52 protein-coding genes and 2 pseudogenes (1 of these 54 only partly in view) are annotated in these 56,724 nt (G+C 70.3%); 35 read left to right on the top strand and 19 right to left on the bottom strand.

Features of this window, described 5'->3' with window-relative positions; genetic code table 11:
• Window positions 1-22, bottom strand: the 5' portion of a protein-coding gene (sdhC, locus tag RMT89_RS30055; RefSeq protein WP_315886924.1) for a succinate dehydrogenase, cytochrome b556 subunit. 359 nt of this gene lie to the left of the window's left edge; the window shows 22 of its 381 coding nt (coding positions 1-22); its start codon is at window positions 20-22; the stop codon falls past the left edge of the window.
• 148 nt (window positions 23-170) lie between these two features.
• Window positions 171-725, bottom strand: a complete 555-nt coding sequence (locus tag RMT89_RS30050; RefSeq protein ID WP_315886923.1) for a 2-oxo-4-hydroxy-4-carboxy-5-ureidoimidazoline decarboxylase — start codon at window positions 723-725, stop codon at window positions 171-173.
• Between the two features lie 154 nt (window positions 726-879).
• On the opposite strand from RMT89_RS30050, the gene RMT89_RS30045 reads away from it, so the two are divergent.
• From RMT89_RS30045 to RMT89_RS30035, 3 genes are all read left to right on the top strand, one after another.
• Window positions 880-2,523, top strand: a complete 1,644-nt coding sequence (locus tag RMT89_RS30045) for a family 20 glycosylhydrolase (protein ID WP_315886922.1) — start codon at window positions 880-882, stop codon at window positions 2,521-2,523.
• A gap of 153 nt (window positions 2,524-2,676) precedes the next feature.
• Window positions 2,677-3,177, top strand: coding sequence for a hypothetical protein (locus RMT89_RS30040; protein ID WP_315886921.1), 501 nt, complete (start codon window positions 2,677-2,679; stop codon window positions 3,175-3,177).
• A gap of 86 nt (window positions 3,178-3,263) precedes the next feature.
• Window positions 3,264-3,815, top strand: coding sequence for a hypothetical protein (locus RMT89_RS30035; protein WP_315886920.1), 552 nt, complete (start codon window positions 3,264-3,266; stop codon window positions 3,813-3,815).
• Window position 3,816: 1 nt separating this feature from the next.
• Here the strand turns inward: RMT89_RS30035 and RMT89_RS30030 are convergent, their stop codons facing one another.
• Entirely contained in the window at window positions 3,817-4,347 is a 531-nt protein-coding gene (locus tag RMT89_RS30030; RefSeq protein WP_315886919.1) for a DUF1877 family protein, read from the bottom strand.
• 121 nt (window positions 4,348-4,468) lie between these two features.
• Between RMT89_RS30030 and RMT89_RS30025 the strand changes: the two genes are divergently transcribed.
• Window positions 4,469-4,858, top strand: a complete 390-nt coding sequence (locus RMT89_RS30025; RefSeq protein WP_315886918.1) for a hypothetical protein — start codon at window positions 4,469-4,471, stop codon at window positions 4,856-4,858.
• 58 nt (window positions 4,859-4,916) lie between these two features.
• Here RMT89_RS30025 and RMT89_RS30020 read toward each other — a convergent pair whose 3' ends face one another.
• Window positions 4,917-7,601: an FG-GAP-like repeat-containing protein gene (locus RMT89_RS30020; protein WP_315886917.1), complete on the bottom strand. Its 2,685-nt coding sequence runs from the start codon at window positions 7,599-7,601 to the stop codon at window positions 4,917-4,919.
• A gap of 269 nt (window positions 7,602-7,870) precedes the next feature.
• On the opposite strand from RMT89_RS30020, the pseudogene RMT89_RS30015 reads away from it, so the two are divergent.
• The 6 genes and pseudogenes from RMT89_RS30015 to RMT89_RS29990 form a co-directional block, all read left to right on the top strand.
• Window positions 7,871-8,087: pseudogene (locus tag RMT89_RS30015) on the top strand (hypothetical protein); the annotation flags it as partial.
• Window positions 8,088-8,251: 164 nt separating this feature from the next.
• Window positions 8,252-8,380: a hypothetical protein gene (locus RMT89_RS30010; protein ID WP_315886931.1), complete on the top strand. Its 129-nt coding sequence runs from the start codon at window positions 8,252-8,254 to the stop codon at window positions 8,378-8,380.
• 133 nt (window positions 8,381-8,513) lie between these two features.
• The gene (locus tag RMT89_RS30005; RefSeq protein WP_315886916.1) at window positions 8,514-9,131 is read left to right on the top strand and encodes an RNA polymerase sigma factor; all 618 of its coding nucleotides are present in this window, start codon (window positions 8,514-8,516) and stop codon (window positions 9,129-9,131) included.
• 100 nt (window positions 9,132-9,231) lie between these two features.
• A complete protein-coding gene (locus RMT89_RS30000) occupies window positions 9,232-9,996 on the top strand; it encodes a hypothetical protein (RefSeq protein WP_315886915.1) in 765 nt (254 codons plus the stop codon).
• A gap of 317 nt (window positions 9,997-10,313) precedes the next feature.
• A complete protein-coding gene (locus RMT89_RS29995) occupies window positions 10,314-10,988 on the top strand; it encodes an RNA polymerase sigma factor (protein ID WP_315886914.1) in 675 nt (224 codons plus the stop codon).
• Complete coding sequence (locus tag RMT89_RS29990; RefSeq protein ID WP_315886913.1) at window positions 10,988-12,013, top strand: hypothetical protein; 1,026 nt, start codon at window positions 10,988-10,990, stop codon at window positions 12,011-12,013. The genes RMT89_RS29995 and RMT89_RS29990 overlap by 1 nt, the downstream gene beginning before the upstream one ends.
• A gap of 220 nt (window positions 12,014-12,233) precedes the next feature.
• Here the strand turns inward: RMT89_RS29990 and RMT89_RS29985 are convergent, their stop codons facing one another.
• Entirely contained in the window at window positions 12,234-13,055 is an 822-nt protein-coding gene (locus RMT89_RS29985) for a L,D-transpeptidase family protein (protein WP_315886912.1), read from the bottom strand.
• Window positions 13,056-13,278: 223 nt separating this feature from the next.
• On the opposite strand from RMT89_RS29985, the gene RMT89_RS29980 reads away from it, so the two are divergent.
• Window positions 13,279-14,859 (top strand): methylmalonyl-CoA mutase family protein, encoded by a 1,581-nt coding sequence (locus tag RMT89_RS29980; RefSeq protein WP_315886911.1) that lies wholly within the window; start codon window positions 13,279-13,281, stop codon window positions 14,857-14,859.
• A 66-nt stretch (window positions 14,860-14,925) separates the two neighbouring features.
• The gene (leuE, locus tag RMT89_RS29975) at window positions 14,926-15,576 is read left to right on the top strand and encodes a leucine efflux protein LeuE (protein WP_315886910.1); all 651 of its coding nucleotides are present in this window, start codon (window positions 14,926-14,928) and stop codon (window positions 15,574-15,576) included.
• Window positions 15,577-15,714: 138 nt separating this feature from the next.
• Here leuE and RMT89_RS29970 read toward each other — a convergent pair whose 3' ends face one another.
• Both RMT89_RS29970 and RMT89_RS29965 read right to left on the bottom strand, forming a co-directional pair.
• A complete protein-coding gene (locus tag RMT89_RS29970; RefSeq protein ID WP_315886909.1) occupies window positions 15,715-16,659 on the bottom strand; it encodes a class I SAM-dependent methyltransferase in 945 nt (314 codons plus the stop codon).
• A gap of 94 nt (window positions 16,660-16,753) precedes the next feature.
• Entirely contained in the window at window positions 16,754-17,863 is a 1,110-nt protein-coding gene (locus RMT89_RS29965) for an acyltransferase (protein ID WP_315886930.1), read from the bottom strand.
• Between the two features lie 325 nt (window positions 17,864-18,188).
• Here RMT89_RS29965 and RMT89_RS29960 point away from each other — a divergent pair, with 325 nt between their 5' ends.
• Entirely contained in the window at window positions 18,189-19,580 is a 1,392-nt protein-coding gene (locus RMT89_RS29960; RefSeq protein WP_315886908.1) for a glycosyltransferase family 29 protein, read from the top strand.
• Window positions 19,577-21,898 (top strand): glycosyltransferase, encoded by a 2,322-nt coding sequence (locus RMT89_RS29955; protein WP_315886907.1) that lies wholly within the window; start codon window positions 19,577-19,579, stop codon window positions 21,896-21,898. Before RMT89_RS29960 ends, RMT89_RS29955 begins: the two co-directional genes overlap by 4 nt.
• A 50-nt stretch (window positions 21,899-21,948) precedes the next feature.
• On the opposite strand, the gene RMT89_RS29950 is transcribed toward RMT89_RS29955, so the two are convergent.
• The 3 genes from RMT89_RS29950 to RMT89_RS29940 form a co-directional block, all read right to left on the bottom strand.
• Window positions 21,949-22,938, bottom strand: a complete 990-nt coding sequence (locus tag RMT89_RS29950; RefSeq protein WP_315886906.1) for a hypothetical protein — start codon at window positions 22,936-22,938, stop codon at window positions 21,949-21,951.
• 140 nt (window positions 22,939-23,078) lie between these two features.
• On the bottom strand, window positions 23,079-24,413 hold the full coding sequence (locus RMT89_RS29945; RefSeq protein WP_315886905.1) for an alpha-2,8-polysialyltransferase family protein: 1,335 nt from the start codon (window positions 24,411-24,413) through the stop codon (window positions 23,079-23,081).
• Window positions 24,413-25,399, bottom strand: coding sequence for a glycosyltransferase family 2 protein (locus RMT89_RS29940; protein WP_315886904.1), 987 nt, complete (start codon window positions 25,397-25,399; stop codon window positions 24,413-24,415). The genes RMT89_RS29945 and RMT89_RS29940 overlap by 1 nt, the downstream gene beginning before the upstream one ends.
• 198 nt (window positions 25,400-25,597) lie before the next feature.
• Between RMT89_RS29940 and RMT89_RS29935 the strand changes: the two genes are divergently transcribed.
• The 16 genes and pseudogenes from RMT89_RS29935 to RMT89_RS29860 all read left to right on the top strand — a co-directional run bounded on the left by RMT89_RS29935 (window position 25,598) and on the right by RMT89_RS29860 (window position 44,305).
• Window positions 25,598-26,944 carry a DUF6716 putative glycosyltransferase gene (locus RMT89_RS29935; protein WP_315886903.1) on the top strand — a complete coding sequence of 449 codons (1,347 nt, stop codon included), beginning with the start codon at window positions 25,598-25,600 and terminating at the stop codon, window positions 26,942-26,944.
• Window positions 26,945-27,102: 158 nt separating this feature from the next.
• Window positions 27,103-28,332, top strand: a complete 1,230-nt coding sequence (locus RMT89_RS29930; RefSeq protein ID WP_315886902.1) for an N-acylneuraminate cytidylyltransferase — start codon at window positions 27,103-27,105, stop codon at window positions 28,330-28,332.
• Between the two features lie 14 nt (window positions 28,333-28,346).
• Window positions 28,347-29,288, top strand: a complete 942-nt coding sequence (locus RMT89_RS29925; RefSeq protein WP_315886901.1) for an N-acetylneuraminate synthase family protein — start codon at window positions 28,347-28,349, stop codon at window positions 29,286-29,288.
• Window positions 29,289-29,335: 47 nt separating this feature from the next.
• Window positions 29,336-30,406 (top strand): hypothetical protein, encoded by a 1,071-nt coding sequence (locus RMT89_RS29920; protein ID WP_315886900.1) that lies wholly within the window; start codon window positions 29,336-29,338, stop codon window positions 30,404-30,406.
• A gap of 97 nt (window positions 30,407-30,503) precedes the next feature.
• Window positions 30,504-31,445, top strand: coding sequence for a hypothetical protein (locus RMT89_RS29915; RefSeq protein WP_315886899.1), 942 nt, complete (start codon window positions 30,504-30,506; stop codon window positions 31,443-31,445).
• Between the two features lie 500 nt (window positions 31,446-31,945).
• Window positions 31,946-32,069 (top strand): annotated as a pseudogene (locus RMT89_RS29910) (ATP-binding protein); the annotation flags it as partial.
• Between the two features lie 88 nt (window positions 32,070-32,157).
• Entirely contained in the window at window positions 32,158-33,681 is a 1,524-nt protein-coding gene (locus tag RMT89_RS29905) for a PH domain-containing protein (protein WP_315886898.1), read from the top strand.
• A gap of 218 nt (window positions 33,682-33,899) precedes the next feature.
• On the top strand, window positions 33,900-35,123 hold the full coding sequence (locus RMT89_RS29900) for a M20 family metallopeptidase (RefSeq protein ID WP_315886897.1): 1,224 nt from the start codon (window positions 33,900-33,902) through the stop codon (window positions 35,121-35,123).
• 236 nt (window positions 35,124-35,359) lie between these two features.
• On the top strand, window positions 35,360-36,406 hold the full coding sequence (locus tag RMT89_RS29895; RefSeq protein WP_315886896.1) for a BMP family ABC transporter substrate-binding protein: 1,047 nt from the start codon (window positions 35,360-35,362) through the stop codon (window positions 36,404-36,406).
• 431 nt (window positions 36,407-36,837) lie between these two features.
• Window positions 36,838-37,887: a BMP family ABC transporter substrate-binding protein gene (locus tag RMT89_RS29890; protein WP_315886895.1), complete on the top strand. Its 1,050-nt coding sequence runs from the start codon at window positions 36,838-36,840 to the stop codon at window positions 37,885-37,887.
• A 209-nt stretch (window positions 37,888-38,096) separates the two neighbouring features.
• Window positions 38,097-39,644 carry an ABC transporter ATP-binding protein gene (locus RMT89_RS29885; RefSeq protein WP_315886894.1) on the top strand — a complete coding sequence of 516 codons (1,548 nt, stop codon included), beginning with the start codon at window positions 38,097-38,099 and terminating at the stop codon, window positions 39,642-39,644.
• A complete protein-coding gene (locus RMT89_RS29880) occupies window positions 39,644-40,765 on the top strand; it encodes an ABC transporter permease (RefSeq protein ID WP_315886893.1) in 1,122 nt (373 codons plus the stop codon). Before RMT89_RS29885 ends, RMT89_RS29880 begins: the two co-directional genes overlap by 1 nt.
• The gene (locus RMT89_RS29875; RefSeq protein ID WP_315886892.1) at window positions 40,762-42,036 is read left to right on the top strand and encodes an ABC transporter permease; all 1,275 of its coding nucleotides are present in this window, start codon (window positions 40,762-40,764) and stop codon (window positions 42,034-42,036) included. The genes RMT89_RS29880 and RMT89_RS29875 overlap by 4 nt, the downstream gene beginning before the upstream one ends.
• Complete coding sequence (locus tag RMT89_RS29870) at window positions 42,033-42,431, top strand: cytidine deaminase (RefSeq protein ID WP_315886891.1); 399 nt, start codon at window positions 42,033-42,035, stop codon at window positions 42,429-42,431. The genes RMT89_RS29875 and RMT89_RS29870 overlap by 4 nt, the downstream gene beginning before the upstream one ends.
• Before the next feature lie 68 nt (window positions 42,432-42,499).
• The gene (locus tag RMT89_RS29865) at window positions 42,500-43,777 is read left to right on the top strand and encodes a thymidine phosphorylase (RefSeq protein ID WP_315886890.1); all 1,278 of its coding nucleotides are present in this window, start codon (window positions 42,500-42,502) and stop codon (window positions 43,775-43,777) included.
• 141 nt (window positions 43,778-43,918) lie between these two features.
• Window positions 43,919-44,305 carry an STAS domain-containing protein gene (locus tag RMT89_RS29860; RefSeq protein WP_315886889.1) on the top strand — a complete coding sequence of 129 codons (387 nt, stop codon included), beginning with the start codon at window positions 43,919-43,921 and terminating at the stop codon, window positions 44,303-44,305.
• Here RMT89_RS29860 and RMT89_RS29855 read toward each other — a convergent pair.
• Together RMT89_RS29855 and RMT89_RS29850 are read right to left on the bottom strand one after the other, a co-directional pair.
• Window positions 44,189-45,202: a sigma-70 family RNA polymerase sigma factor gene (locus RMT89_RS29855; RefSeq protein WP_315886888.1), complete on the bottom strand. Its 1,014-nt coding sequence runs from the start codon at window positions 45,200-45,202 to the stop codon at window positions 44,189-44,191. The genes RMT89_RS29860 and RMT89_RS29855 overlap by 117 nt on opposite strands.
• A 326-nt stretch (window positions 45,203-45,528) precedes the next feature.
• Window positions 45,529-46,806, bottom strand: a complete 1,278-nt coding sequence (locus RMT89_RS29850) for an MFS transporter (RefSeq protein WP_315886887.1) — start codon at window positions 46,804-46,806, stop codon at window positions 45,529-45,531.
• A gap of 62 nt (window positions 46,807-46,868) precedes the next feature.
• Here RMT89_RS29850 and RMT89_RS29845 point away from each other — a divergent pair, with 62 nt between their 5' ends.
• Window positions 46,869-47,831 carry a LysR substrate-binding domain-containing protein gene (locus tag RMT89_RS29845; protein ID WP_315886886.1) on the top strand — a complete coding sequence of 321 codons (963 nt, stop codon included), beginning with the start codon at window positions 46,869-46,871 and terminating at the stop codon, window positions 47,829-47,831.
• Between the two features lie 6 nt (window positions 47,832-47,837).
• On the opposite strand, the gene RMT89_RS29840 is transcribed toward RMT89_RS29845, so the two are convergent.
• Entirely contained in the window at window positions 47,838-48,593 is a 756-nt protein-coding gene (locus tag RMT89_RS29840) for a prolyl oligopeptidase family serine peptidase (RefSeq protein ID WP_315886885.1), read from the bottom strand.
• Between the two features lie 113 nt (window positions 48,594-48,706).
• On the opposite strand from RMT89_RS29840, the gene RMT89_RS29835 reads away from it, so the two are divergent.
• A complete protein-coding gene (locus RMT89_RS29835; protein WP_315886884.1) occupies window positions 48,707-49,864 on the top strand; it encodes an adenosine deaminase in 1,158 nt (385 codons plus the stop codon).
• Window positions 49,865-50,002: 138 nt separating this feature from the next.
• A complete protein-coding gene (locus tag RMT89_RS29830; RefSeq protein ID WP_315886883.1) occupies window positions 50,003-50,362 on the top strand; it encodes an ATP-binding protein in 360 nt (119 codons plus the stop codon).
• A gap of 74 nt (window positions 50,363-50,436) precedes the next feature.
• Here RMT89_RS29830 and RMT89_RS29825 read toward each other — a convergent pair whose 3' ends face one another.
• The 5 genes from RMT89_RS29825 to afsQ1 all read right to left on the bottom strand — a co-directional run bounded on the left by RMT89_RS29825 (window position 50,437) and on the right by afsQ1 (window position 54,296).
• The gene (locus RMT89_RS29825) at window positions 50,437-50,637 is read right to left on the bottom strand and encodes a PspC domain-containing protein (protein WP_315886882.1); all 201 of its coding nucleotides are present in this window, start codon (window positions 50,635-50,637) and stop codon (window positions 50,437-50,439) included.
• A gap of 94 nt (window positions 50,638-50,731) precedes the next feature.
• Entirely contained in the window at window positions 50,732-51,289 is a 558-nt protein-coding gene (locus RMT89_RS29820) for a VanZ family protein (RefSeq protein WP_315886881.1), read from the bottom strand.
• A 153-nt stretch (window positions 51,290-51,442) separates the two neighbouring features.
• A complete protein-coding gene (locus RMT89_RS29815; RefSeq protein WP_315886880.1) occupies window positions 51,443-52,036 on the bottom strand; it encodes a hypothetical protein in 594 nt (197 codons plus the stop codon).
• The gene (locus RMT89_RS29810) at window positions 52,036-53,622 is read right to left on the bottom strand and encodes an ATP-binding protein (protein WP_315886879.1); all 1,587 of its coding nucleotides are present in this window, start codon (window positions 53,620-53,622) and stop codon (window positions 52,036-52,038) included. Before RMT89_RS29810 ends, RMT89_RS29815 begins: the two co-directional genes overlap by 1 nt.
• Complete coding sequence (gene afsQ1 / locus RMT89_RS29805) at window positions 53,619-54,296, bottom strand: two-component system response regulator AfsQ1 (RefSeq protein ID WP_062722075.1); 678 nt, start codon at window positions 54,294-54,296, stop codon at window positions 53,619-53,621. Before afsQ1 ends, RMT89_RS29810 begins: the two co-directional genes overlap by 4 nt.
• A 219-nt stretch (window positions 54,297-54,515) precedes the next feature.
• Here afsQ1 and RMT89_RS29800 point away from each other — a divergent pair, with 219 nt between their 5' ends.
• Complete coding sequence (locus RMT89_RS29800; protein ID WP_315886878.1) at window positions 54,516-55,259, top strand: SigE family RNA polymerase sigma factor; 744 nt, start codon at window positions 54,516-54,518, stop codon at window positions 55,257-55,259.
• 148 nt (window positions 55,260-55,407) lie between these two features.
• On the opposite strand, the gene RMT89_RS29795 is transcribed toward RMT89_RS29800, so the two are convergent.
• Window positions 55,408-56,112, bottom strand: a complete 705-nt coding sequence (locus RMT89_RS29795) for a uridine kinase (RefSeq protein ID WP_315886877.1) — start codon at window positions 56,110-56,112, stop codon at window positions 55,408-55,410.
• Window positions 56,113-56,171: 59 nt separating this feature from the next.
• Between RMT89_RS29795 and RMT89_RS29790 the strand changes: the two genes are divergently transcribed.
• Window positions 56,172-56,582 carry a hypothetical protein gene (locus tag RMT89_RS29790; RefSeq protein WP_315886876.1) on the top strand — a complete coding sequence of 137 codons (411 nt, stop codon included), beginning with the start codon at window positions 56,172-56,174 and terminating at the stop codon, window positions 56,580-56,582.
• Window positions 56,583-56,724 lie beyond the last annotated feature (142 nt).

Here is a 56,724-nt window from a genome sequence, read left to right as displayed (position 1 = left end):
GGTACAGCGTTCCAGCCGGCACGGAAGTCCCTCCGGGAGCGGGGATTGGGGCCGCGCCGGCTTGTGCTGTCGGTCGGGCCCGGCCGGGTACGGTCCACCGGCCCCCAGCATGTTATCCAGGTGGCCGGGATTGGCTTACGCGGGGGCGGCCCGGGGGGTGGTGTGTCCTGTTATTTGCCGGGTGCCGGTTCGTTGTGGCTGGTCGCGCAGTTCCCCGCGCCCCTGAGTAGGTCCAGCAAACGTCCCCTGGCCAGTTGCCGGAGTTCCTCCCACGCCACTACCCGTTCCTCCTCCGGATCGTTTGTCAATCGTGACCGGATGGCTGTCAGGACGTGGTTCAGGGTCTCGGTCGGCGGTAGGCCATCGACGCAGATCACGAACACGTGACCGAATTTCGTCTCGTACGCCGCACGCGCCGCGCTCAGTGCCGTATGAGCCGCGCTGTACGAACCCGCCGGAAGTGTCGGCAGGACCTCTCCCGCCAGCGCCTCCGTCAGGTCCGCCGGGGTCAGGTCGTACGCCGCCTCGTCGGAGGCCGCGAGCAGGGCGTCCAGCGTCGGGTACGGGCGGTGGGTCGTGATGCGGTGGGCCCAGCGGAGGCTGCGCAGGCAGGTCAGGAGGGTGTGCTGGACCTCGGCGGCGGGTGCCGTGTTGAAGCGCTCCAGGGTGGTGCCGCGCTTCTGGTGGGGTATGGCCACTCGGCCAGGGAGGTGTGTGGGCGTCACGTGCGTTTCGGCAGGGGATGCTGTGAGAGATGTGTCGCTACGTTATCGACAGTGCGCGTGAGGCGTCCGACGGATGCCCGAATTTCAGCCGAACGGGAGAGTTTCGGAACGTGTGGTGGACGCGTGAAGCGCTCATCGGTCGTACGTTGGCTGGGTGAGCCAGCACAGGCGCCGGGCGCCGGAGAAGAAGGTCGTTCAGCGGGCCCTCCTGGTCGGGGCCCTGGTCGCCGCGTCCGGGGTGGGACTCGGACTGTGGGCTTCCGGTGGTGATGACAGCGCCTCCGGGCCCACGGGCTCGGCGGTGCGGCAGCCGTCCGGTGAGGAGTCGTCCCGGCCCGCGGTCGGTCCGAGGCCGAGTCCGAGCCGGTCGTACGCGCTCTCCAGTACGCCCCGGACCATCCCGGCCGTCCGCTCGCACACGCCGGCGCGTGGGCCCGGGTGGCGGCCGGTGCGGGGGGAGCGGGTGGTCGTCGGGGACGCGGATCTGGCCGACGAGGGGCGGCTGCTCGCGCAGGAGCTGGGGCTGACCTACGCCGGCGAGAAGGACGACGTGCGCGCCGGAGACGTACGGCTGTCGCTGAACGACGATGAGGGCGCGAACCCGGAGTCGTACTCCCTGACCGTGCGCGGCGGGCGGGTGAACATCAGCGGGGCCGCGGATGCGGGCGTGTTCTACGGGACCCGGACGCTGAAGCAGGCGGTGCACGGGGGTGGTACGGCGCCCGAGGGGGTCGTACGGGACGAACCGGCGAAAAAGGTGCGCGGGTTCATGCTGGACATCGCGCGCAAGCACTTCACCGCCGACTGGATCGAGGACCGGGTCCGGGAGCTGGGCGATCTCAAGTTCAACCAGCTGGGGCTGCACTTCTCCGACGACCAGGCGTTCCGGATCGAGTCCTCGTCGCATCCCGAGGTCGTCTCCGAGCCGCATCTGACCAAGGCCGAGGTCCGGCGGATCGTCGCGGTCGCCAGGGAACGGCACATCACCGTCGTGCCCGAGATCGACTCGCCGGGGCACCTGGGCGCGGTGATCGCGGCCCATCCCGATCTGCAACTGCGCAACACGGCGGGCGTGGCCACCCGCGGGGCGATCGACATCTCCAAGGACGAGTCCGCCCAGATCGTCGACGATCTGCTGAACGAATACGCCGAGCTCTTCCCGGGCGGTCAGTGGCATGTCGGCGGTGACGAGTACCAGGCGCTGACCGTCTCCGACCCCGAGGCCTCCTTCCCGCAGCTCGCGAGAGCGGCGCGGGAGGCTTACGGCTCCGGGGCGACCGTCGCCGACCTGGCCACGGGCTGGCTCAACGACCGCGCCGCCACGGTCCGTGTCCGCGACCGGATCCCCCGCGCCTGGAACGACGGCTTCTTCAGCGACACCTCCGTCGAGGCCGACGAGGACATCCAGGTGGCCTACTGGACGGGCAAGGAGATCGGCGCCCGGCTGCCGGTGGAGTATCTGGCGGAGGGCCGGGAGGTCATCAACTACAACGACGAGTTCCTGTACTACGTCCTCGGCCAGCCGCAGACCTTCGTCTATCCGACCGGGCAGCGCATCTACGAGCAGTGGACCCCGCTGGTCCTGCGCGGCACTCAGCCGGTTCCGGCGAAGTACAACGGCCAGATCCTCGGCGGCTCCTTCGCCGTCTGGTGCGACCTCGCGAACTCCCAGACCCAGGACCAGGTGGCGGCCGGCATCCGCATGCCGCTGCGGGCGACCGTCGAGAAGCTCTGGAACCCGGGAACGCCGAAGCAGTCCTGGGCGGACTTCAAGGCACTGGCCGACCGGCTGGGCTGAGGAGCGGGCCTCGTTCACGCGATATCGAGAAGGCACTCCAGGGACCTGCCCCCGTGCCCGCCTGGACACCGGATTGTCCGATCCGGCTGCGAACGGGTGTACGGCTGTGGTGTATTCGGCCCGAGCCGAAGCGAACAGCCTGGGGGAACGGACATGGGCTACTGGGGGTACTTCGTCGTGGGGCGCGGCGAGCGGCCGCTCGCGGAGCTGGCGGCACTGGCGGGCGCGTCGGGCCTGACCCTGCGCCAGGAGGCGCCGGACGGCTGGCAGGTCTGGGAGTACCCGAGCGGCGAGGGCGATGTCGGGAACATGCATGAGCTCGCCCATCAGACCGGGGCGCCCGCGCTGTTCGGGTACGTCATGGACAGCGACTGCGCGGTGGTGGAGGCGGCGGGCCCGGAGAGCGGGGCGTGGACGACCTGCCTCGGGCGCGACGCGATGGCGAACCGGCTCGGCGCGGGGGAGGGACTCGCCCTGGAGGACTACTTCCTGGAGCCGCGTGACGCCGCCGAGCGGGCCGCCGCCTGGGCCGCCGAGGCCGGGCACACCGTGGCGGCCGAGCCCCTGCTCGATGTGTTCGGCGCCGACCCCGACCCCTTGGCCGAAAACCTCTTCTTCCGGCTGCTCGACCGGCTCGGAGTGGTGCCCCTGTGACACTCCTGGGCTGTCGCACGCAGTAAGGGGAAGTGTGGGCTCCGTTAGGGAAGGGGCCTGTAGAGACCCCGCCGAAGGAGTGCCGGATGAGCCTGGTGGAACTGATCGCTCAGGCCGACGAACGCGGACTGGCCGCCAGCGGGTTGGCTTGTTTGGACCGGTGCGTGCCCCTGCTGGGCGGTGACGACGAGCTGCTGCGGCCCCTGTGGGCGAGCCTCGCCGAGCCGTCCGGCGACTGGGCCGGACAGCTGGAACAGGTACGCGGCAAGATCGACGGTACGGCGGACTCGCCGGACGAGGCCACGCTGCTGGCCCGCCGGATGCTGGAGGCGGCCCCGGCCGACCGCACGGCCGCCGAGGTGCGGCTGTGGGCGGACGCCTGCTCGGTCGCCTCGCTGCAGATCCACCGGATGCTCGACCTGGTCGCCGACGAGGCCTCCTCGGTCGACGCCCGCCGCGAAGGCCGTACGGAGGGCATGTCGCCGCTCGTCGCCGCCGAACTGCGGCGCCAGATCACCGTGCTGGAGCTGCTCGCCGGGCATGGCGTGGGCGGGCTCCGGCCTGCCCTGGAGGTGTCCGTCGAGGGGCGGCGGGTGTTGCGCGCCGTGGTGTCGCGGCGAGCGCGGGGGCGGGTCTGACTCAGACCATCAGCCACTTCACCACCGCGTCGCCGTACTGGGCCGTCTGCGCGTAGAACGCGGTCAGGTCCCGGTGTGCCGAGGCGAAGGCGCAGCGCACGTCCCGCTCGGCCTCCGGCATGCCGTACGGGCGCATCAGCTCCTCGCGGGACTGGTGCCACAGTTCCTCGAAGTCCGTCCCCGCCAAGTAGTCGGCGACCCGGCCGGCCTGGGCGGCGGTGAGCAGCAGGAACGGCGGCAGGGACGGGTCGGGGTGGGAGACCGGGCGGCCGCCCAGCACCACATGGGCGCGCGGGCCGTCCGGCGCCTGGTGCGGGGGGACACCGGAGTACAGCACCGCGTGGTGCAGATACCCCTTGTCCAGCACCTCCTCGCGGTGCCGGCCGATCCGCTCCCGGACGGTGTTCCAGTCGTCGGCGAACAGCCGGCGGAACCAGGTCGCGCTGTTGCGCAGCGCCGGGGGTGGCACCGCGCGCAGATGGAAGTACATGCTCATCAGTGACTGGAGCGCACGGGCGCGGTCAGATGTCACACCTGTTTTTCTGAGGGGTTCCTGTGGCAGTCCTGAGGTGGAGCCGGGGCGGTCCTGCACCCATCCCGGGCAGTCCCCGGATCCGGGTGACGAAACGCGCGGCGGCCACGCTCTTGTCGATGTGACGACACATCAGCAGACCAGGCCCTCAGCCGCGGCGAAGCCGGTGCGGTGGGCGGCGGACGCGGTTTCGACGATGCGTGAGGGGGCGCGGCTGCGCCTCGACTACTCGGCGCAGAGCCTGTGGCGGGTGGACCGGATGATCGACGATCTGCGCCGGGAGGGCACTCCGCGCGCCGCCGTGGACAGCGTGCTGCGCGGCTTCGGCGCGTACGCCGGTGAGGTGATCGCCCGTCAGACGGGCGCCGAGTGGTGGTCGAGCGGCGGCGACCACTGGATACGCACGCCCGACGGCAAGTTGTGGGACCCGTTCGACGAGGCCCGCCGGTGCTTCGCCGGGGACGGCTCGCTGCGGCTGCTGTGCCGGGACGCGACGAACTCCGGGAGGTGAAGCGGCCGGGGTCCCGTGCAGTGGGCGGGACCCCGGCCGGATCTGTGGGCCGAAGCCGTTACGGCGCCAGCACCTGCCCGAGGCCGCCGTCGGTCGGCGTACCGAGGGTGGACTTGCTGTAGATCACCGAGTCGCCGTAGCCGAGGCCCGTGCTGTTGCTCGGGATGTACAGCAGGATGCCGTCCGTGCCGTCCTCGCCGTCGGCGCCGATGGTGAGGTCGGCGCGGCCGTAGCCGGACAGGTCGGTCAGCGACACCGACGTACCGAACAGGTCGCCCGCCTCCGCGGTGCCGGGGACGCTCGTGGTGTCCTGCGAGATCGCCATCGAGCCGGTGCCGGTCAGGCCGGTCGAGCCGCCCTTGACGAGGACCACGGTGCCCGCGTTGGCGTAGTTGACGGAGCTGCGGGTGAGGTCCTCGCCGCGGGCGCCGGTCAGGACGTCGGCGTAGCCGTCGGCGTTGAAGTCACCGGCCGAGACGGAGATGCCGAAGGAGTCGCCGGACTCGTTGCCGCCGGGGACGCCCGAGGTGTCCTGGTGGATGACCTTCATCCCGGTGGTGGTGAACCCCGTCGAGGTGCCGAACAGCATGGTGATCTGGCCGCCCGAGATCGCGCCCGACTCCGAGGCGACCGGCTGGCCGATGACGATGTCGTCGTAGCCGTTGCCGTTGAAGTCACCGGCGGCTATGGAGCGGCCCCCCTTGACCGACAGGACCCCGGCCTTGGTCAGACCGGTCGCCGAGCCCGCGAAGCGGACCACGCGCCCGACGCCGCCGCTGTCGCGGTAGTTGAGGGCGACGTCCGCGTAGCCGTCCCGGTTGAAGTCGCCCGTCGCGGCGTCGAGGTGGGCGACCGCGCCGGTGGCGGTGGTGAGAGTGCCGTACGTCGTCGAGCCGCCGGTCAGGCGGACGTTGTAGCTGCCGCCCTTGCCGGTGCCGGCCGAGAAGACGTCGGCCTTGCCGTCGCCGTTGAAGTCGCCGACGGTGACGGCCGAACCGAGCTTGGCGCCGGCCGCGGTGACGCCGGTGGTGGTGTACGAGAAACCGGTGGTGAGGGCCGGGCCGTACATGACCGTGACCTGGCCGCGGTCCGCGTTGCCGCTGGTGTCGTCCTCGCCCGGCGAGCCGATCGCGAGGTCCGCGTGACCGTCGCCGTTGACATCGCCCCAGGCGGTCGCGGCACCGAAGGAGTCACCGGTCTCGGAGGTCCCGGGGACACCGGCGCTGTTCTGGGTGAAGCCGATCCTCGACGCCGTGACGGGGCCGTCGACACCGCCCGGGACCACGGTGACGCGGTTCGCCTTCGGGGTGCCGGCGACCAGGTCGCTGACGCCGTCGCGGTTGAAGTCGGTGGTGGCCAGGGCGTGCGAGATGCCCGGGGTCTTGGCCAGCGAGGCGATGCTGCCCAGCTTGGCGTAGAGGTTGAGGCCCGGGCAGGCCGTGGAGTTGGTGTCCTTGTGGCCGAAGACCCGCGGCAGGGTGATCTGCTGGCCCTCGGCGACCTTGTTGCCGCTGTCGTTCAGCGGAGCGCGGGAGGTCAGCGTGACCTTGCCGGTCGGGTCGATGCCGTACATCCCGAACTTCCACGCGATGACCCGCGCGATGGCGTCGAGGGCGGCCTTGGACGGCTTGGCCGACTCGAAGTTGCCGATGTACGAGATGCCGAGCGTGTCGGTGTTGAAACCGGCGTCGTGCGCGCCGGTCACCGGCAGGTCCATGCCGCCGCTGCGGCCCTCGAAGATCTGGCCGCACTTGTCGACGACGAAGTTGTAGCCGACGTCGAAGTAGTCCTGCGCGAAGTGCGCCTGCTGGATCGTGCGCATCCGGGCCGCGGACTCGGCGCAGGACAGCGTGTTGTCGCTGTCGACGCCGGTGTGGTGGATGACGGCGGCCTTGATGTCGGTGCCGTAGCTCGGCGTGCCGTTGTAGTCCGTCGACGCCCCCCACTCGGCCTGCGTGATGACCGGCGGTTTGACGACCGTGGAGGGGCGGGGGGCCGGGACCGTGGAGGTGGGGGTCGGCGTCGGCGTCGGCGTCGGGGAGGCCGTGGCCGTGGCCGTCGGGGAGGTGGTCTCCGTGGGGGACGCCGAGACGGCGGTCTCCGTCGGGGAGGTGGTCTCCGTGGGGGACGCCGAGACGGCGGTCTCCGTCGGAGAGGCCGTGGCGGGCGCCGTGGTCTCCTCCACTGCGAAGGCCGCCGGCTCCACCCCGCCCTCCGGATCCGTGCCCGGATCCAGCAGCTTGACGTCCATGCCGGCCGGCTGCCCGCCGACCTCGGTGCCGTCGGCGTTCACGACCCGCACCTCGACGCCGTCGGACTCACCGGTCCACACCGACTCCGTACCGCCGCGCAGGGCGGCCCGCTCGGCCTCCGCGCCGTCGGCCTGGCTCGGCTCCAGGACCAGCTTCTGCCACGCCGACCACTCGCCGGTCTCGATGTCCCGGGTGCGCACCTCGGGCGTGCCCTTGGTCTCCGCCTCGGGGTCGTCCCAGGTCACCACGACCGCGCTGAACGGCTCGGTGCCCTGCTTGTCGAGGCCCTTGCGGCCCGCGCTCTCGTTCTTGAGCCTCAGCGTGTGCACGGACGGCTTGCGCTCGCCCGCCTTGTCGTCGGACGGCGTGGACTGGTCCGCCATCGCATAGGTGACGACTCCCGCCCCGCTCAGGACGACCGCCCCGACGGTCAGCCAGGCCCGCCGCTTCAGACTGAGCGGCTTGTACGCATGGGTCCTACGAGGACTCAACTACCCCACCCCTAGAGATTGGACACGATCGCCACACCTGTAACAGGCGCGCTCTCCACTCAGCGTTGGGTCGGGTCCAAACATCACCCGGGCAAAAGGTTGTACGGTCCTGTGACTTTTCTGTGTGCGCATGAGCACAGTGATGACCCGTGATGCCCGCGTGTCGAAATCCGCTTGATGCTGTGGGGGAGTCGAAAGGTCCCCCACGGATCGACCGGAGGGGTGGGCCGGTGGACCAGGTGGAGGAGCGAGTGCCGCGCGCGAGCGCGATGCGCGGGCACACGGCGGCTTTTGTCGCCAGTGTCACCGCCCGGCACCGGCTGCCGCTCGACTACTCCGTGGCCAGCCCTGCGGGCCGTCGACTTCCTGATCGACGGTCTGCGCAAGGGCGGCGCCGACCGGGAACGGGCCCACGAGACGCTCTTCGGACTCGGCGCGTACGTCGGTGAGGTGCTGGTGCGCCGGGCGGGCGCGGTGTGGGTCGACCTAGGAGACCACTGAGAATCTTGAAACGCGCCCGACTTGCACCGGATTGCCCCGATCGACTTTGGCGGGCGAACCTGGGCGATCGGGGCGGCCCAAGCGAGATCTTCAGGACACTTCTAGACGAGCGTCAGCGGGCCTGCTTCGGCCAGCCGATCGGCGTACGGATGCCGGACGGCCGGGTCTGGAACCCGCTCGGCAAGGTCCACAACCGCTTCGAGGCGGGCGGTCCCGAGGAGTCCTTGCAGACCTTCTGTCTGACGCTGCGCGGCCGGGCCCGGCGGGCGGTGGCATGAGACGAGTGGGGAGACAGCGGTTGCTGTGACACTTCTGTGAAGCCCGGCGCTGTTGACCGTGGGGGCGTGGGCAAAGGGCGGGGCCGCGCCGTGCGGGCGGGTCCGCCGCGAACTCGTAGGACGAGGACAGTACTTGGGCCAGGGAGCGGAACCCCGTCGCGAGCAGGCGTACGACGGGGAGCTGGGCGCGGCCGTCGCGCGGGCGCAGGAGGGTGACGAGGCGGCCTTCGCGGTCGCCTACCGGATCGTGCAGCCCGGGCTCCTCGGCTATCTGCGCGGCATCGTCGGCGACGACGCCGAGGACGTGGCCTCCGACGCCTGGCTGGAGATCGCCCGCGACCTCGGCCGGTTCAAGGGCGACGGGGCGGGCTTCCGCGGCTGGAGCGCGACCATCGCCCGGCACCGGGCACTGGACCATCTGCGCAGACAGCGGGTACGGCCCCGGTCGACGGCGACCGAGCAGGACGTACTCGATCTGCCGGGCCCGCACAGCACGCACGACCAGGCGCTGGAGTCCATCTCCACCGAGTACGCCCTGGAACTGGTCCGAGGGCTGCCGCGCGACCAGGCCGAGGCCGTGCTGTTGCGGGTGGTCGTGGGTCTCGACGGACCGGCGGCGGCCCGGGTTCTCGGCAAGCGTCCCGGCGCGGTGCGCACCGCCGCGTACCGGGGGCTGAAGCGCCTGGCCGGCCAGCTGGGCGTGGAAGGTGTGACGGATGACGGCCCCCGGACGCTGGGGGAGTCGAAATGAACGGAGAGGGAAGCGCGGGCGTAGGACCGGGGGGAGCGCCGCGCTTCCGGCTCGGACAGGCCGAATAATTCAGACAGGTCGGACAGGAACGGAAACGGACATGGGTGAACAGCTGAGCGACGGCGGCGCTGCCGACCGTCGGCGTGCGCACCCTCACGGCACCGCGTCCGGCCCGCCCGTAGCCGGTCCCGACCTGGAGGCCCTGCTCGCCGCCGCCATGCGCCCGGCCACCGTCGACGCCGAGGGTGAGCAGCGCGCCGTCGCCGCCTTCCGGGCCGCCCGGGAGGCGGGCGCGCACCGGGCCCGCAGCCGGCGCCGGGACGACTGGCGGCCCCGGACCCGGCGCCGCACGGTCCGCTCGCTCCGGGCCACGCTCTCGCTGTTCGTCGCGAGCCTCGCCCTCGGCGGGGGCGCCTTCGCCGCGATCGGCACGAGCGGTTCCTCCTCGGACTCCGCCGGCGACCGGGCCACGCCCTCCTCCCGGCCCGCCGAGTCCCCCTCCGCGACCTCCGGCGGCGCGTCCCCCGACCGCCCGGCCACCGCCGCGGACACCGAGGCCAAGTGCCGTGCCTACGACCAGGTGGGGGGAGACGGCAAGGCGCTGGAGTCCACGGCCTGGCAGCGGCTCGTCGAGGCGGCGGGCGGCGAGGACAAGGTCGGCGCGTACTGCGCGGCGCGCCTCGCGGATGCCGACAAGGGCAACGGCAAGGGCAAGGCCGACAAGGGCAAGAGCAAGGGCAAGGGCAAGGCCGACAAGGGCAAGGGCAAGAGCAAGGGCAAGGGCAAGGCCGACGAGGGCAACGCCAACAGCGGTGGCACCGGCTCCGGCAGGACCAAGGACAAGGTCGGCGGCAAGAAGAACTGACCGCGCACGTCCCGGAGTTGGCCTCACAGGTCCCCTGCCAAAGCAACGGCCGGGGCCGCCACCCCCCACAGGAGAGGCCCCGGCCGTCGCGCGGCACGGGCCGCGCGGCGGCCCGTACTTCCTACAGCGCCATGAGTGCGTTTTCTGTCACACCCCCGTCCGTCACGAGTGTGTTGCGCCTTGTACGGACATGGACGAGCAGCGGTTTCAGGTCGTAACGTGCCTTTCGCGCCGCACGGTGAAAGTCGGATGATCACTGAAACCAGCGGCGGGCCGCCGAGCCGGGGCCATCCACCGACCATCTACCGAGGTACCGAGTGCTGGGGGACGACGCGGAGCTGACGGCCGCGGTGCTTGCGGCACAGGACGGGGACGAGACCGCGTTCCGGACTGTGTACCGCGCGGTGCACCCGCGTCTGCTCGGATACGTACGGACGCTGGTCGGCGACCCGGACGCCGAGGACGTGGCGTCGGAGTCCTGGCTGCAGATAGCGCGTGACCTGGACCGCTTCAGCGGGGACGCGGACCGCTTCCGCGGCTGGGCCGCCCGGATAGCCCGCAACCGCGCGCTGGACCACATACGCATGCGCGGCCGCCGCCCCGCGATCGGCGGCGACGAGACGGAACTGACCGGCCGGGCCGCCGAGTCCGACACCGCGGGCGAGGCCATCGAGGCCCTGGCCACCGACGGCACCCTCTCCCTGATCGCCCGGCTGCCGCAGGACCAGGCGGAAGCAGTCGTCCTGCGCGTGGTCGTGGGCCTCGACGCGAAGACCGCCGCGGAGACGCTGGGCAAGCGCCCGGGCGCGGTCCGCACGGCGGCGCACCGGGGTCTCAAACGCCTTGCCGAACTGCTCGGCGACCGCCCGGAGAGCGATCCGGAATCTGCCGGGGTCCTCGACGCCCTGCCGCCCCAGCGAGAACCGCGCGGCCGCGCGGTGACGTCCGCGAGTGTGACGCATACGCGTGCGCGGACGCAGAAGGATGTGTGATGGCCGACGAGCAGTACAGGTGGCTGGACCCGGAAACGGCGGAACGTCTGCTGCGCGGGGAGCCACTGGAAGCTGTCGACGCGGCCGACCGGGACCAGGCGGAGCGCCTCGCCAAGACGCTTGAGTCACTGACCGTCGAACCCCCGCCGCTCAGCGCCGAACTCCCCGGCGAGGCCGCCGCGCTGGCCGCCTTCCGCGCGGCCCGCACCGAGCGCGCCGACGCCCCCGCTCCCCTCGGTCACCCCTCCGGCCCGCACTCGTCCGACGCCGGACTCGTCCGCCTCGGCTCACCCGCGCGCGGTGCCCGCCGCCCCCGCTGGGCGCGCCCGGTGCGCCTGGGCCTGGCCGCCGCGCTGGCCGTCGGCATGGTCGGCGGAGTCGCGGTCGCGGCCGGAACCGGAGTCCTGCCCACGCCCTTCGACGGCAGCGAACCGGAGCCCGCCGCCTCGGTCTCGGCAGCCGTGCCGCCCGAGCGCCCGCTGGTGTCGCCGTCCCCGGACGACGCCGTCGAGGGCGAGAGCGTGCCCGACGCCGAGCCCACCGCACCTGCCCCGGACGCCTCGCGACAGACTCCGGGCGGCGGCACCGACCCGGGCGCCACGACGGGCAGGCAGGAGGACCGGGCCGGCGGCAGCTGGAACGGCGCCGTCACCTCGGCCTGCCGTGACCTCTACGCGGGCAAGCGCCTCGGCGACGACAGCAGACGCGCCCTGGAGGCCGCCGCGGGCGGCTCCGCGCGCGTGTCGAAGTACTGCAAGGCCCTGGCCGGTGACTCCGCGGACGGCGAGGGCCGAGGCAAGGGCGAGAGCGACGGCCGCGGCACCGGGCAGGACGACGAGGACGACAAGGACGGGGACGGCAAGGGCCGCGACCACCGCCGCCCCGGCAACGACCACCGCACCGACGGCGCCACCTCGGACACGCCCTCGTCGTCGACCACGCCGCTGCTGCCCGAGCGCACTCCGTCCCCGGCGGCAACAGACGCCGCGAGCGCCTCACCGAACCCGGTGGACTCCACTCTGTGATCCCCGCCCGGGCACTGCGACACGCGGGCTGACCTGCGGGTTCGTAAACCCTGGAACTTTTTTCGCGCGGGGTGTGACGTTTTCGCCGTTCCCGGCGCAGTATTCAGTGAGCCGACTGGTCATCGGCCGTCGCACGGAGCCGGGGTTCCCCCCGTACCTACGGCTCGTGCACCTCGGCGCGGGCGGGACACGTTCCCCCGGTCCCGCCCGCGCCCCACAGCTACCAGGAGACGACGACCTTGTCGCCGTTCCTCACCTGCGCGAACAGCTCCGCGATCGCCGCCTCGTCCCGTACGTTGACACAGCCGTGCGAGGCACCGGCGTACCCGGTGGCCGCGAAGTCCGACGAGTGGTGCACGGCCTGGCCGCCGCTGAAGAACATCGCGTACGGCATCGGCGAGTCGTACAGCGTGGAGCGGTGGTGCCGGGACTTCCAGTAGACCTGGAAGACGCCCTCGCGGGTCGGCGTGTACTGCGAGCCGAAGCGCACCGCCACCGTGGAGACCGTCCGGCCGTCGATCATCCAGCGCAGGGTGCGGCTCGTCTTGTCGATGCACAGCACCCGGCCGGTCAGACAGCGCGGATCGGGCTCGGCGGCGGGCTGCCCGCCCATCAGATACAGATCCCACTTCCCCGGCTCCGGGGTCATCTTCAGCAGCCGCTTCCAGGTGACGCTGTCCGTCTTCCCCGTCCTCGGCAGCCCGCGCCTGCCCTGGAACCCCTTGACCGCCTGCTCGGTGAGATCGTCGTACGTCCCGGTCGGCCCGTCGAAGAGCCAGGCGACCTGACGCAGCCGGGCCTGCAGCTCGCGGACGTCCCGGCCACTGTCACCGCGGGACCAGAGGACCTCCGGTGCCGCGCGCGTGGGAGGTGCGCTCGGCTTCGCGTCCTCGGGTGTCCTGGACGGCGCACGGCTGGGCAGATCGATCCGGACCGGCGACTGCCCCTCCCCGTCCCCCGCCTGTACCGTGCAGCCGCCGCACACGACCGCGAGCGCCGCCGCCGAGGCGAGCGCGCCGGCCGTTCTCCCCTTGCCCCTCATCAGGCCCCCCGACGCCGCTGATGTCCTCTGAGATGTTTCCCCGCGGATGACTGGTGGCGAACGGCGGGGCATTGTTGTGACCGGGGCCGCATCGCGGCTGTGAGCAAGGTCCCAGCGGTGTCCTCTCCTCCGGGCGCGCGCCCCGCGGCTACAGTCCGTCGAAGGGTCGGTCTGTACCAGTGAGTAAGCAGCGAGCGAACTGCTCGGCGGGAGGCAACACACCATGGCGCGCGAGTCGGAGTCCGGACTGCCCATCGAACCGGTCTACGGACCGGATGACCTGGCGGGCTGGGACGCGGCCGAAAAGCTGGGCGAACCGGGGTCGTACCCCTTCACCCGCGGCGTGTACCCGTCGATGTACACCGGCCGTCCCTGGACGATGCGCCAGTACGCCGGCTTCGGTACGGCGACCGAGTCCAACGCCCGCTACAAGCAGCTGATCGCCAACGGCACGATGGGTCTGTCGGTCGCCTTCGACCTGCCCACCCAGATGGGCCACGACTCCGACGCGCCGATCGCGTCCGGCGAGGTCGGCAAGGTCGGCGTGGCGATCGACTCGATCGATGACATGCGGGTGCTGTTCGGCGGGATCCCGCTGGACAAGGTCTCCACGTCGATGACGATCAACGCGCCCGCCGCGCTGCTGCTCCTGCTCTACCAACTCGTCGCCGAGGAGCAGGGCGTCAGCGCGGACAAGCTGACCGGCACGATCCAGAACGACGTGCTGAAGGAGTACATCGCGCGCGGGACGTACATCTTCCCGCCCAAGCCCTCCCTGCGCCTGATCGCGGACATCTTCAAGTACTGCAAGGCCGAGATCCCGAAGTGGAACACGATCTCGATCTCCGGGTACCACATGGCCGAGGCGGGCGCTTCCCCGGCGCAGGAGATCGCGTTCACGCTGGCCGACGGCATCGAGTACGTCCGTACGGCGGTCGCGGCGGGCATGGACGTCGACGACTTCGCGCCCCGTCTGTCCTTCTTCTTCGTCTCCCGTACGACGATCCTCGAAGAGGTCGCCAAGTTCCGTGCCGCACGCCGGATCTGGGCACGGGTGATGCGGGACGAGTTCGGCGCGAAGAACCCCAAGTCGCTGATGCTGCGCTTCCACACCCAGACGGCGGGCGTCCAGCTGACGGCCCAGCAGCCCGAGGTGAACCTGGTCCGGGTGGCGGTCCAGGGCCTGGCCGCGGTGCTGGGCGGCACCCAGTCGCTGCACACCAACTCCTTCGACGAGGCCATCGCCCTCCCGACGGACAAGAGCGCGCGGCTGGCCCTGCGCACCCAGCAGGTGCTGGCGTACGAGACCGATGTGACGGCGACCGTCGACCCCTTCGCGGGCTCCTACGTCATCGAGAGGATGACGGACGACGTCGAGGCGGCGGCGCTGGAGCTGATGCGGAAGGTCGAGGACCTCGGCGGCGCGGTCACGGCCATCGAACACGGCTTCCAGAAGAGCGAGATCGAGCGCAGCGCGTACCGCATCGCCCAGGAGACGGACTCGGGCGAGCGGGTCGTCGTGGGCGTCAACCGCTTCAAGCTCGACGAGGAGGAGCCGTACGAGCCCCTCCGCGTGGACCCGGCGATCGAGGCCCAGCAGGCCGAGCGGCTCGCGAAGCTGCGGGCCGAGCGCGACCAGGAGGCGGTGGACGCGGCCCTCGCCGCCCTGAAGAAGGCGGCCGAGGGCGAGGACAACGTCCTGTACCCGATGAAGGACGCGCTGCGGGCCCGGGCGACGGTCGGCGAGGTGTGCAACGCGCTGCGGGAGATCTGGGGGACGTACGTCCCGAGCGACGCCTTCTGATCCCGGGCATCTCGCCCTCTGAAATACGGAATCGGAGTGTCGTACCCCCGTGCGACACTCCTTTCCATGTTCGGTGTCATCGACCTCCCCACCTATCTCGCGGGCCTGATCCTGATCGTCCTGCTGCCCGGCCCCAACTCGCTGTACGTGCTGTCCGTGGCCGCCCGCCGGGGCGTGCGCGCGGGGTACACGGCGGCGGCCGGGGTCTGGTGCGGGGACACGGTCCTGATGACCCTCTCCGCGGCCGGGGTCGCCTCCCTGCTCCAGGCCAACGCCGTGCTGTTCGGCATCGTGAAGTACGCCGGGGCCGGATATCTGACCTGGCTGGCGATCGGGATGCTGCGGGCGGCCTGGGGGATGTGGCGGGCGCGGCAGGAGCCGGGCGTCGCGGACGAGTCCGGTCCCGCTTCCGATGAGCGGCCCTTTCGCCGGGCCTTCGTCGTCAGTCTGCTCAACCCCAAGGCGATCCTGTTCTTCGTCGCCTTCTTCGTGCAGTTCGTCGACCCGGGGTACGCCTATCCCGCGCTGTCGTTCGTGGTGCTGGGCGCCTTCGCGCAGCTCGCGAGCTTCCTGTACCTGAGTGCGCTGATATTCAGCGGTACGAAGCTGGCAGCGGCCTTCCGCCGACGCAAGCGCCTGTCGGCGGGGGCCACCTCGGCGGCGGGGGCGTTGTTCCTCGGCTTCGCGGTGAAGCTGTCCCTCGCGAGCAGCGTCTAGGAGACCACTGAGAATCTTGAAAACGCGCCCGACTTGCACCGGATTGCCCCGATCGACTTTTGCGGGCGAACCTGGGCGATCGGGGCGGCCCAAGCGAGATCTTCAGGACACTTCTAGGGCACCGGGCGCGGGGCTGTCCTAATGTGCGGCTCCGCCGCGAGGGCGCGACAAGCCCCCACCGGCCCGCGCCTTGCGCATCTGCCGAACCGCCCGAGTGACAACAGGCGGCAACAGATCCACAGCCAGCCGCCGGGACCGGGACCGCCGAGCCCGGCGTGCCGGAGTCGACGCGGGCGCCGCCACCGCCACCTCCATCGGTTCCACATAATGCCGCGACACCGGAAACGCCGGCGCCTTCATCCCCCGCCCCTTCACCCGCACCAGCTGGTGCCCCGCGGCCCCCTGCACACTCAGCCCGCAGTCCTCCCGGGCCCGCAGCATCGCCAGCAGCTCCTCCTGGACAGGACCCGGCTCCCCCCACGTCCCGTACAGCTTCTGCGTGCTCAGACACACCGGCCGCAGCCCCCGGTTCAGCACCGCCTCCCACGCGGCGACCGAAACCCCCGGCGTGTGCTCGGAGCGGAAGTCATCGAGGACGACGATGCCCTCCGGCACCAGCAGATCCCGCGCCGCGCCGATGTCGTCGTACACGTGCTCGTACAGGTGCGAGGCGTCGATGTGGACGAACCGGCAGGTCCCGGGTGAGACCTCCTGTGTGATCACCGAGCTGGGCCCCTGGATCACCCGCGGAAGCGCGTCGTGGAAAGCGAGGTAGTTCCGCTCGAAGGCCTGCCGGGTGAGCGACGCGTACGACTTCGACGTCTCCGCCTGGTTCGCTCCGTCCGGCGCGTCGTTCTCGAAGAGGTCACAGACGGTGAACGTCTCGCCGGGGCGCAGATACCGGCCCAGCAATATCGCGCTCTTGCCCATATAGGCACCCAGTTCCAGCAGGTCGCCCTTCTGTCCGAGGGCCTCCTGTCGCTGCAGGAACCAGCTGAACAGCGTCTGGTCGAGTGCGGGGAACCAGCCCGGCACATCGCCGAGCTCACCGGGTAGGACGGATGTCTGCTGTGCGTTGGCCATGCGACGCGCCTGCTCACTGAGTTCCGGGCAATGCGTCACCGGGCTGAACGTCCGGTGAACAACGGCTGCTCAGCAGTCTTGCCGCGCCCGGGCTTCACCGCATCTTGGTGAGAGCCGTCCGGAGTCGCGGGGCCAGCGGCTTCTCGACGTAACGGTTCAGCAGCCAGGCCAGCAGCAGCATCGAGGCGATCGTCAGGATGAAGGTTGCCCAGGAGGGCAGGTTCAGGCCCTGGTGCAGGGTCTCGATGACGACCCAGCCCAGGTGCTCGTGGACCAGGTAGAACGGGTAGGTCAGGGCCCCGGCCACGGTCAGCCAGCGCCAGTTCGCCCAGTTCAGCCAGCCGAGCGCGATGGCCGCGACGGCCAGGAAGCCGAGGGTGACGACGAGCATGATCCCGAACGAGGTGCGGTTGGCGAAGGCGTCCGGACTCGGTGCCCGCCACAGGTTCTGCACCGCGTAGTGCTGCCCGATCAGCCAGCTGACCCCGACGATGCCCCACGCGTAGGCGTCCCGGCGGTCGCGGTGGACGAGGTAGAGGCCGACGCCGCCGATGAAGAAGGGCGCGTACTCGGGCATCAGGACCAGGTCGAGCAGGGGTTCGTTCGAGGCCTTGGCGATGACCGCCGCGAACGTCCAGCCCGCGCAGAACATGATCACGCGCTGCCGGGTGGCCCCGGGGAGTACGACGCACACCGCGAACAGGGCGTAGAAGCGGACCTCCGCCCACAGCGTCCAGCAGACCCCGAGTACCCGGTCGACGCCCAGCGGCTGCTGAAGCATCGTCATATTGACCAGCGCGTCGCTCGGCGAGACCGCCTTGTAGGCGACCATGGGCAGCGCGAAGACCGCCGTGACCAGCAGGACCGCCGCCCAGTAGGCGGGCAGCAGCCGGGAGGCACGGGAGGCGAAGAAGGACTTCAACGGCCGTCCCCAGCCGCTCATGCAGATCACGAACCCGCTGATGACGAAGAAGATCTGGACGCCGAGACAGCCGTAGGCGAAGTACTCGTGGAGCGTGGGGAACTGGACGGTGGGTGAGCTGCCCCACGCCTTGGTGACCTCGCCGCCCCGGCCGCCGTAGTGGTACGCGGCCACCATCAGCGCGGCGACCAGCCTCAGTCCGTCCAGGGCCCGTAGCCGGGTCTCCCTCGGTGCCGTCCGTGCCGCCCTCCGGGGCGGCTCGATCACCGTGCGGACGGTCATGCTGGTCACAGGAATTCCCCTTGGCAGGCGTTCTGGAGGGTGGAGCTAGGGACATTAGTCCGAATCACAGGGATGTCTTGGGTGACCGGCCAACGATTAGCCCTGTAGTACCTATGAGTTCACCTGAAAGTCGTTTTGCCTTCCTAATTTTTCTCAGCATCCCCCCACGGATAATCAAACGGTTTCAAGATCCCCCCACCCGCCGGCAGACCGCGGCAAACACAGCATTGGCTTGGCGAATACCAGGAGTGCCATGACGAGGGTCCAGAACAGACGGGCACGTGCGCGTGGAGGGGAACTGGACGACTGTTTGCGTGCCTGCGCGGTGCACAGCGGCAAAGTCGTCGGCAGCGTCGACCGCCGGCGCATCGAACTCGCCGAGCAGCTCAGAAAGCTGCTCGTCGTATGGGGAACCACCCCCGCCGCCCCCGCACCCGCCCCGGCGACCGGCGCGACCGCGCTGCTCAAACGCGCCGTGAAGGGCGCCGCGACCCCCGCCGCGGGTATCGGCAACGAACTGCTCGACGCCCTGCTCGCCGTCGCCAACCAGGCGCTCAAGTGCGGCTACGACGACGAGCTGAACCTCGCTCTGGTGATCAGCGACACCGTGCTCGCCCAGCGCAAGAACTCCCGCGCCGGCTGGCGGCTGCGCGCCCGCCTGATGGAGGCGCTCGGCGAGGACGCCGAGGCGCTGGACGCGTACGAGAAGTACCTCGGGCTCACCGACGACGACGGCTTCGGCGTCCGCGCCCGCATCGCGGGTCTGCGCACGGCGGCGGACCGGGAGCGTGCACTGCTCGCCCTGCTGCGCCGCCAGTGCCCGCGCGCCGAGGAGTTCACCCGCGGCGACGCCACCGCGGTGTGGGCCGAGGGCCTGGCCGCACATGCCGTCGGTGACTGGGCCGCCGCCGAACCGCGCCTGGTCGGCGCGCTGCTGGCTCTGGACGACGCCCCGGTGACCGACCGTCAGGAACTGCTCAGCCAGTACCTGGACCTGCGTATCGCCGCCGACACCGATGTCACCGCCCTGCCAGAGCTCACGGAGGTTCTCGCGCTCTACGCCGAGCAGCGCCGCAGCCGGATGCGCGGCCCGGTCGCCGACCCGGCCATCGGCGGCGTGCAGTGGATCAGCCTCGGTGAGTTCCGCAACCGGATCGCCGGCAAGTCGATCTGCCTGATCGCCAACTCCGGCCGGGTGGGCGCCAGTTCGATGGGCGCCGAGATCGACGCGTACGACCTCGTGGTGCGCTTCAACTCGTATCGGATCGACCCGAAGCACACCGGCAGCCGTACCGACATCCACGCGACGATCCACAAGCACGGCTTCAACTGGGAGAAGCAGGTCGACACCCGGCTCGTCTTCGGCGGAGTCTCCGGCGACTGGAAGTGGTCGCTGCGCAACCGCCTGGTGCCCGGCGCCCAGACCTGCCTGGGCGACGAGTCGCTGCGCTGGCCCGTGCGCAACATCGGCAAACTCTCCACCGATGTCTGGTCGGGCATCCCGACCACCGGCTTCAACATGCTGTACCTGCTGGACTTCCTGGACGTCAGCCCGAAGCTCGACCTGATCGGCTTCGACTTCTACGAGAGCGGCGCCTACCGCGTGCAGGAGGCCATGAAGCTCGCCATCACCTCCGTGCACGAATACACCAGCGAGAAGGCATGGGTCATGGACCGGGCCCAGAGCGTGACGGACATGAGGATATCCCTGCGATGACGACGACCCTGCCTGCGGTACAGGCTCCCGCCACCGACGCCCACGCGCTCACCGGCAAGCGGCGCATCGCCTTCGCCTCCTACGTCGACGAGAACTACCTCCCCGGCTTCCTCGTCCTGCTGCGCAGCCTCGCCCTGTCCAACCCGACCGTGTGCGAGGACTTCGTCGTCCTCTACGACGATCTGCGCCCGGCCTCGATCGCCAGGATCCGCGCCCTGCACCCGCGCATCGTGCTGCGCCGCGTCAACGACACGCACTACGACTCGTACAAGAAGGGCGACCAGGACAACTACCTGGTCCGCAAGGCGTACTTCATCCTCGACGTCTTCCGGCTGCGCGAGTACGACACCGTCATCACCCTCGACACCGACATGGTCGTCCTCGGTGACCTCGGCGAACTCCTCAAGCTCCGCGAGGGCCTCGCGGCCGTCCCGCAGTTCTTCTACGGGCAGCACAAGCTCAACTCCGGTCTGCTGGTCATCCAGCGCGAGTACCTGAGCGACGAGTTCTGCGCCAGGCTGGACGCCATCGGGCGCAGCGGCGACTACGAGCTCGACAAGCACGACCAGGGCATCCTGAACTCCGTCCTCGACGGCGACTTCATCCGCCTGGACCCGCGCTACAACTTCGTGAAGAGGCGCCTCTCCGGCGACCTCCCGGTCCCCGAGGACACCGCGATCCTGCACTTCACCGGCCGTCACAAGCCGTGGCAGGGCGGTGAGTCCGGGTACAGCCTGGCCGAGGAGAAGTGGCGCGAGTTCGAACTGCCGGACGCCGACTTCCACGCCGAGTACCTCTCGAAGGCGGGCGGCCTGCACCACGACCTGATCGTGCACTACGGCAGCCCGCACGTCGCCCGCACCGGCGACGTCGAGACCGCCCGCAAGGTGGCCGCCGCGCACATAGCGACCGGCAACTACCAGGACGCCGTCGATGTCCTGGAGAGCGTCCGCATCCCGCTCGACGAGGCCTGGCCGCACGAGGTCCTCGGCCACGCCCTGATGAGCGTCTCCCGGTACGACGACGCCAAGGCACAGCTCCTGCTCGCGACGGCCGCCCCCAACCGGGCCGCCACCGCCTACGCCCGGCTCGCCCAGATGGCCTGGGTGCACGGCGACAACGCCTCCGCGCTGAAGTACGCCACGGCCGGTATGTCCGTGGACATCACCCACCGCTCCAGCCGGCTGTGGGCGCAGCGCGCCGCCTCCGTCCCGGCCCAGGAACTGGGCTCCCCCGAGGACCAGTTGGCGCACGTCGCCTTCTACATGGACCGCCAGGGCAACGCGGGCGACAAGCTCCTCCCGGAGAGCGTGCGCAGCGCCTTCGGCCCCGACACCACCTCCCGCCGCTGGCACTCCGTGCACGCCCACCGGCTGTTCGACGAGGCCGCCCTGGAGCGCGTCAACGCCCGCCGGGGCCTGGTCATCGGCGGCGGCGGCCTGTTCATCCCGGACACCATGCCCAACGGCAACAGCGCCTGGCAGTGGAACGTCCCGGACGATCTGATGCGCCGGATCGACGTGCCGATCGCGGTGTACGCCGTGGGCTTCAACGCCTTCGACGGACAGTCCTACCGCGCGGGCCGGTTCCGCGAGTCACTGCGCCTGCTGGTGGAGAAGTCCGCCTTCTTCGGGCTGCGCAACCACGGCTCGATCGAGAAGGTGCGCGCCATGCTCCCGGCCCACCTGCACGACAAGGTCCGCTTCCAGCCCTGTCCGACGACGGTCACCCGTCAGCTCGTGCCCGGCTGGCAGGACCCGGCGAGCCGCGAGGACACCATCCTCGTCAACGCCGCCTACGACCGCGCGGGCCTGCGCTTCGGCCATGACTACGGCTACTTCCTGGCCCAGATGGCCCAGGCGGTACGGGACCTCGGCAAGCTGGCCGAGGTGCGGTGCGTGGCGCACTCGCTCGACGACGAGAAGATCGCCTTCGATCTCCGCCGCGAGCACGGCATCTCGCTGCCCGTCATCCCGATGTACGACTTCGAGAACGACGAGATCCGCGATCTGTACGCGCGCACCCAGCTGGTCATCGGGATGCGCGGCCACGCGGGCATGATCCCGTTCGGCTGCGGCACCCCGATCATCAGCCTGATCTCGCACCCGAAGATGGCGTACTTCCTGCGGGACATCGAGCGCCCCGAGTGGGGTGTCTCCGTCCACGACCGCCACCTGGCCGCCCGCCTGGTGGAGCGCTCGAAGGACCTGCTCCGCGACCACGCGGCGACCGTCGCCGACGTCCACGGCCGTCAGCAGGAACTGTGGAAGATCACCGAGGCGAACGCGGCGGATCTACGGATCCTCCTGGGCGGCTGAACGAAGGAGGGTGAGCCCAGGGGCTCACCCTCTTTTCTCTCAGCTTTCTTTCAGCGTCGTACGAGCCTCCGGGCCAGCTTGGTCAGCAGCGAGCCGCCCTTGTCGGCGCCGCCGTCCTTCTCGTACGCCGTCTTCAGCTGCTTGAAGTGGTCGGCGCGGGTCCGGCTGAGGTACTCGTCGTCGGTCAGCTTCCGCGCGATCGACCAGGCCTGCCTGTGCCGCCCGTCGTAGTGGGCGACGTACGCCTTCGCCAGCTCCAGCACCTGCTTGAAGGGGATCCCGCCGGTGTGGTCGCGGTCGACGCGCTCCTGCACGGCCGAGATCAGCTTCAGCTTCTCGTCGAGGGTGAAGGCGTCCTCGGAGATCCTCTTCAGTACGTCCTCGGGGATCGGCCTGGTCACCTCGAAGGCGAGCGTGGAGCGGATCGGCGGCCCGGCCATCTCGATGTACGGCAGCAGCGCGCCCGTGCTGTAGTGCAGCCACGGCAGCCGGGGCCCGGCGAAGTCCTGGTGCAGCACGACGGAGCCGGGCCGCAGCCGGGTCAGGAAGCGCTCGGAGACACAGCGGAACACCCGGGCCGTCTTGGCGATGTCGATGTGCAGGAACTCGATCGGGCTGGTGTCGTCCGGGTCCGAGGTCTGCCAGATGTCACCGGCGTGGATCTCCAGGAACGGCAGGAACGGATCGAGGCGCTCGGTGAAGTCGTCGAGGAACGAGGTGTCGCCGTCCGCGGGCTTGGAGCCGGCCGAGAAGAACTTCTCGGTGGCGAAGGTCCCCTTGCCGACATGGAAGAAGTCGTACGCGTGCAGCCGTCCCGTCTTCTCGTCGAACACCGGGCTGTCGCGCAGCCCGAGAGCGAGCGCGTACGTGGACCCGCCGCCGCCGGAGCCCAGCTCCACGAGCCGGTCCTCGCCGGTGAGGCGATGACGGCCCAGCAGATAGAGGAATCGCAGCTCCCAGGAGCTCACCTGGGAATAGGGAATGTCGTCCGGCAGCTTGACGCCGTCGAGCATGGGGTACAGCCGGCCGAGGTTCGTCATGAGTGCCTCACGGAGTCGGATGGGGCGGCATTCCGTGATCCTAGGGATTCGAACGCCGCCCACACCACGGATTCATCGGTTTAATGCGACGGTGTGCCACCGTTTCCTCGGAAGTTCCCGTTAGTTCACCCGGTATTGGCTTACCGGCGCACCACCTTCTTCAGCGCCTTGGCCCGTCGCACCACCCGGCGCGCCGTGGAATTGCGCGGCAGGAACGACAGCCGCTCCGGGATACCGCCGGGCAGGCCCAGCGACGTGAGCCGCTTGCGCTTGAAGTAGCGCTGGGTGCGCGGCTTGAAGTGCTCCGACAGATAGCGCTCGGCAGCGGGACGCAGGCTCGGGTAGATCTGCGGCTGCATGGTGAACCCTATGGCGGTGACCAGTGCGCCCAGGGTCTCCGTCGGCACGGTCTCCTCGCCCGTGCGGTTCTCCAGGTCCGCAAGCACGGCGTCCGCCAGCACCGCGGGGATGCGGTTGCTGTTCTGGTACGGCGTCAGCCGGTCCAGCAGCGGCTCGGTGCCGATGCGGGCGACCGGGAGCTCGTAGAAGGCGGACGCCGTGAACAGGGCGGTCGAGAAGCAGCCGACGACCAGGCCGGGGCGGGACTTCTCGAACAGCACCTCGGCGAGCACGGGCGTGTCCAGCACGGTGAGGTCGACACCGAGCTTCTCGGCCTCGGTCTCCAGGGCGCGGCTGTAGCGGGCCGGCGCCGTGGGGTGGGGTTTGAACACGATCGAACGGTGCCCGCGCTCCACCGCCCCGCGCATCATCCGTACGTGCAGCTCCTCCTCGCCCTCCGGCGTGAGGATGTTCAGCGCGGAGAGGTACTGACCGAGCAGCAGCGCGGAGTTGTCCGGGAGGACCGGCAACTCCTCGACGGCACCGGCGAGCTCGCCCATCACCTTCAGGAACGCCTCGGTCGGCACGACCTCGGCCGGCACGTCGAACTCGGTGAGCAGCATCGGGGTGAGGCCGGGCACCAGATCCAGGTGGAGCAGGCGCCGGACGCGGGTGCCGACCAGCGGGTCGAGCTTGTTGCGCGTCGGGCCGTAGCTCATCAGGCCGTCGGCGTACACGTGCAGCGGGGCGCCGGTGAAGATCTGGGCCAGGCCGAGCGCCGGGTTGACCTGGATGGACTCCAGGACGATCTCCACCTTGTCGTCGCCCAGGCCCCACAGCAGCCGCAAGTACCGCTCGAACAGCGGGATATCGTCCGCGCGGGGCGACCAGGCGCCGGGGTGGAAGGGACGGATGGCCTCGTTGAACGAGATCACACCGTCGAAGTGGTCGCGCAGCGGTTCGAAGCCCGGCATCTCGTCGACGGCCGGAGTGGTCTCCGGGCACGCGGAGTTGTTGAACACCAGCAGCAGCCGGCGGTCCGCCTCGGTGAAGCACTCCGAGTCCAGCGCGGCGGCCAGGGTCGCGGCGCCGTAGAGCGTGGAGACGCAGAAGATCTGGGTGGTCTTACGGGACATCACGCGGCCGCCTTCGCAGTGGTGGCCCGGCGCCGCAGCCGGCGCAGCTTGCTGGCCCGGCGCAGGTCCATGGTTTCGAGCACATCACCGAGCGCGTCCTGCGGCATCCGCTTTATGGCCGCCGCGCTCATCGCCCGCAGCTGCTTGGCCACGGCCGGTTCCCACTTGGACTCGTCGGAGAGGTGATGGGCGATGATCGCACAGTAGGTGCGTACCGCCTTGGGCAGCAGCTGGGCCGCCTCGGGGTCGGCCGCCGTCTCCTCGATGACCTGATCGAAGGCGCGGATGAAGTCGAGTTGACGGACGTCACCGATCTGGGTGAGTGAACCGGCCACCCCCCGGCGGTAGAAGACGCCGAGCAGACTCACCACGGCGAACGACTCCGCCTCGCGGTGCAGCTTCCAGATCCACGGCCGGTCCTCGGCCGTGCGCAGTCCGTCGGTGAAGTGCAGCAGGCCCTTGTCCAGCAGCCGCCGGTGGTAGGCGCCGGCCCAGGCGTACGCGTAGTCGACGGAGGTCGTCCGGTCGGCGGGCAGGATCGCCGCGCGCGGGTCGAGGACCTCGCCCCGGCGGCCGTGCGGAACCCGGTGCACGGAGCGGCCGCGGGCGTTGGCCTGGACGTGGTCCGTACGGATGAAGTCGCAGCCCAGCTCCTCGATGGCGCCGACCAGTTCGGCGAAGTAGCCGGGGGCGAGCCAGTCGTCCCCGTCGAGGAAGGTGAGGTATTCGCCGGTCGCCGCGTCCAGACCGGTGTTACGGGCGGTGGCGAGACCTCCGTTCACTTCGTGGCGGATGTAACGCACGTGTGCGACATCCGAGAGTTGTTCGGCAGCGCGTTCGAGGATGGCGGGAGTTTCATCCTTCGAAAAATCGTCCACCAGGATGAACTCGAAGTCGCGCCGGGCGTTCGCGCGGAGGCTTCTGAGGGTGTCGGGGGCGTATTGCTGCACGTTGTAGAACGGCACGATCACGGAAAGCTTTGGCACCTGCAAAAGGTTAGAAGGGTGCCCGGCGGCGGAACTTGACGGCGCGCGTACGGCGGGTGAACTCGGTGTGTCGGAACGGTGCATGCCATGTACTTCCCGGGTTTTGACGGGCCAGTTCGGCTCGCGGTGGGATGTTGTTAACTTTTCGTTGATTCGCGGTTGGGCTATACCTAGGAAATGCTTCCTAGCGTCTTCTTCGTGCCAGCAAGTACAACGAAGCCGCCGCGCATTGCCGTCCTCGCGGACTCCGACACCCGGTGGAAATGGGGTGCGCTGACGGCGGGCCGCATCGTCCCGGGCCCGTCCATGGAAGCCGGAGCCGAAGGCGGCACGCAAGTCGCCCCCGCTCTGAGCGGATTCCTGTTGCGCGGCCGGGCCACGCCCACCGCGCGCCAACTGGCGGAGGTCGGCGTGAGCGCCGACTCCCTGCGCGAGGTGACGGCGGTGGAGTTTCTGCGCACGATGGCCGAGGAGGAGTACGACATCGTCGTACTGGCCCTCGTCGGCGGCGGCGTCCAGGCGATGCTGCATGGCCTCAAGCGGGTGTGGGAGGGCCGCGAGAAGCGTCCCGTCGTCGTCACCGGCTATGTCGGTGTCGTCTACGAGAAGCTCGCCGACGGCCTGCTGCTGCGGCACGGCGCGGATCTTGTCCTCGCCAACTCCCGCCAGGACGCCGAGCGGTTCCGCGCGGTCTACGAGGGCGTGGGCGCCGACGCCTCGGCGGTGACGGAGGTGGCGCTGCCGTTCCTCGGCGGGGCGCCCTACGAGGGGGAGCACGACCCGTACACGATCGTCTTCGCCGCGCAGCCCTCCGTCCCCGAGAGCCGCAAGGACCGTACGTACCTGCTGAACCGCCTGGTCCAGCACGCGCGGCTGCACCCCGAGCGCGAGGTGCTGCTCAAGTTGCGCTCCAGGCCGGGCGAACACACCACGCACATCGAGGAGTTGCCCTACCAGAAGCTGGCCCAGAAGCTGGATCTGCCGTCCAACCTCCGGCTGGTCTACGGGCACATGGGCGAGGTGCTCGACCGCACCGACCTGCTCGTCACGGTCAGCTCGACGGCCGCGCTGGAGTCCCTCCACCGCCGGATCCCCACCGTCGTTCTCACCGACGTCGGGGTGCGCGAGACGCTCGGCAACCACCACTTCATCGGCTCCGGCTGCCTCGCCTCCTGGGACCAGCTGGACGAGGGACACCGTCCGGCGCCCGACGAGGAGTGGGTGGCCCGCCAGGGCGTCGCCGCGGACGGCGGGTACGAGTCCGCGTTCGACGCCGCGCGTGAGCGGATCGCCAAGTTGCGGGCCCTGCCCGGGGGATTGGCGCCGCTGACCCCGTACTACACGCCCGCGACGGCGCCGGGTTACTTGCCCGGCATCCTCGCTCGCCACCATCTGGGCCCCGACGGCAGCGTGTTGCCGGGGGCGCCCGCGGCCGACAAGGAGCCGGGCCCGGTCCGGCAGATCGTGCGCCGTGCCGCCCGCGGGGCCTACCGGCACGGGGTGCAGCGGGTGGCGCCCGTCATCCGGCGGATGGGGGAACTGTGAGCGCCTCCGAAAGTGCCGCTTCCGGGCCGCGGGCGGCTGCCGGCTCGTCGTGGCCGGTCGCGCCCCGCGGCGGAGCCGCTGACCAATGCAGCCCCGCGCCGCTTGAGGGCGGCTCCGCCGCCCATACCTCTGCGAACTCTGTGCAAGGAGTGCAACCCATGTCCGACTCCCCGGCACACGCGGGTGCTTCGGTGCGCCGCGTGCTTGCCGTCATCCCCGCTCGCGGTGGCTCCAAGGGGGTGCCCGCGAAGAACCTGGCGCCCGTCGGCGGTGTTCCGCTGGTGGCTCGTGCGGTGCGTGAGTGTCTTACGGCGCGGCTCGTCACCGATGTCGTGGTCTCCACCGACGACCAGGCCATCGCCGCCGCCGCCCGCGCGGCCGGAGCGGAGGTCGTGCTGCGGCCCGCCGCCATCGCCGGTGACACCGCCACCTCCGAGGCCGCCGTCCTGCACGCCATGGACGGCCACGAGGCCCTGCACGGCTCCCCGGTCGACGTGGTCCTGCTCGTGCAGTGCACCAGCCCCTTCGTGATCCGTGAGGACATCGACGGGGTCGCGGCGGCGGTCGTGGAGAACGGCGCCGACACCGCGGTCACCGTGGCCCCCTTCCACGGCTTCGTCTGGCGTGACGCCGAGGAGCCCGCGGAGGGCGGCGTCGGGGTCAACCACGACAAGGCCTACCGCCCCCGCCGTCAGGACCGCCCCCAGGACTACCTGGAGACCGGCGCCGCCTACGCGATGGACGCGGCCGGCTTCCGCAAGCACAACCACCGTTTCTTCGGCCGTACCGAACTGGTCCGCACCGACCCCGCGCGCGTGCTGGAGATCGACGATCCGCACGACCTCGCGCGGGCCCGCGCCCTCGCCCCCCTGTTCGACGCGGACCGCCCCGGTGCGCTGCCGACCGCCGCCGACATCGACGCGGTCGTACTCGACTTCGACGGCACCCAGACCGATGACCGGGTGCTGATCGACACCGATGGAAAGGAGTTCGTCTCCGTGCACCGCGGAGACGGCCTCGGCATCGCGGCCCTGCGCAAGAGCGGCCTGAAGATGCTGATCCTCTCCACGGAACAGAACCCTGTGGTCGCCGCCCGGGCCCGGAAGCTCAAGATCCCGGTCCTGCACGGCATCGACCGCAAGGACCTCGCACTGAAGCAGTGGTGCGAGGAGCAGGGCATCGCGCCTGAGCGCGTGCTCTACGTCGGCAACGACGTCAACGACCTCCCGTGCTTCGCCCTCGTCGGCTGGCCCGTGGCGGTCGCGAGCGCCCACGACGTCGTGCGCGGCGCCGCACGCGCGGTCACCACCGTCCCGGGTGGCGACGGCGCGATCCGAGAGATCGCCAGCTGGATCCTCGGCCCCTCTCTCGATTCCCTCACCAAGTAAGGACAGTTCCTGCCATGAGCACCAACTCCCGTCTCCGCACGTTCGGTTCGTCGCGCCTGGCCGGCCCGGGCCAGCCCGTCTACATCTGCGGCGAGATCGGCATCAACCACAACGGCGAGCTGGAGAACGCCTTCAAGCTGATCGACGTGGCCGCCGAGGCCGGCTGTGACGCGGTCAAGTTCCAGAAGCGCACCCCCGAGATCTGCACCCCGCGCGACCAGTGGGACATCGAGCGCGACACCCCCTGGGGCCGCATGACCTACATCGACTACCGCCACCGTGTGGAGTTCGGTGAGGACGAGTACCGCCAGATCGACGAGTACTGCAAGTCCAGGGACATCGCCTGGTTCGCCTCCCCGTGGGACACCGAGGCCGTCGCCTTCCTGGAGAAGTTCGACGTCCCGGCCCACAAGGTCGCCTCCGCCTCCCTGACCGACGACGAGCTGCTCCGCTCCCTGCGCGCCACGGGCCGCACCGTCATCCTGTCGACCGGCATGTCGACCCCGAAGCAGATCCGCCACGCGGTCGAGGTCCTCGGCTCGGACAACATCCTCCTGTGCCACGCCACCTCCACCTACCCCGCGAAGGCGGAGGAGCTGAACCTCCGGGTGATCAACACCCTCCAGGCCGAGTACCCGAACGTCCCGATCGGCTACTCCGGCCACGAGACGGGCCTGCAGACCACTCTCGCCGCGGTCGCCCTGGGCGCCACCTTCGTCGAGCGTCACATCACCCTCGACCGCGCCATGTGGGGCTCGGACCAGGCCGCGTCCGTCGAGCCGCAGGGCCTCACCCGCCTGGTGCGCGACATCCGCACGATCGAGGCCTCCCTCGGCGACGGCGTCAAGAAGGTCTACGACTCCGAGCTCGGCCCGATGAAGAAGCTGCGCCGTGTCCAGGGCGTCATCGCCGAGGCGGAGATCGCCGCGGCGGCCGGCGAGCCCCTCTCGGTCTGAGTCACCCCCCTCCAGAAGATCGCCTACGACGGGACGGTCGTACGTAGATGAGCCCCCGCGCCGGGAACGCCGGCACCCGCACTCTCGCGTTCGTCGAGAGTCCGGTACAGCTGCTGAATGTGCTGGAGTGGGCGCATGCCCAGGAGCAGGCGCTCGGCGCGGGGCTCACCCTCGTGGTCCTGTCCCCGATCGACCCGATGACCCGCGGCCAGCTGCGACGCATGGCGGAGCTGGCCCGTGAGGAGGGGCACGAGGTCCGCTGGGAGGAGGCGCGGCGCGGCGCGGCGGCGCCGTTCCAGACGATCGGTGGCCTGGCGGGGACGCTCCGCCGGGCATCGCGCGTGGTCTTGGGAGACCCCTTCTCCCGCTACGTCCAGCTGCTGCTGACGATCACTCGGGCCCGTGACCTGGTCGTGGTCGACGACGGCACGGCGACGATGGAGTTCGTCGCCCAACTGGCCCGCGGCGAACGCCTGGTGCGCTGGCACCGCAAGGGCGGCCGGCCGGGCCCCCGGGACCTGATCCTGGCCCCGGCGTCCTCGGCGGCCCGCCGCCGTCTGACGCCGGGGGAGAACCGCAGGGTGGAGATCTTCTCCTCCATGCCGATGGAGGAGACCCTGCCGGGCATGGCGATGTCGACGAACGACTTCGCCTGGACCCGGGGCCGCTTCGGCCCGCCCCGCATCGGCAAGGGCGCGGACATGGTGGGCACCTCGCTGGTGGAGACGGGCGTGGTGGACGCCGACCGCTACCTGGAGGCGGTCCGCACCCTGGCCAAGACCCACGGCGCCACCCGCTACTTCGCCCACCGCCGCGAGAGGACCGAGAAACTGCACCGCCTGGCGGTCGAGACCGGTCTGGAGATAGTCCGCCCGGACCTCCCCCTGGAACTGATCGCCCGCCGAGGCCCGATCGGCAAAACGATCCTGAGCTTCCCGTCCACGGTCGTCCACACCCTCCCGCTGGCCCTGGCCGGCACGGAGGTGAAGGTCGCGGTCTGCGACATCGACCCCACCTGGCTCACCGACCACGCCTCACCCCGGGCCCAGGGCTTCCTGTCCGGCGTCACGGGCTCGGCGAAGGACGTGCACCGGCTGGCGGCGGTCAGCTCGGCGTGAGCTGCCTCGGCGGCCGAACGTTTCGGCGCCGCTCGAAAGGGTGAACGGGCGCCAATTGTCCGAGTGACCTGCCCGATAGTCGATCTACCTTGCGTGAATGGTCACTTCAGCTCATGAGGGCATGCACCGGATCTTCCAGGAACGACCCGAGGTCCTGGCTCCCGTGTTCGGGATGCTGGGCGTTCCCTTATCCGCGAAGGCGACTGTGGACGCCGTCACCACGGACGTGACGGAGGCCCGGCCGCTGGAACGGCGTGTGGACACCGTGCTGCGCATCGGGCCGTCCGACGGGGAGGACTTCCTGCTCGCCATCGAGGCGCAGTCCGGCAAGGTCGAGGGCAAGGAGGCCAGTTGGGCCTACTACATCGCCTACCTCCAGCCCAAGTACCGCCTGCCCGTACTGCTCCTCGTGGTCTGCCAGGACCGGGCCACGGCCAAGTGGGCAGCCGGTCCCTTCGACTGCGGCAGTCGTGGCTGGACGTCTCAACGGACGCACCCGCTGGTCGCCGGGCCGGACAACTCGCCGGTGATCACCGATGTCAGGACCGCGACGAAGAACCTCCCACTTGCCGCACTCTCCGCCCTGGCACACGCCCGCGGCCCCGAGCGCGGCGCCATACTGGAGGCGATCGGAAGCGCCCTGCACGAACTCCTCGATACGGATCCAGAGACCGTCAGATACGTCTTCGAGTTCCTGGAAACGACCCTGGGTAAGACTCCAGCCGGAGAGAAATGGAAGGGAATCATGTCGCCCGTCACCTACTTCCCCGGCCGGGGAACAATGATCGAGACGGCCTACCTGGAAGGCCTTGCCGAAGGCAAGGCGGAGGGCGTGGCCGAAGGGGAGGCCAAGGGGATCCTGTCCGTGCTGGAGGTGCGTGGCATCGCCGTGTCCGACGGCGTACGGGAGCGCATCACCACGTGCACCGACCTCGACCTCGTGGACACCTGGCTGGAGCGTTCCCGCACGGTCGAGCGCGCCGAGGACCTGTTCGCGGAGGACCCGGAGGGCCCAGGGGCCGATCCCGGCCAGGCTTGACCATCTGCCCACCAGGCGTGTGGGAGAACGGTGGGACGATCAGGATTGGCTGACCTCGGCGGCCGAAGCGTTCCGTGAAGTGGATGTGTTCCTCGGCGGCGTCCGGCGCCTGGAACGACAGCAGTACGTGGCCGCCTGGTGGGTGCGCCTCGCGGGCCAGGGCCACATCCGCGGGGAGACGTCCACGCCGAACACTCCGGGCGCGTGGCTTCCTGTCCAGCGTTACGGGGCCGGCTCGGGACGCTACTCGGTTGGCCGCGGTGACGGTGGCGTAGGGACACCGACTTGCTATCGGGGGATGACCCGTCGTCTGTCATGCCGAAGGGCTCCCATGGCCGAACTTGTCCGGCGGCAACACCTCGATGCGGATGTGGAGTACCACGGCTTCGCATTCCAGGAATCCGACGACGCCGACCTGCCAGTCCCGTTCCCGGACGACATCGCTGACGGTGTGTTCCTGAACTCCTTCCCTGCCTCCGCTGTCGTGGGAGCGGGTCTGCGAGCTGGAGGAGGGGCGTGGGGCTTGCTCTCGTGCGGGCCTGTACCGACGTATGGGGGTGGCAGCCGCTGTCCAGACACGGCAACCGGGGCAAGTACGTGTGGTGCGAGCTGACGGCGGCGTAGGAGTGCGTGAGCGCCCGTTACCGGCAACTTCGGCGGCCCGAAAACTGCCGGACACCCGACACGCGCTTCTCGCGCCGCGCACGTCAGGATGCCCGGTGTGAATGGTGAAGTCATCCTCCGGTCCCGCTGGCGGCGGGCCCTCCGGGTCGTCGTAGGGATCATGGCGGCCGGGGTCCTCCTCGCCGCCCTGGGTCTCGTCCTGGGCGGCCCCGTTCCGCTCGTCGCTGTCGGCGCGCTCTGCCTCGGCATCGGTCTCGCAGCCCTGCGCTCCGCCTCCGCCGAGGTCCGCGCCGACGCCCGCGGAGTCCGCACCCGGCGCCGGACCGTGCCCTGGCCGGACATCGCCGACCTGCGCGTACGGGTGAAGACGTGGCCCCGGGGCGAGCAGTCCCGGCACGTCCTCCTGGCACTGCGCGACGGGCGCGAGCGGCAGCTGCCCCTGCCCGTGGGATGGGGCGGCGACCGGGACTTCGACACCGGCCTGGACGCCCTGCGCGCCCTGCACCGTCGCCACGGCACCCCCGAGTCGGACCGCCTCGTCATCGTCTCCCAGCGCACCGCAGGACGCGGCTCGGTCTGGTCCCCCGTCCTGTGCGTCCTGCTGCTCGCCGGAGCGGGGCTCGCCGCCTGGCTCGTGCCGCATGTCGATGCGTACGAACGGGAGTGGGAGGCGGCCGTCCCGTGCACGGACACCACGCCCGCCGCCGACCGGCGCGAGTGCCTGTCGACCCTCCCGGCCGTGATCGAGCGGGCCGACAAGGACGGGCCCAAGGGGAGTGGCCGACTGTTCTTCGCCGATGATCAGCCGATCGACCGGCTCCGCGTCTCACGGGAGGCCGCCCTGGAGTTCCGGCCCGGTGACAAGGTCGAGCTCACCGTCTGGCGCGGCGACATCATGGAGGTCGCGGGGAGCCGTTACATCTGGCGTGAGCATGTCTCTCCGCCCGGCGACCTGGCCGCCGTCTCCGCCGGACTCGCCCTCGCCGCGGGCTACCCCGCCGCCCAGATGCTGATGCGCCTGCGCGGGCGTCGGCTCCCCGACGACGAGGTCCTTCCGTCGGCCCTGCCCTTCGCGGCCGTCCTCGTGGGGACGGGCATGTGGCTGCTGCCCCTGTGCTACCTGCACCCCACGACGCTCTTCGACTCCCCGAAGACCGTCATCTGGGCCGCCGCGGGCACCGTCGCCACCCTCGCCATGACCGCCTGGGCCTGGCGTGCCACCGGCATTCGCCCGCCCGCGCTGACCGAGGCGGACACCGAGCAGGAGGAGGTCTTCCTCCCCGCCCGCTTCCTGGAGTCCACCGACTACAACCCGCACGGCTTCGGCACCCACATCGCCCTCGGCGGCGACGAGCCGCCCGCGGTGACGCCGGGCCCCGGGCGGTACGCGGCCCGGGTCATCCCGGCCCGGCGGCTAACCGTCAAGGAGGTACGGCGAGCGCGCGGCAGCGACGGCGACACCGTGCCCCGGAGCTGGCACGTCGCCGACCTCGACGACGCCGGCACCCCGGTCCGCCTGGCCGCCGCCCCGGCCGACCTGACCCGCATCCTGCGCGCGCTGGAGGCCGTACGCACGCTTGAGGGGGCCTCGACGCCGGCTTCCGACAGGTGAACAGAACCGACGCGGGTGTCTGTGGCGTGGTAAGGGTTGGTAGGAGAGCGGGTGGGTAATCATGATCGACTCGCTCGAAAAATGCGGGAGCTTACCCATCCCAACCCACATCTATGCGTCTGGCGGCCAGTTTTTCTTCCCCTAACGGGCTGAACTTTTGTTGATCGAGGGTCAGTTGGCCACCCGGGCGTCCTACCCTTCAGAGGGTGAAGCAATTGATGTCCGTAGAGTCCGAGGCCGATCTCCCGGGGGAAGCCGGGGAAGCGCTGCTTCCCGGCACGCTGCCGGAGGCGCTGCGTGACGAACTCGTCGCCTTCCGCCGTGACTTGCACATGCACCCCGAGCTCGGCAACCAGGAGTTCCGTACGACCGCCGCGATCAAGGAGCGCCTGGAGAAGGCCGGCCTTGAGCCGAGGGTGCTCGCGGTCGGGACCGGGCTCGTCTGCGACATCGGCAACTGGGACGACGGGCTGCCCGCGCTCGCCCTGCGGGCCGACATCGACGCCCTGCCCATCCCGGACGCCAAGACCGAGTGCCCGTACCGCTCGACCGTGCCCGACCGGGCGCACGCCTGCGGGCACGACGTGCACACCACCGTGGTGCTCGGCGCCGGGCTCGTCCTCGCCGACCTGCACAGTCAGGGCCTGCTGCCGCGGCCCGTACGGCTGATCTTCCAGCCCGCCGAGGAGGTGCTGCCCGGCGGCGCCGCCGACGCCATCGACTGCGGGGTGCTGGAGGGCGTCGGGCGGATCGTCGCCGTGCACTGCGACCCCCGGGTGGACGCCGGGCGGATCGGCATCCGGGAGGGCGCCATCACCTCCGCCTGCGACCGCCTGGAGATCGCCCTCGCCGGCCCCGGCGGCCACACCGCGCGCCCCCATCTGACCACCGACCTGGTCACCGCCGTCGCCCGTGTGGTCACCGACGTGCCCGCGCTGGTCGCGCGGCGCGTGGACACCCGGAGTGGACTCGCCGTGACCTGGGGACGGATCGAGTCCGGCCACGCCCCGAACGTCATCCCGCAGCACGCCGAGCTCTCCGGGACCGTGCGCTGCCTGGACATCGACGCCTGGCGGCAGGCGCCCGACATCCTGGTCGCCGCGATCGACGAGGTCGCCAACCTGCACCGGGCCAAGTCCGAGATCAACTACGTGCGCGGAGTGCCGCCCGTGGTCAACGACTCCGGCATCGCCGAACTGCTGCGCGACGCGATGATCGCCCGCCGCGGCGCCGACTCCGTGGAGAACACCGAGCAGAGCCTCGGCGGCGAGGACTTCTCCTGGTACCTGGAGCACGTCCCCGGCGCGATGGCCCGCCTCGGCGTCCGCATCCCGGGCGAGCGCACGGTGCGCGACCTCCATCAGGGTGACTTCGACGTGGACGAGCACGCGATCACGGTGGGCGTGGAGCTGTTCACGGCGGCGGCGCTGATCGACCTGTAGGCCCGTTCCGGTTGCGGGCGGAGCGGACCGGGTGGAGGCTGACCGCATGGCGTTCAGGCATGCGCGCTGATGCCCCGGAACGTACCTTTCGATCCGGTGGTTCACGGGGACGTAACCGGCCATCGGCACGAATGGATAACGGCCACGCGATACCCCGTTCCCAGGAGTGTCTACGCGCGTTAATGTGCGCCGAACTCAGCACCCACTGCGGGGCTTGGAGAATGGGGAACTTCACGATGCGTCGGACATCCAAACTGACCCGTGTCGCGGTGGGGGTCGCGTCCATCGCGCTCGCTGCCACGGCCTGCGGTGGCACCAGCGACAGCGGCAGCTCCTCCGAGAAGGAGGACCTCGGTCTCGCCATCGCGTACGACATCGGCGGCAAGGGCGACCAGTCCTTCAACGACGCCGCTTACGCCGGCCTGGAGAAGGCCGCGAAGGAGTTCGGCTACAAGACCGCCGACATCGAGCCCACCGAGGGTGAGACCAACGCCGACAAGGAGCAGCGGCTCGCCTCGCTCGCCCGGCAGGGCTACAACCCGGTGATCGGCGTCGGCTTCGCCTACGGCCCCGCCATGGAGGCCGTGGCCAAGGACTACCCCGACACCACCTTCGGCATCGTCGACTCCGTCGTCAAGGGCGACAATGTCGCCTCGCTGGTCTTCGCCGAGGAGCAGGCCTCCTACCTCGCCGGTGTCGCCGCGGCCAAGGCCACCAAGACCAACACCGTGGGCTTCGTCGGCGGTGTGGACATCCCGCTGATCCACAAGTTCGAGGCCGGCTACAAGCAGGGCGTCGAGGACACCAGCGGCGGCAAGGTCAAGGTCATCTCGCAGTACCTGACCCAGACGGCCGAAGAGGGTGGCTTCTCCAGCCCGGACAAGGGCAAGGCCGCCGCCGAGGGCCAGATCGAGAAGAACGCGGACGTCGTCTACCAGGCGGCCGGTCTGTCCGGTCAGGGTGTGATCGAGGCCGCCGCCAAGGCGAAGGTCTGGGCGATCGGTGTCGACTCCGACCAGTACCAGCAGGAAGCGCTCGCGGCGTACAAGGACTACATCCTCACCTCCGCGCTCAAGGACGTCGGCGGCGCGGTGTACGCCCTCGCCAAGTCCGTCGACGACGACAAGCCGCTGACCGGTGTCCAGACCTTCGACCTGAAGGTGAACGGCGTGGGCCTCGCGGAGAGCAACCCGAAGATGGCCGAGATCGCGGGCCTCACCGATGCCGTGGCCAAGGCCAAGAAGGGCATCATCGACGGCTCGATCAAGGTCAAGACCGAGTAGTCGCCGCAAGGAGTCGAACGTGCCTTGAGCGGGCGGGTGTCCAGACACCCGCCCGCTTCGGCGTTCCCGGCGAAGTCACCCAACGCCACCTTCCCTTTGCGTTCGGCAAGCCTGAGGTCAACGCTCGGGTGCTGTTGGCCACGGCCGGATAACAAGGTGGACAGAAGGGGTTTTCAGGCAGGTCTACGCGCGTTAATCTGCGGCGAAGCCAGCGCCGAAGCTGTAAGGCACCATCGTCCGGCGCTCGGCGACCCCGGGGAAGTGCAGGCACACCCCCACGCCGCCCGGCACGCACTCTCGCCGCACCGGCCGGAGGCCCTGGTAGCTCCGCTACGAGGACCTCCGTCCAGACGCCGAGAGCACGCACCGAACGACGCGGAGGCGCACCCGCACTTCCCCGGCCCCGCCAGTACGACTAGGAGCACCCTCACATGCGCCGGATTTCCCGGATCACGGTCGCAGGCGCAGCGACCGCCTCTCTGGCCCTCGCGCTCTCCGCCTGCGGCGGCACCTCGACCGAGAGCGGCTCGTCCGACTCCAAGGGCGACAAGGGCCTGGCCATCGCTTACGACGTCGGCGGCAAGGGCGACCAGTCCTTCAACGACGCGGCCTACGCGGGTCTGGAGCAGGCGAAGAAGGAGTTCGGCTACGAGACGCAGGACGTCGAGCCCACCGAGGGCGAGACCGACGCGGACAAGCAGCAGCGCCTGGAGTCGCTGGCCAAGCAGGGCTACAACCCGGTCGTGGGTGTCGGCTATGCCTACGCCACCGCCGTGAAGGCCGCCGCGGAGAAGTTCCCGGACACCACCTTCGGCATCGTCGACGACTCCACGATCGAGGCGAAGAACGTCGCCGACCTGGTCTTCTCCGAGGAGGAGGCCTCCTACCTGGCCGGCGTCGCCGCGGCCAAGAGCACCGAGTCGAACGTCGTCGGCTTCGTGGGCGGTGTGGACATCCCGCTGATCCACAAGTTCCAGGCGGGCTTCGAGCAGGGCGTCAAGGACACCAACCCCAAGGCGACGGTCCTCTCCCAGTACCTCACCCAGACCGCGGACGAGGGCGGCTTCTCCAGCCCCGACAAGGGCAAGACGGCCGCCGAGGGCCAGATCGAGAAGAAGGCGGACGTCGTCTACGCGGCCGCCGGTCTCTCCGGCCAGGGCGTCATCGAGGCCGCCGCCGCCAACAAGGTGTGGGCCATCGGTGTCGACTCCGACCAGTACAAGCAGGAAGCCCTCGCCAAGTACAAGGACGCGATCCTCACTTCGGCGATGAAGGACGTCGCCAAGGCGGTGTACAACCTGGCGAAGTCGGTCGAGGACGGCACCCCCGAGACCGGTATCGTTCGTGGCGATCTGAAGACCGGTGAGGTGAGTCTGGCGGACTCCAACCCGAAGTTCGCGGACGATGCCGAGCTTCAGGAAGCCATCGAGACGGCCAAGAAGAAGATCATCAACGGCGGGATCAAGGTCAAGAGCAGCTGAGAACCAACACCCTGAGCAGCGTGTAACCGCGGGGTTACGTCCGCTCAACGGGGTACGGGGAGACTTGACCCCCGTACCCCGTTGTCAGCGATGCGTCACCCCTTTGTATGCCGTAGGGGCGCTACGCGCGTAGACGGCCCCCGTCCCCAGGAGAGTGCGCCATCAACGCGTCCAGCAGCCCTCCGGCCGGCGCGGCGGTCAACGGTCAGGTGACCGCCGTCGAGCTCGCCGGGATCACGAAGCGATTCCCGGGCGTCGTGGCCAACCACGACATCCACCTCACGGTCCGCAAGGGCACCGTCCACGCCCTCGTCGGCGAGAACGGCGCCGGCAAGTCGACCCTGATGAAGATCCTCTACGGCATGCAGAAGCCGGACGAGGGCACCATCGCGGTCGGCGGCAAGCAGGTCACCTTCTCGTCCCCGGCCGACGCCATCGCCCTCGGTATCGGCATGGTCCACCAGCACTTCATGCTCGCCGACAACCTCACGGTCCTGGAGAACGTGGTCCTCGGCAGCGAGAAGCTCTACGGCATCGGTGGCAAGGCCCGCCGCAAGATCAAGGAGCTCTCCGAGCGCTACGGCCTCGAGGTGGAGCCCGACCGTCTTATGGAGGAGCTCGGCGTCGCCGCCCGCCAGCGGGTGGAGATCCTCAAGGTCCTCTACCGCGGCGCCACCACGCTGATCCTCGACGAGCCCACGGCCGTCCTGGTGCCGCAGGAGGTGGACGCCCTCTTCGACAACCTTCGCGAGCTCAAGGCCGAGGGCCTCTCCGTCATCTTCATCTCCCACAAGCTGGGCGAAGTGCTCTCCGTAGCCGACGAGATCACCGTCATCCGCCGCGGCACCACCGTCGGCACGGCCGTCCCCTCCGAGACGACCCCGCGTCAGCTCGCCGAGATGATGGTCGGCAGCGAGCTGCCCACCCCGGAGACCGCCGAGTCCACGGTCACCGACCGCCCGGTCATCACCGTCGACAAGCTGCGCCTTGAGGCGCCCGGCGGCAAGGCCCTGCTGGACGACATCAGCTTCACCATCCACGCGGGCGAGGTCCTGGGCATCGCCGGCGTCGAGGGCAACGGCCAGACCGAACTGGTCGACGCCCTCATCGGCCTGAAGGGCGCCGACTCCGGCACCATCACGCTGGCCGAGGAGGAGATCACCGCCTGGCCCACCCGCAAGCGCCGCGAGCAGGGCATCGGCTACATCCCCGAGGACCGCCACCGCCATGGCCTGCTCCTGGAGGCCCCCCTCTGGGAGAACCGCATCCTCGGCCATGTCACCGAGAAGCCCCTCGCCAAGGGCGTATGGCTGGACCCGAAGGCCGCGCAGGAGGACACGCGCCGCATCGTCGAGGCGTACGACGTCCGCACCCCCGGCATCGACGTCACCGCCGCCTCGCTGTCCGGCGGCAACCAGCAGAAGCTGATCGTCGGCCGCGAGATGAGCCACACGCCGCGCTTCCTGATCGCCGCCCACCCCACCCGCGGTGTGGACGTCGGCGCGCAGGCCGCGATCTGGGACCACATCCGTGAGGCCCGCCGCGAGGGCCTGGCCGTGCTGCTGATCTCCGCCGACCTCGACGAGCTCATCGGCCTGTCCGACACGCTCCGGGTGATCTACAACGGCAAGCTGGTCGCGGACGCCGACCCGGCCACCATCACCCCGGATGAGCTCGGCTCGGCGATGACCGGTGCCGTGACCGGCCACCTGGAGCACGAAGAAACCCCCGAGTCCGGCGAAGACGAGGCCCGCTGATGAAGAAGTTCGACAAGGAGCGCGTGCTCCTCGCAGTGGCCGGGCCGGTCATCACGCTCGCCGTGGCCTTCGTGCTCAGCGCGATCGTGCTGATCGCCTCGGGCAAGAGCCCGGTCGAGCCGTACACCCTGATGTTCGAGCAGGCCTCGTTCTCCGACATCCAGGTCCTGATCATCAACCAGGCCTCGATGTACTACATCGCGGCCCTCGCGGTGGCCATCGGCTTCCGGATGAACCTGTTCAACATCGGCGTCGACGGCCAGTACCAGCTCGCCGCCATGATGGCCGCCATCGTCGGCGCCCACGCCGACCTGCCGGCCGCCATCCAGGTCCCGCTGCTGCTGCTGACCGCGATCTGCACCGGTGCCTTCTGGTCCGGTATCGCCGGTGTCCTGAAGGTCACCCGGGGCGTCAGCGAGGTCGTCGCGACGATCATGCTCAACGCGATCGCGACCTCCGTCATCGCCTACCTGTGGCTGCCCGACGTCTTCGGTGTGAAGGTCGGCAACAACAACACCACCGGCGAGATGCACGAGTCCGGCTGGATCCCCGGTATCGACATGGGCGACGCCGGCGAGATCTACGGCCTGGTCATCCTCGCCGTGCTGCTCGGCATCGGCTACTGGATCGTCCTCAACCGCACCCGCTTCGGCTTCGACCTGCGCGCCTCCGGCGCCTCGGAGTCCGCCGCCGCGGCCAGCGGTGTCGACCCCAAGCGCATGGTGCTCACCGCCATGCTGATCTCCGGCGGTATCGCCGGCCTCGCGGGTCTGCCGATCCTGCTCGGCGACACCCACACCTACAGCCTGAACTTCCCCACCGGCATCGGCTTCCTCGGCATCGGCATCGCGCTGCTCGGCCGTAACAGCCCGGTCGGCATCGCGTTCGCCGCCCTGCTGTGGGCCTGGCTCGACAAGGCCTCGCCCGAGCTGGACTTCTACGACTACGACAAGGAGATCGCGGTCATCATGCAGGGCCTGATCGTGCTCTCGGTCGTCGTCTCCTACGAGGCCGTCCGCGAGTGGGGCCTGCGCCGCCAGCAGCGCCGGGTCGGCGCGGAACTCGCCGCCGGCCACGTGCTCGGCGCCGACAACAACACGAAGGAGGTGGCCGGCCGATGACCACCCCAACCTCAGCGGTCGACGTCAACCAGCCCACGCTGCAGCCCGCGGCACCGACGGGCCGCCGCCTGTCGTGGCCGGTCCTGCTGCTGGTCATCGCCGGAGCCCTGGCGCTGACCTCGATCGTCCGCATCATCACCGGCGCCGACGGCATCACCAACGTCAGCCAGATGTCCACCGCGCTCCAGCTCGCCGTGCCGATCGGCCTCGCCGGTCTCGGCGGTCTGTGGGCCGAGCGGGCGGGCGTCGTCAACATCGGCCTCGAAGGCATGATGATCCTCGGCACCTGGTTCGGTGCCTGGGCCGGCTTCCAGTGGGGCCCGTGGACCGGTGTCCTCGTCGGCGTCGCCGGTGGCGCGATCGGCGGCCTGCTGCACGCCTTCGTCACCGTCACCTTCAACGTCAACCACATCGTCTCCGGTGTGGCGATCAACATCCTCGCCCTCGGCGCCACCCGCTACCTCGCCCCCCTCGCCTTCGAGGGCCACCCGGGCGGCTCCGCCAAGCAGTCCCCGGCGATCGACTCGCTCGGCAACTTCACGGTGCCAGGGCTGTCGGACTGGCTGCGGGATCTGAACGACCAGGGCTGGTTCTTCATCTCGGACATCGCCGGTCTGCTCGGCGGTCTGGTCACCAATGTCTCCTGGCTGACCCTGATCGCGATCGCGCTGATCCCCGCCACCTGGTGGATCCTGTGGCGCACGGCCTTCGGTCTGCGGCTGCGCTCCTGCGGTGAGAACCCGGTCGCCGCCGAGTCCCTCGGTGTGAACGTCTACAAGTACAAGTACATCGCCGTGATCATCTCCGGCGGTCTGGCCGGTCTCGGCGGTGTCTTCCTCTCCATCGTGGCGAACCCCTTCTATCTGGAGGGCCAGGTCAGCGGCCGCGGTTACATCGGCCTCGCCGCGATGATCTTCGGTAACTGGATGCCGGGCGGACTCGCCATCGGCGCCGGTCTGTTCGGCTACACCGACAGCCTCAACCTGCGCGGCGGCTCGGAGAACGTCCACGCCCTGCTGCTGCTCGGCGCGCTGCTGCTGGTCATCGGCGCGATCTGGCTGGCGTTCCGGAAGAAGTACACCTCCTCCGCGGTGACCCTGCTCATCGGCGCCCTGGTGTTCACCTGGTACGCGGGCACCAACGAGGTCCCGAACCAGGTCGTCTCGGCCACGCCGTACGTCATCACGCTGATCGTTCTCGCCCTGTCGGCCCAGCGCCTGCGGATGCCGAAGGCGGACGGTCTGCCGTACCGGAAGGGCCAGGGCAAGTGACGACGGGCGACTTCGACTGGGACGCCCTGCGGGAGGTGGCGCGCGAGGCGATGAGCCACGCGTACGCCCCCTACTCGGGCTACCCGGTCGGCGTCGCGGCCCTGGTCGACGACGGTCGCACGGTCTCCGGCTGCAATGTGGAGAACGCCTCCTACGGCCTCGGCCTGTGCGCCGAGTGCGGTCTTGTCTCGGAGCTGCAGCGCACGGGGGGCGGCCGGCTCACGCACTTCACCTGCGTGGACGGCAGGGGCGAGATCCTCGTCCCGTGCGGCCGGTGCCGGCAGCTGCTGTACGAGTTCGGCGGCCCCGGCCTGCTGCTGGAGACACCGGCGGGCATCCTCCCGCTCTCCGAGATGCTGCCGCAGGCCTTCGGCCCGGACCATCTCACCAAGTAACTCCCGTGCGGCCCCTCTGAGTTGATCGGAGGGGCCGTGCACTTCCTGGAACTTTCGGAAGGAACGGCATGGACGCCATCTCCGTCATCCGCACCAAGCGGGACCGCGGTGAGCTCAGCGACGAGCAGATCGACTGGGTCATCGACGCGTACACCCGTGGGGAGGTCGCCGACGAGCAGATGTCCGCGCTCGCCATGGCGATCCTGCTCAACGGAATGAACCGGCGTGAGATCGCCCGCTGGACGGCCGCGATGATCGCCTCCGGCGAGCGCATGGACTTCTCCTCGCTGTCCCGTCCGACCGCCGACAAGCACTCCACGGGCGGCGTCGGTGACAAGATCACGCTGCCGCTGGCGCCCCTGGTGGCGGCGTGCGGCGCGGCGGTGCCCCAGCTCTCGGGCCGGGGCCTCGGTCACACGGGCGGCACGCTGGACAAGCTGGAGTCGATTTCCGGCTGGCGGGCGCTGCTCTCGAACGAGGAGATGCTGTCGGTCCTCGACACCACCGGCGCGGTGATCTGCGCGGCGGGCGACGGCCTGGCCCCTGCCGACAAGAAGCTGTACGCGCTGCGGGATGTCACGGGCACCGTCGAGGCGATCCCGCTGATCGCGTCGTCGATCATGTCGAAGAAGATCGCGGAGGGTACGGGCTCGCTGGTCCTGGACGTGAAGGTGGGCACCGGCGCCTTCATGAAGACCATCGAGGACGCGCGTGAGCTGGCGTCGACCATGGTGGGCCTGGGCACCGACCACGGCGTGAAGACGGTCGCCCTCCTGACGGACATGTCGACCCCGCTGGGCCTGACGGCCGGCAACGCCCTCGAGGTCCGCGAGTCGGTGGAGGTTCTGGCGGGCGGCGGCCCGTCGGACGTCGTCGAGCTGACGATCGCCCTGGCCCGCGAAATGCTGGACGCCGCGGGCGTTCGCGATGCCGACCCGGCGAAGGCCCTGGCCGACGGCTCGGCGATGGACGTCTGGCGCCGGATGATCGCGGCGCAGGGCGGCGACCCGGACGCGGAGCTGCCGGTGGCACGTGAGCGGCATGTGGTGAAGGCGCCGTCCTCCGGCGTCCTGACCCGCCTCGACGCCTACGACATCGGCGTCGCCGCCTGGCGCCTCGGCGCGGGCCGCGCCCGCAAGGAGGACCCGGTGCAGGCGGGCGCGGGCGTGGAGATGCACGCCAAGCCCGGCGACACGGTGACCGCGGGCCAGCCCCTGCTGACCCTGCACACCGACACCCCGGAGCGCTTCGCGTACGCGCTTCAGGCGATGGAGGGCTCGTACGACATCGCGGCGGCGGGGACGGACTTCACGGCGTCGCCCGTCGTGCTGGAGCGTATTGCCTGACGCCCCTGTCCCCTCTGTCCCCCCTGTCCCCTCTGTCCCCTCTGTCCCCTCTGTCCAGGGGTTCCTTTCGCGTGAACGGGATCGGCGGACCGTCGCCGGTCCCGTTCGGCATGCCGGGACGTGATCCTCGGCGGGCCCGCGATGAGTTCCGGGTGTCCGCCCGGTCTACCGATCGTGGACGCCATGACACCCGCTGTACTCGTGCCGGCAGGACCCGTCACCAAGGACCAGGTGACAGGGTTGTGCGACGACGTGCGCGCGCTGCTGGAGGGGTCCGGTCCCGGGGTCGTGGTGTGCGATGTGGCAGGCCTCGGGCCACCGGGTCTCGGCGCCGTCGATCTGCTCGCGCGGCTCCAGCTCGCCGCCCGCCGCCGCGGCGGCCGGATACGCCTGCGCGACCCCGATCCCGCCCTACTCGCCCTTCTCGATCTCGTCGGCCTCCGCTTCGAGGTGGAGGGGCAGCCCGAACAGCGGGAACCAGCGCTTGGTGTCGAGGAAGCAGTGGAACCCGGTGATCCGGCCGTCTGAGATCTCCAGCACCTGCACCGCCCACGGGGTGTAGCCGCCGTTCTCCTCGTCCGGCTTGTAGTGGGCGAAGCCGGGCAGGCCGTTGGCCTGGACGGGCAGGAGACGGGAGTTGGCGCAGGAGGCGCCCAGGGTGGTCATGAAGCCGGTGATGTCCGACGGGCCCGTCAGCCACAGGTCGAACGGCGGCATCGTCATGATGGCGTCCTCGTGCAGCAATGCCGTCAGCGCGGTCATGTCGTAGCCCTCGAAGGCCGCGACATAGCGGTCCAGGAGCTTTTGCTGCTCCTCGTCCAGCGGGTCCGCCACGGACGCGTCGGCGCCCTGCTGCTCCCGTTCGGCCAGTGTGGCGCGGGCCCGCTGGAGGGCGCTGTTGACCGAGGCGACCGAGGTGCCGAGCAGTTCGGCGACCTCGCTCGCCTTCCAGGCCAGCACCTCGCGCAGGATCAGTACCGCCCGCTGCTTGGGCGGCAGTTGCTGGAGCGCGGCCATGAAGGCCAGCCGCACGGACTCCTTGGCGACGGCGGCCTCGGCCGGGTCCTGGACCGTCGGCAGCACACGGGCGTCGGGCATGGGTTCCAGCCAGGTGTGATCGGGGCGGGGGGAGAGGGCGGCCTGGGCGAGCGGCGTGGAGTCGGTCAGGTCCATCGGGCGGGCGCGCTTGTTGCCCGCGCTCAGCATGTCCAGGCAGACATTGGTCGCGATGCGGTACAGCCAGGAGCGGACGCTGGAGCGGCCCTCGAACTTGTCGTAGCTGCGCCAGGCCCGGACGAGGGTGTCCTGCACCGCGTCCTCCGCCTCGAAGGACGAGCCGAGCATCCGGTAGCAGTACCCGGTCAGTTCGACCCGGTGCCGCTCCAGTGTGGCGTCGAGGTCCGTCGTAGTCGCCGTGTTGCTCATCGTCCACCCACCCCTGTGGCCGTTCCTGTGTCGCACGCCTCATTGCGTCCAGCACTTCGGAAGCTACCGCAGCCCACTGACAATGGCGTGCGGAGTGGGAAAAGGTGCAGGTGAGAAGGGTTCGCCCGCGCCGCCCCTACCGGTCCCTCCCCAGAGGGGGATCCCCAGAAGGGGCTGCCGCCCCTTCGACCCCGCCCCAGGGGGCTCTGCCCCCTGGACCTCCGCTCCTCAAACGCCGGAGGGGCTGATTCAGCCCGTCCGGCGTTTGAGGACGAGGCCCCTTCAGGGCCGAAGCGCGGCGGGGGCGAGGAAAATCCGTGCGCCGCTCAGTGCAGCGCCACCGGCGTCCGTCGTGCCGCCACCCGGGCCGCTCGCGAGCCGAACACCGTGATCGTGACCACGCCGGCCACAGCCAGCACGCCGACGCCCACCGTCCCCGCCCAGCCGCCCGCGTGGAACGCGATCGCGCCGACCGTGCTGCCCGCGCTGGAGCCGATGTAGTACGCCGACTGGTACAGCGCGGACGCCTGTGCGCGGCCGTGGGTCGCCGCCTTGCTGACCGCCGACGAGGCGACCGCGTGGCCCGCGAAGAAGCCGCCCGTGATCAGCACCAGGCCCAGCAGGACCAGCGGCAACGAGTCGGCCAGGGACAGCAGCAGGCCCGCCGCCGTCGTGCCGCCCGCCGCGTACAGCGCGCCCCGGCGGCCGAGGCGGCCCACCAGACGGCCCGCCGTCGACGCCGACACCGTGCCCACCAGGTAGACCAGGAAGATCGAGCCGACGATGCCCTGCGGCAGCCCGAACGGCGCCTCCGTCAGGCGGTAGCCGATCACGGTGTACACCCCGCCGAACACCGTCATGAACAGCGCGCCGATCGCGTAGAGGCGGCGGAGCAGGGGGTCCGAGAGGTGGTCGCGGACCGTACGGGCCAGGACCCGCGGCTTCAGCGAGCCCGCCACGAAGTGCTTCGGCGCCGGCAGCAGCAGCCGGAACGCCACCGCGCAGGCCACCGCCAGCGCGCCGATCACCCCGACCGCCACCCGCCAGCCCCACTCCTGTGCGACCCAGCCGGTGATCACCCGGCCGCTCATGCCGCCCACGCTGTTGCCCGCGACGAACAGACCGATCGCCGTGATCAGCGCCTTCGGGCGGACCTCCTCCGCGAGATACGCCGTAGCCGACGCCGGCAGACCCGCCAGCGCCGCCCCCTGCACCGCCCGCAGCACGACCAGCCAGGTCAGCGAGGGAGCGAAGGGGACCAGCAGGCCGATCGTCACCGCGACCGCCAGCGAGCCCGTCATGACCGTACGACGCCCGAAGCGCTCCGACAGCGCGCTCATCGGAAGGACGAACAGCGCCAGACCGCCGGTCGCCGCCGCCACCGTCCAGCTCGCCTCGCTCGCCGCCACCCCGAACTCGCCGGAGATCAGCGGCAGCAGGGCCTGGGTGGAGTACAGGAGGGCGAAGGTCGCCACACCGGCGAGGAAGAGGGCGAAGCTCATCCGGCGGTAGCCGGGGCCGCCCGGGGCCATACGGGAGTCGGAGGCAGGGACGGACGAGGCGGCGCCCACGATGGTGGACGCCCCGGTACTGGCGGGAGACATGCTTCGAACCTAAAGAGCCCCGGCTCATCCGTCCAATGCATGGAATCGCCATAATCGTTCCCATGGAGCATCAGCAGAGGTCACAGCCGCGACTGTCACCGTCCAGTGACACAGAAGACATGACGGAGATGTCGAGGTTGCTGGCCCCGCGGCTCGCCTACTTCGCCGGAGTCGCCCGCACCGAGCACGTCACGCGCGCCGCGCAGGAGATGCAGGTCCCCCAGTCGACCCTCTCGCGCGCCATGGTCCGCCTCGAACAGGACCTGGGCGTCGACCTGTTCGCCCGCCGCGGCCGCACCGTCTCGCTCACTCCGGCCGGCCGCACCTTCCTCGCCTCCGTCGAACGCGCCCTCGCCGAGGTCGAGCGCGCCGCCGACGAGGTCCGCGCGGACGCCGACCTCGCCACCGGCAAGGTCGCCTTCGGCTTTCTGCACACCATGGGCTGGGAGACGGTCCCCGGCCTCATCAGGGCCTTCCGTGCCGACCACCCGCGCGTGCGCTTCAGCCTGGTGCAGAACTACGGCGAGGCGATGATCGAACGACTGCGCGCGGGCGAGCTGGACCTGTGCCTGACGTCCCCCGTCCCGGACGCCCCGGACCTGGTCGCCCGCCGCCTGGACGAACAGAAGCTACGCCTGGTGGTCCCCGCCGACCACCGCCTCTCCGCCCGCCGGCGCATCCGCCTGGCCGAGGCCGCCGACGAAACCTTCGTCACCCTGGAACCCGGCTACGGTCTGCGCCGTATCACCGACGACCTGTGCCGGGAGGCCGGCTTCAAGCCGCGTATCGCCTTCGAGGGGGAGGAGGCGGAGACGCTGAGGGGCCTTGTCGCGGCGGGTCTCGGGGTCGCGCTCCTCCCGCCGCCCGCGGTGCCCCGCCCGGGGGTCGTGGAGCTGACGGTCACGGCCCCGCGCGCGGTGCGCGAGATCGGCGTGGCATGGCTGGACGGCCACCCGGACACTCCGCCGGTGGCGGCCTTCAAGAAGTTCCTGCTGTCGAAGCGGGGCAACCTGCTCCCCACCTGACCCTTGCTACCGCCGCCGCCCGAAGCCGGAGGCGAGCGGCATCCGCAGACCCAACGGGGGCGGAGCCGCGAACGCGTCCTCCAACGGCCGGGCGAACGCCCGCCCGAACAGCACCCCCATCACGAAGTCCTCGGCCAGCGCGTGCACTTCGTCCCGGTGCTGATGCAACCCGTGCCCGTCGGAGTGCACTTCGAAGCGGCACACATGCCGGTTCGACTTCTTCGCCCGGGCGGCCAGCCGGAAGGACAGCTCGGGGTCGGTCCGCTGGTCGTTCGTACCGTGCACGATCAGCACGTGCCGCCCGGCGAGCTGTTTCACCGGTTCGGGTGGTGCGGCGACATCGTCCTCCGGCAGCCAAGGGGCTATGGCCAGCACGGAGTTGACGGCTTCGTGCCCGCCCGCCCGCAGCGCGGCCCGCCCGCCCATGTCGAGCCCGGCGAGGCACACCGGCACATCGCCGTAGCGTCGTACGGCTTCCTCCACGGCCCAGTCGGCGTCCCGCGCCAGGTTCGCCTCGGCGCCGTTCCAGCCGCGGGTGCGGTAGTGCACGGCGTGCGCGGCCAGACCCTCGTCCCGCGCCGCGCGAGTGAGGCGGCGCCCCAGGGCGCGGACCGAGGCCGCCGCCAACATCGGGGAGGGGCGCCGATGTGATGTCTCGTCACCTCCGGGGAGCAGCAGCACCACCCCGCTCACCGTCGTCGGTTCCGGGCCGAGCGCTCTCCCCAGCCGGGCCGTGCGAACCGGCGTCGCTTGCTGTGCCATGACAGAACAGTGTCAGAAGCGTGGGTGTACGCCACCCGTCGGTGGGGTCACCATTACGTATCGACGAAAACGTCCAACAGGCGCTCTACGCGCGTAGGAGTTAGAGTGCGGAAATGACGAGCCAGACCATCGCGAACACCCCGACGCCGGAGCAGATCCGCCGGGCGCCCAAGGTTCTGCTGCACGACCATCTCGACGGCGGCCTGCGCCCCGGGACCATCGTCGAACTCGCCCGCGACAGCGGGTACTCCCAGCTCCCCGAGACCGATCCGGACAGGCTCGGCGTCTGGTTCCGCGAGTCCGCCGACTCCGGCTCGCTGGAGCGGTATCTGGAGACCTTCTCCCACACCGTCGGCGTGATGCAGACCCGGGACGCCCTGGTGCGGGTCGCGCGCGAGTGCGCCGAGGACCTCGCCGAGGACGGTGTCGTCTACGCCGAGGTGCGGTACGCGCCCGAGCAGCACCTCGAAGGCGGGCTCAGCCTCGAAGAGGTCGTCGAAGCCGTCAACGAGGGCTTCCGGGAAGGCGAGCGGATCGCCCGGGAGAGCGGCCGCCGGATCCGCGTCGGCGCCCTGCTCACCGCCATGCGGCACGCCGCCCGGGCCCTGGAGATCGCCGAACTCGCCAACCGCTACCGCGACCTGGGCGTCGTCGGCTTCGACATCGCCGGTGCCGAGGCCGGCTACCCGCCCACCCGGCACCTCGACGCCTTCGAGTACCTGAAGCGCGAGAACAACCACTTCACCATCCACGCCGGTGAGGCCTTCGGGCTGCCGTCCATCTGGCAGGCCCTGCAGTGGTGCGGCGCCGACCGGCTCGGGCACGGCGTGCGCATCATCGACGACATCGAGGTCAAGGACGACGGCACCGTCCACCTCGGCCGGCTCGCCTCCTACGTGCGCGACAAGCGCATCCCGCTGGAGATGTGCCCCAGCTCCAACCTCCAGACCGGCGCCGCCACCTCCTACGCCGAGCACCCGATCGGGCTGCTGCGCCGGCTGCACTTCCGCACGACCGTGAACACAGACAACCGGCTCATGTCGCACACCAGCATGAGCCAGGAATTCGAGCACCTTGTCGACGCATTCGGTTACACGCTCGACGACATGCAGTGGTTCTCCGTCAATGCGATGAAATCAGCGTTCATTCCTTTCGATGAACGACTGGCGATGATCAATGACGTCGTCAAGCCCGGTTACGCCGAGCTGAAATCCGAGTGGCTGTTCCAGCAAACCGCCTCCACCAGCGGTTCTACGGCCGAAGAAGGCTGAGCGGCGAGATTTCGGGACGCGAAATGCGGGCGGGTGTTCACAATCCGTCCGCATTTCGATGTTTGCGGCGGGCGCCTCGTCATGTTTACGGTCGTGGACCGCTCACATCCCCGTCATCCCATTTCGAGGACGCATTCAATGAAGCAGTCTGCTGCCAAGACCATCGGTGTCGCCGCCCTCGGTGCCGCCTTCGCCGCCGCCGGCGCGGGCGCCGCGAACGCTGCACCGGCCCTGCCGGACGCCGGTTCGGCGCTGGACACGGTGACCCGGACGCTCCCCGCGGAGAACGTCTCCAAGGCGCTGCCCGGTGCCGGTGAGGCCCTGGGCCAGGGGCAGACCGCGGTCGGTACGAGCATGACCGCCGCCCAGCCGCTGGCCGAGAAGCTGCTCGCCGACGGCCCGACCAAGCCGGTCGCGGGGCTCCTCGGCGGTCTGCCGGTCGGCAAGGTCCTGCCCGGCGGCAGCGGAACCGGTGTGAACGGCCTGCCGCTCGGCTGAGCCTCCCGAACGCGCCGATGGGGCGCACCCCTTGGACACAGGGTGCGCCCCATCGGCGTATGCAGATCAGCCGGTCACCAGGCGGTGCGCGCCTTGTCCTCCGAGGGCAGGAAGATCCACAGCGCTATGTAGAGCAGGAACTGCGGGCCCGGCAGCAGACAGGACAGCAGGAAGATCACGCGCATCGTGGTCGCGGAGGTGCCGAAGCGTCGCGCCAGCGCGGCGCACACTCCGCCGATCATGCGGCCGTTGGTGGGTCGGGCGAGGCGGGACATTGCGGCTCCTTCATGAGCGTCGGTCGGAGGCGGCCCCCCTTGGCTGCCTCATCTGACTGCAACGCTACGCAGACGAAGGGTGCAAAGCGTCGCTCTACGGTGCGATCCCGACCCTGGGAATCGTCGGGGTCCTACCCTGAGGCGACTCCTCCTTCAGGGTCGTCGTCGTGCGCTGGGCGCGCTCGGTCCTGCGGCGGAGCCAGTGGCGGGCCGCCGGCACCACCGCGGTGTGCGCGAGGGCCACGCCCGTCGCGTTCAGCAGCACGGAGTCGACATCCACGACCTGGCCCGGCACGCCGGTCTGCAGCAGTTCGATGCCGAGCGAGATCAGGACGCCCGCGGCGACCGTACGGACCAGCGACGCCAGCGGGGACACGGCGACCCTGCCGTGCACCGCGGGCAGCAGTACGCCGAGCGGTGCGAGCAGGGCGAGGCCCTCGGTGATCCGCCGCAGTCCTTCCTGCCAGCCCAGTGCGAGGTCGGATTCGATACCGGCCAGCGGGCGCAGATTGGGGGGCATCACCCAGGGGACGTCCAGGGGACGCAGCGTGAGCCAGGCGACGAACGCGAGGTGGGCGGCCAGGAGGCCGCCGGCTGTCACTCGGATGCGGATTCCGGCGTTGCCGTTGCCGCGGGAGCCATGACGCTGCACGCTGGCCTAGACGACGTCTTCGGTGCGGTTGGTTCCGGTGGCCCTTGATGGGTCGTGATTTGGGCGGGCCGGTGGGGGCTTGTCGCGCAGTTCCCCGCGCCCCCAAACACTCTGCGTTCCCCCGCCGCTTCTCTAGACCCGGACTTCGCGGGTCTAGAGGGGTGCCGACGGTGGTGGTTCCGTCGTTGGTCTTGCTCTTACGTCGTCCGTGCACTCATACCTGAGCAGTGGGTCCTTGCCGGGGCCGCCCAGGATCACCGAGCCGTCGCCCTCCGCCGCTTCCGAGTCGGAGAAGGTGCAGACGATCTGGGCCAGGGCCACCGGGGCCAGGGCGTCGGGTGGGGTGCTCAGGCGGAGGGTGTCGTCCGGGTCGTCCCCTCGGGGGCCCGTGACGGACAGATCGCCGCGCACCTCCGTCGTGTAGCCGGCCTCCAGTTCGGCCGCCGACGGGGTCGACTCCAGTTCGTCCAGCAGGCCCTGGGCCACCAGGACGCGCCGCTGGGAGTCCGCGGCGCCCTCCGGGACCCGTACCGTCCGGTCGACGGCCACCAGCGACGAGCGGCACAGCAGGAACACCTGGGCCGGCAGGCCGCGCGAGGCCTGGGTCGAGACGTCCGGTTCGGCGAGGGAGCAGTGCACCCGTGAGGGCGCGGGGCCGAAGTCGGTCGGCACCTCGGTGGCCCGGATACCGCACCCGGCGAGCAGCCCGGCGAGCAGCGGGAGCGCCAGCAGACGGCGTACGGTCATCACGCCTCGCCCTTCTCGGCAGCGCCCTTGTTCTCCTCGGCCTCCTCGGTCAGCGCCGAGGCGTCCCTGGGCAGGTACAGCGTGAACACCGCGCCGCCTTCGGGGGAGTTGGCGGCGGTGATCTCGCCGCCGTGGATGTGGGCGTTCTCCAGGGCGATGGAGAGGCCCAGGCCGCTGCCCTCGGAACGGGGGCGTGAGGCGCTCGCCTTGTAGAAGCGGTCGAACACGTGCGGGAGGACGTCCTCGGGGATGCCGGGGCCGTGGTCCCGTACCGCGATGACCACCTGCGCACCCTCCCCGCCCTCGGCGTCCGACGCGCGCACCGACACCCGCACCGGGGAGCCGCCGTGCTTGAGCGCGTTGCCGATGAGGTTGGCCATGATGACGTCCAGGCGGCGCGGGTCGAGCTGGGCGTGGATACCGCGCTCGGCGTCCAGGTCGACCGCGTCCAGCCAGGCGCGGGCGTCGATGCAGGCGGTGATCTGGTCGGCGACATCGACGTCGTCCAGCACCAGACGGGCGGTGCCCGCGTCGAAGCGGGTGACCTCCATGAGGTTCTCCACGAGGTCGTTCAGCCGCCGGGTCTCGCTGACCACCAGCCGGACGGCGGGCTCGATCATCGGGTCCATCGAACCCGTCTCCGCCTCCAGTTCCTCCTCCAGCACCTCGGTCACCGCGGTGATCGCGGTGAGCGGGGTCCGCAGCTCATGGCTCATGTCGGCGACGAACCGTCGTGACGCGTCGTCCCGCGCGGCCATGTCCGCGAGCCGTTTCTCCAGGGCCTCGGCGGCGTTGTTGAACGTCCGTGACAGATCGGCCAGTTCATCGGTCCCGGACACCCTGAGCCGGGTGTCCAGCTTGCCCTCGCCGAGCCGCCGGGCGGCGACTCCCAGGCGGTGCACGGGCTTCAGTACGGTCGTGGCGGCGGCCTGGGCGAGCAGCGCGGAGCCGATCAGGGCCAGGCCCGTGGCGATCCCCAGCGACCAGGCGAGGGAGTTGAGGTCCTTGGCCTCCGGCTCAAGGGACTTGAGCATGTAGCCGGTCGGCCCGCCGCCGATCACCTTCGTACCGGCGACCAGATAGGGGGTGTCGTCCTCCACGATCCGCTGCCAGTACAGGTGGTACGCGTACTTGTTGGCGGAGTTGACCTCCTGCTCCTCGTTCACCGCCTTGCGCAGCGACTCGGGCACGTCCTCCAGCGTGAAACCGCTCAGCCCGCCGGAACTGCCGGAGACGGTCTCGCCGTCGGCGTTCCCGGCGATGAGCAGCACGCTGAAGCGCTGGCTGCTGTTGGCCATCTGCCCCGCGGCGCGCTGGAGTTCGTCCTGCGTCGGCCGCTCGGGCAGCACCCCCGCCTCGCTCTGCATCACCTGCTGGAAGTCCCGCAGCACCGCGTCCTGGGTGCGGGTGAGCACGGCCTCGCGGTTGAGCCAGTACGCGATCCCGGACGCCGACACGGCGGCGGTCAGCGCCACCGCGCCGAACACGACGACCAGCCGCAGTCGAAGGCTGGTGAAACGCAGCCGTGACCAGACTCCCTTGCGCTCCGCGAACCAGCCGCGGAACCCCCCTTGCGCTGGTGTCACTGAGGCGCGTCCAGCCGGTATCCGACCCCGCGGACAGTACGGATCAGCGTCGGCGACGACGGCACGTCCTCGACCTTGGCGCGCAGCCGCTGCACACAGGCGTCCACCAGGCGTGAGTCACCGAGGTAGTCGTGCTCCCACACCAGCCGCAGCAACTGCTGCCGGGACAGCGCCTGTCCGGGCCGCCGGCTCAGCTCCAGCAGCAGCCTGAGCTCGGTCGGCGTGAGCTGGAGGTCCTCGCCGTTCTTCGTCACCGTCATCGCCGCACGGTCGATGACCAGGCTGCCGAAGCTCGCCGCGTCGTTGGACTCCCGCTCCCCGCGCCGCAGCACGGCCCGGATCCGGGCGTCGAGCACCCGCCCCTGCACGGGCTTGACGACATAGTCGTCGGCACCGGACTCCAGGCCCACCACCACGTCGATGTCGTCGCTGCGCGCGGTGAGCAGGATGATCGGCAGCTGGTCGGTGCGCCGGATACGACGGCACACCTCGAAACCGTCGATGCCGGGCAGCATGACATCCAGCACGATCAGGTCCGGCCGCTGCTCACGCAGCAGCTTCAGGCCGTCCTCACCGGTGGCAGCCGTGGCAACCCGGTGACCCTGGCGCGTAAGAGACAGCTCCAGGGCCGTGCGGATGGCGTCGTCGTCCTCGATCAGCAACAGGGAAGGCACGAGGCTCATTCTGGCCCATGGTGGGGTGGGGTTTCGACACCTGTACAGGTACGTGCCCGTACCGCTGCTCTCTGTGACCGTGCGGTGCGCGAGGTACGACGGGCCCTGTGACAGGTCTGTGACAGTCGGCGGACACGGCCATGAAGGTGCGAGGGCAAGCTTTTCGGCACAGGCAAGGAAGCAAGCCGAACACCGGAAGTCCACGACGGGGGGCGCGAGATGAACACGCTGCACAGCTCAAGCACCAGCGCAGTTGTCACGCGTCTGCACGACGTGAACGGGGGCCGGGGTCCGGAGAAGTCCGGTGCCGTGAGCGGGCGGGGGTGCGCTCGCGGCGCCGGGCGTCAGCACACCGCGTACATGACGGTGGTTGACGGTTTCACGGGGGAAGCACACGGGGGAAGCGCGTACAGGGAGAACACGGGGGAGCGTCGTTCGCTGTCGGAGGCGGAGTTCACCGCCTACGTCCAGGAGCGCCGCGCCTCCCTGTACGCAACCGCCTACCACCTCACCGGTGACCGCTTCGAGGCCGAGGACCTGCTGCAGAGCGCGCTGTTCTCGACGTACAAGGCATGGGACCGGATCAGTGACAAGGCCGCCGTCGGGGGTTACCTGCGGCGGACGATGACCAATCTGCACATCAGCGCGTGGCGCCGCCGCAAGCTGAACGAGTACCCGACCGAGGAGCTGCCGGAGACGCCCGGCGACACGGACGCGATGCGCGGCACCGAGCTGCGCGCGGTCCTGTGGCAGGCGCTGGCCCGGCTGCCCGAACTCCAGCGGACGATGCTGGTCCTGCGGTACTACGAGGGCCGCACCGACCCGGAGATCGCGGACATCCTCGACATCAGTGTCGGCACGGTGAAGTCCAGCATCTGGCGGTCGCTCCGCCGGCTGCGCGAGGACGAGGTCCTCAGCTTCGGCCGTGACGAGGTGGACGCCTTCGGCGAACTGGTCGCCTGAAGGCCGGGGGGAGCAAGTAACGGGGGAGCGGTAACCGGGGGGACACGGGGGAGAGCTCCACGGGGGAGCAACGGGGGAGCACCAAAGGGAAGCGGGACTGGAGGGCCGGGGGGTCCGTCCAGTCCCGCTTTCTTGCGCGCCCGCGTGCCTACGCCGGCGTCCTCGCCTGTACGTGCCGTCCCGCGGCCGCGTTCGCCAGCCGGCCCATCGCCTCGTCGCGGTCGCAGGCGTACGCGCCCAGCGCGGCCTGGCGGGCCACGATCGACCGCTCGGCCCGCATCAGACGCCAGCCGCGGCGCAGCAGGAAGGGCACGGACTTACGGCCCTCCCGCAGATCCCTGAGGAAGCGGCGGCGGAACGTCCTCACCGGGCCGCGGCTCAGACACAGCGCGTCGGCCAGCACGCCCAGTTCCCGGCAGCGGGTGACGATCTCCGCGGCGAAGATGCCCTCCGCGATGAACAGCGGGGTCCGTCCGATGCCGACGGGCTCCTCGCCGGTGCGGGCGCTGAGCGAGAGGTCGTAGAGCGGGACGGTCGTACGGCCGGTGCGGCACAGTTGCTCGATCGCCGCCACCGCCTTGTCGGCGTCCCAGGACTCGGGGTGGTCCCAGTCGATGTCGGAACTCCCGAGGACCAGCGGCAGCGTCGGGTCGTGGCCCTCCTTGTAGAAGTCGTCGAGGCGCAGCACCGGAAGGCCGGAGCGGGCCGCGAGAAGGGACTTGCCGGAGCCGGAAGGGCCGCAGAGCAGCACGACTCGCGTCGGTATGGACGGATGGGAGCTCACGGAAGACCAATATGACGCATTCACCTGCTGTTCATCGACTCCGCGGGTCGGCTTTGAAGCGCGCGTCACACCTCAACTACCCTTCGTGTCGACCTGATTACCCAGTGCGTCAGAAGGTGGCAGAACCGATGGCCGGACAAGCGTCCTTCCCCCACCCCACCGCCCAGCGTGCCCTGGTCGCCCTCGCGACCGCCGGTGCCGCCCTGGGCGCCGCCGCGTCGACGGCAGCCGCGGACGCCGAGCCGGTCCTCGACAACGTGATCCGCACCCGCCCCACCTCGCTCGGCAAGGTCGACCCGCAGGCCGGGCTGCAGGGCCTCACCAGCACCCTCGGCTATGTCACGGGACCGGTCGCCGGCCTCAAGCCCAACCCCCTCGCGGGCACCGGCGTCGACCCCCTCGACAACGGCGTCGGCACCCAGCTCGCCGACTTCCAGCCGCTGACCTCGCAGATGCTGACGGGGCCGGTGGCGCAGGCCCAGTCCATCGGCAGCATCCCGGTGGTCGGCCAGGCCGCGGGGCTCCTCGGCAGCGGCTGAGCACCGCAGAGAGCCGCGCTTCCCCCGGACGGAGGGGAGGCGCGGCTCTCTGGCTCTGGGGCGGCTCTAGGGGGTGTTTTGAAAGTCCCGCACAGCACCCACGGCGCCCGGCACGCACCCTCGCCGCACCGGCCAAAGACCC

Source organism: Streptomyces sp. P17 (genome assembly GCF_032436805.1).
GTDB lineage: Bacteria > Actinomycetota > Actinomycetes > Streptomycetales > Streptomycetaceae > Streptomyces.
The sequence above is the reverse complement of the archived record's forward strand: the minus strand, read 5'-3'. Positions and strand labels throughout refer to the sequence as shown.

Bases quoted from the DNA above. Each gene is read 5' to 3' on its own strand.
- RMT89_RS29825 (WP_315886882.1), bottom strand. From the start codon at position 50,637: ATGTCCCGCCTCGCCCGACCCACCAACGGCCGCATGATCGGCGGAGTG.
- RMT89_RS29985 (WP_315886912.1), bottom strand. From the start codon at position 13,055: ATGAGGGGCAAGGGGAGAACGGCCGGCGCGCTCGCCTCGGCGGCGGCG.
- RMT89_RS29900 (WP_315886897.1), top strand. From the start codon at position 33,900: ATGTCCGTAGAGTCCGAGGCCGATCTCCCGGGGGAAGCCGGGGAAGCG.
- RMT89_RS29800 (WP_315886878.1), top strand. From the start codon at position 54,516: ATGAACACGCTGCACAGCTCAAGCACCAGCGCAGTTGTCACGCGTCTG.
- RMT89_RS29990 (WP_315886913.1), top strand. From the start codon at position 10,988: ATGGCCGACGAGCAGTACAGGTGGCTGGACCCGGAAACGGCGGAACGT.
- RMT89_RS29930 (WP_315886902.1), top strand. From the start codon at position 27,103: ATGTCCGACTCCCCGGCACACGCGGGTGCTTCGGTGCGCCGCGTGCTT.
- RMT89_RS29850 (WP_315886887.1), bottom strand. From the start codon at position 46,806: ATGTCTCCCGCCAGTACCGGGGCGTCCACCATCGTGGGCGCCGCCTCG.
- RMT89_RS29905 (WP_315886898.1), top strand. From the start codon at position 32,158: ATGCCCGGTGTGAATGGTGAAGTCATCCTCCGGTCCCGCTGGCGGCGG.
- RMT89_RS29790 (WP_315886876.1), top strand. From the start codon at position 56,172: ATGGCCGGACAAGCGTCCTTCCCCCACCCCACCGCCCAGCGTGCCCTG.
- RMT89_RS29835 (WP_315886884.1), top strand. From the start codon at position 48,707: ATGACGAGCCAGACCATCGCGAACACCCCGACGCCGGAGCAGATCCGC.
- RMT89_RS29840 (WP_315886885.1), bottom strand. From the start codon at position 48,593: ATGGCACAGCAAGCGACGCCGGTTCGCACGGCCCGGCTGGGGAGAGCG.
- RMT89_RS29830 (WP_315886883.1), top strand. From the start codon at position 50,003: ATGAAGCAGTCTGCTGCCAAGACCATCGGTGTCGCCGCCCTCGGTGCC.
- RMT89_RS30000 (WP_315886915.1), top strand. From the start codon at position 9,232: ATGGGTGAACAGCTGAGCGACGGCGGCGCTGCCGACCGTCGGCGTGCG.
- RMT89_RS30040 (WP_315886921.1), top strand. From the start codon at position 2,677: ATGGGCTACTGGGGGTACTTCGTCGTGGGGCGCGGCGAGCGGCCGCTC.
- leuE (WP_315886910.1), top strand. From the start codon at position 14,926: ATGTTCGGTGTCATCGACCTCCCCACCTATCTCGCGGGCCTGATCCTG.
- RMT89_RS29950 (WP_315886906.1), bottom strand. From the start codon at position 22,938: ATGACGAACCTCGGCCGGCTGTACCCCATGCTCGACGGCGTCAAGCTG.
- RMT89_RS29815 (WP_315886880.1), bottom strand. From the start codon at position 52,036: ATGACCGTACGCCGTCTGCTGGCGCTCCCGCTGCTCGCCGGGCTGCTC.
- RMT89_RS29890 (WP_315886895.1), top strand. From the start codon at position 36,838: ATGCGCCGGATTTCCCGGATCACGGTCGCAGGCGCAGCGACCGCCTCT.
- RMT89_RS29855 (WP_315886888.1), bottom strand. From the start codon at position 45,202: ATGAGCAACACGGCGACTACGACGGACCTCGACGCCACACTGGAGCGG.
- RMT89_RS29895 (WP_315886896.1), top strand. From the start codon at position 35,360: ATGCGTCGGACATCCAAACTGACCCGTGTCGCGGTGGGGGTCGCGTCC.
- RMT89_RS30035 (WP_315886920.1), top strand. From the start codon at position 3,264: ATGAGCCTGGTGGAACTGATCGCTCAGGCCGACGAACGCGGACTGGCC.
- RMT89_RS29865 (WP_315886890.1), top strand. From the start codon at position 42,500: ATGGACGCCATCTCCGTCATCCGCACCAAGCGGGACCGCGGTGAGCTC.
- RMT89_RS29965 (WP_315886930.1), bottom strand. From the start codon at position 17,863: ATGACCGTCCGCACGGTGATCGAGCCGCCCCGGAGGGCGGCACGGACG.
- RMT89_RS29880 (WP_315886893.1), top strand. From the start codon at position 39,644: ATGAAGAAGTTCGACAAGGAGCGCGTGCTCCTCGCAGTGGCCGGGCCG.
- RMT89_RS29920 (WP_315886900.1), top strand. From the start codon at position 29,336: ATGAGCCCCCGCGCCGGGAACGCCGGCACCCGCACTCTCGCGTTCGTC.
- RMT89_RS29875 (WP_315886892.1), top strand. From the start codon at position 40,762: ATGACCACCCCAACCTCAGCGGTCGACGTCAACCAGCCCACGCTGCAG.
- RMT89_RS29925 (WP_315886901.1), top strand. From the start codon at position 28,347: ATGAGCACCAACTCCCGTCTCCGCACGTTCGGTTCGTCGCGCCTGGCC.
- RMT89_RS29970 (WP_315886909.1), bottom strand. From the start codon at position 16,659: ATGGCCAACGCACAGCAGACATCCGTCCTACCCGGTGAGCTCGGCGAT.
- RMT89_RS29945 (WP_315886905.1), bottom strand. From the start codon at position 24,413: ATGTCCCGTAAGACCACCCAGATCTTCTGCGTCTCCACGCTCTACGGC.
- RMT89_RS30010 (WP_315886931.1), top strand. From the start codon at position 8,252: ATGCCGGACGGCCGGGTCTGGAACCCGCTCGGCAAGGTCCACAACCGC.
- RMT89_RS29860 (WP_315886889.1), top strand. From the start codon at position 43,919: ATGAGTTCCGGGTGTCCGCCCGGTCTACCGATCGTGGACGCCATGACA.
- RMT89_RS29980 (WP_315886911.1), top strand. From the start codon at position 13,279: ATGGCGCGCGAGTCGGAGTCCGGACTGCCCATCGAACCGGTCTACGGA.
- RMT89_RS29955 (WP_315886907.1), top strand. From the start codon at position 19,577: ATGACGACGACCCTGCCTGCGGTACAGGCTCCCGCCACCGACGCCCAC.
- RMT89_RS29915 (WP_315886899.1), top strand. From the start codon at position 30,504: ATGGTCACTTCAGCTCATGAGGGCATGCACCGGATCTTCCAGGAACGA.
- RMT89_RS29845 (WP_315886886.1), top strand. From the start codon at position 46,869: ATGGAGCATCAGCAGAGGTCACAGCCGCGACTGTCACCGTCCAGTGAC.